Source organism: Desulfosporosinus burensis, assembly GCF_054657535.1.
Map to the genome: position 1 here is coordinate 230,687 of NZ_BAAHYN010000004.1, position 57,671 is coordinate 288,357.

Here is a 57,671-nt window from a genome sequence, read left to right on the forward strand (position 1 = left end):
CACAGCCTGCAAGAGTTCCTGGCGGCTGACACCTGCCTTGCGCAAGTGCCGGGATAAGGTACTTGGGGCAAGCACTCCCTCCGAGGCTAAACCGCTATGTTCTAATAGGTATATAATCTGCTCCACACTTCGCTCGGGTCGTTCACGGCGTAGCTCAATGGCCTTTTGTAAGATGGGGGCCGGTAAAGCTATGGCGTTTTTCTGAGGACGTTTTTTAGGTTTAAGCCCATCCCACCCCTCTTTTCGGTAGTTTGCCATAAAGCGCTCAAGCGTGCGTACACTAACCTGAGTCTTGTGGCTGCCTGGAATGGTGTAATTGAGCGCGGCAATTTGAGCAAGCTGACGCTTCAGCCCTCCAGGAATCATCGGAGTCTGACGAGATACAATCGGTGCTATTAATCCGTAACGAAACGCTGCCATCTGTTCATCTGTAGCAAAATCCATGGTTTCTCACTCCTTCAAACATAAAGTTAGGCTAGGGTTGCCCCTACCGCTATTCTGACTGAAAAAGTTTCGCCATTCTATGGACAGCTTTTGTGGGATCAAGCTAACCAACCGTCACCGCCCTTGAGCGTTTAATCTGGTAGAGCCAAGTAAGAAGTCCGATAGTCATAAATCCTGGTATTGTCGATCTTACTTGCTCCCAAGCCCTAAACAACCAGGACCATTCTCGGGCTGGTTTCGACGGGCCAACAGGGATTTCCACATGGGGCAACTTCTCTATGATAATCCGCCATTGTTCGGAGGATGAGTCTTTCAGTTCATCATGGATCGCTTTGCTCCAGCGCCAAAGAGTCTTCTCACTAAACCTCCCCGCCGAAGTGACTAGATCTTCCGCAATTTTTACCAAAGCTACCCCAGATAACTGTTGGCGGATCACTTCTTCTTTAACTTCCCATGCCACCTGATGGTGTTCCATCACAAAGTTAGGAAGAAATGATGTGGCTCTCCCACACTTGATACATTTAAACCGGTAGATGGATATAATGAACGCTTCTAATAACGTATACACTGTTCGTTTAAAACTTCCATGTTTATGTAGCATCGCTTTCTCAAAGCAGTGGGGACACACCCTTGGACGCAAGTGATTTGGGCAACCATCAATAAAGCCTTCAATATAAGACTGGACAGTCCAGATTTCTTCAGGTAAACTCATATTGGTAGTAACCAATGGGAAAGAGGAAACGAGGCTGGCGGGCCGATGATGTTTCCTCTTTCTTTTATCCTTTTTTAATGATTGTCATGTGGCCTATTTAGCCACATGACAATCATTATCTCCTAGAAACGACAAAGAAGGCAAGAAAAAACGCTCACTTTAATGTCAATTAAAGTGAGCGCCCACACCATACTATAGTTATAGCAAGCTTTATAATTTAGTAATTCATCTATATACAAATTGCCTTTGAACACATGCCAATTATGGATGAGAAGAGTTCCAATTTTTCCATATGTCCGTTCTCAGTAAACTTCCAAATCTAATCCTAAGACAGTTCCTTCTGCCCCAGCCATATCCGCGAGTAAAAGTGATAAGTCACCTCGTCCGCACCCAATGTCAAGAACACGCATCCCTTTTTTTATCCCTGCATCAACAAGTAGTTTTTTGTCATTTCTTCAACGCTTTTCGCCATTAGCTTCTTCCCTTCCAAACAAAATTCAACCTGATGACCTTCGGTTATTATCATTTCATTTAGATTAAAACCGTTGAGGGGTATGCCATCTAGCAAGCTACATGTTTAATAGCTTGCTTATATTAAGCACCACTCCCTTTACTGACGAGCTCCTTAAGTAGAAAAGTTTAGTCTTGTTCATTTCCATTCTGCTCATGACCTTATAATAGAAAGCATGGGAAAAATAAGCTGTGTTTATGAAGACTGCCTCCTGGTTATCTAAAAACCGTAAATCTTTGTGTAAGTTATCCATATCAAGATAGGTTAGGTTCGGCAAAATCTCTTTTAATCCTTTCACTAAATTAGGATGTCCACCAGCAATCACATAGTTATGTTTTCCAAGTAATTCTAATGCCTTAGAATAGTCATCTAAATCGTCATTTGATTCCTCGGATAATGTTTGCTGTTCAAAAATATACTCACGAAGTGCTAAGAGTTCTTTTCTATCTAACTCGGCTTGATTTATCTCCTGTCGCATCCGAGTTGCTTCCCGTTGCCAACGGATTGCATCATTTTTATAATTCAGTGTCGTGTTTTCTAAGCGCGCTATTTCTGACTTAAAATTGGCTTTCTCTTTTTGAAACAGTTCCAGTTTTGCTACCATTTCCGTTTTTAGTTTTAATGTATCTAAGTAGTTATCTTCCTTGGCACTAGATAGATATATTTTTCTAGTATTTTCATATTCCACAACAAGAGCCTTAATAAACAAACATGCAATTATAAAAAAATCACACTCTTCATCTTTCAATGTACCATCACTTTGTTGTTGATAATACGCTACCGAAAATTGGTCGAAATCATTCATCGTCAATGTGAGTCCTTCTGTCAAGACATGAGCATTAATACCAAAGACCTTAAAATAAGAAAAACCGAGGCTGCGGCCTCGGTCCTTTTTATTGTTCTTGGATATCCGAAATTTTGTATTCATAACCGTGGAGTCCCCTATAATACTCTGGGTACATATCCCCTCCACATTTCTCACAGTTAAACTGCGGAGGAACGGTTGGATCACCATCATCCATAGCATCAAAATTCCTTACGACTTCTAACGGTATTTTCTCTTGCTCATTACACTGCAAACAAATGTAATTGACAGAACTGTTCTCGATCGGCATTCTTCTCTGGTTTTGTGAATTCTTCTTTTTGTTGGGTTTTCGTTGTTTTGATACCGGTGATATTGTAAATCATCCTTTCCAGGCAAGCTCTTGCTACCTCATCACTTGCATACTTTATTGCCAATTGTCCATCTTTTAGGCAGACTTCTCCCTTGTACTCATAATAACACTGACAATGCGGACATACCATTGGATCTTTTCCTGTCTGCTCTTTTATCCGTTGCTCCCATTTTCTTCGTTTTACTATCTTTTTAACCTTTACGATCCATCGTCTTACTTCTTTTTGCCAGACTGAGATTAGTTTTTTACAACGTGCTTTGATTCTTCGGGAATACACACCATAATAACGGATTGTTTTAAATTGCTCATCCGGAATGTGTACGATTAATCGTTTTATAAACTCTTCAACTGTTAGTGTCTCCCGTTTCTCTTGTCCATCTTTTTTGTCATGATATCGATAGGTTACATATTGGCCGTCATATGCCTCGATCCGATGTAACGCTATTGCGGGTCGACGAATATAACGACCGATATATCCTAATTGAACTTTCACATTTCCCTTTTGCTTCGGAGCATAAACATAAAAGCCTTCTCCATTGGCTGAATAGGCTTTCTGTAAAAGATGTTGGATCTTCTTCTTTTCTGCAACGTTTAAATTGCTGCGAATTAGCTTCAAAACTACGGTCTGCCATTGTTTACGCAACATTGGAAAAGGTATATAGTCGTATACCTTCCACTCCCCATTTTTCTTCATTCCGCCCATGCTTACTAGCATATGAACATGAGGATTAAAGTTCATCTGAGCCCCAAACGTATGTAGCCCCGCTATGATTCCTGGCGTTATTTTAAATTTCTTCTTAAACCACTCTTGAATTATCCCGACCGCCTCATCCATAAGAGGTTTAAGTAACTGTCGATGCCTCTGAAATATTTCTCTTAATCCTTCATCTATCGTAAACACGACATGTCGATGATTTACCTGAAGAACGTCTTCTGCCATCATTCGGCTCCATTCCTCAGTTTCACCACTTGAACACGTTGTGCAAAATCTTCCTTTACAACGGTACGGAACGATCCGTAGATCATGGCAGCCTTCGCAAACTAATAGCTTAAACCCATTTTTGGGATTGCCACAATTCCGGAATTTCTCGACTTCTTTAATAACAATTGCTCTTATACGATCTCCGTACTTTTCGACAAATCTATCCCAGTGTCTCTCGTCGTCAAAAAAAATCCGCCTCAAAATGTTATTTTCCATGACTTCATCATACCAAATTCGCAAGTAAAGGGGTACCCTCAAAACTTATACTTTCTGATACGTTAAGAAAAACCGAGGCTGCGGCCTCGGTCCTTTTTATTGTTCTTGGATATCCGAAATTTTGTATTCATAACCGTGGAGTCCCCTATAATACTCTGGGTACATATCCCCTCCACATTTCTCACAGTTAAACTGCGGAGGAACGGTTGGATCACCATCATCCATAGCATCAAAATTCCTTACGACTTCTAACGGTATTTTCTCTTGCTCATTACACTGCAAACAAATGTAATTGACAGAACTGTTCTCGATCGGCATTCTTCTCTGGTTTTGTGAATTCTTCTTTTTGTTGGGTTTTCGTTGTTTTGATACCGGTGATATTGTAAATCATCCTTTCCAGGCAAGCTCTTGCTACCTCATCACTTGCATACTTTATTGCCAATTGTCCATCTTTTAGGCAGACTTCTCCCTTGTACTCATAATAACACTGACAATGCGGACATACCATTGGATCTTTTCCTGTCTGCTCTTTTATCCGTTGCTCCCATTTTCTTCGTTTTACTATCTTTTTAACCTTTACGATCCATCGTCTTACTTCTTTTTGCCAGACTGAGATTAGTTTTTTACAACGTGCTTTGATTCTTCGGGAATACACACCATAATAACGGATTGTTTTAAATTGCTCATCCGGAATGTGTACGATTAATCGTTTTATAAACTCTTCAACTGTTAGTGTCTCCCGTTTCTCTTGTCCATCTTTTTTGTCATGATATCGATAGGTTACATATTGGCCGTCATATGCCTCGATCCGATGTAACGCTATTGCGGGTCGACGAATATAACGACCGATATATCCTAATTGAACTTTCACATTTCCCTTTTGCTTCGGAGCATAAACATAAAAGCCTTCTCCATTGGCTGAATAGGCTTTCTGTAAAAGATGTTGGATCTTCTTCTTTTCTGCAACGTTTAAATTGCTGCGAATTAGCTTCAAAACTACGGTCTGCCATTGTTTACGCAACATTGGAAAAGGTATATAGTCGTATACCTTCCACTCCCCATTTTTCTTCATTCCGCCCATGCTTACTAGCATATGAACATGAGGATTAAAGTTCATCTGAGCCCCAAACGTATGTAGCCCCGCTATGATTCCTGGCGTTATTTTAAATTTCTTCTTAAACCACTCTTGAATTATCCCGACCGCCTCATCCATAAGAGGTTTAAGTAACTGTCGATGCCTCTGAAATATTTCTCTTAATCCTTCATCTATCGTAAACACGACATGTCGATGATTTACCTGAAGAACGTCTTCTGCCATCATTCGGCTCCATTCCTCAGTTTCACCACTTGAACACGTTGTGCAAAATCTTCCTTTACAACGGTACGGAACGATCCGTAGATCATGGCAGCCTTCGCAAACTAATAGCTTAAACCCATTTTTGGGATTGCCACAATTCCGGAATTTCTCGACTTCTTTAATAACAATTGCTCTTATACGATCTCCGTACTTTTCGACAAATCTATCCCAGTGTCTCTCGTCGTCAAAAAAAATCCGCCTCAAAATGTTATTTTCCATGACTTCATCATACCAAATTCGCAAGTAAAGGGGTACCCTCAAAACTTATACTTTCTGATACGTCAAAAAAAGAATATTTCAGCGTAATTATTTATGCTTTTTCTACGATTAGATTTGTTGTCGTGAAATTTAGATTCTTTTATTACCTTCATTTCAATGCTATCCAGAAGCTGGTGTAATGTTTTATTTTTGGATTTACTTGAAAGCCAATAAACTTCACGTAATTCCTTAATCTTTTCTGGAGTTGACAGCTCATTCATTAAAGAAAATCCATATTCAAAATTATAATCTACATTGAAACTTAGCTGAATAGAATCACCGAATGACTCAAGTTCACATTTTTTTCCTGAATTATAACAAAGATAAAATATTATTGATACAATACCGACTAATTCTTGTTCAGTGGTCTTATTAAATTTTTGTGTACTGTTGAATATATGACTACAAAAGTCATCTAAATAAATAGCTTTATTATTATGATAGAAATTCCATACCTTCTGATATCCAACTCTAACTAACCTCGTAAGCACATCGGTCTGTTGTTTCTCATAACACCAACAGAATATTCCAGTTACTTTAATCATTCTTTCTGTATACGACGTAGGAAAAGAATAGAAAAGCCTATTATTCTTATAACGTGAATTTCTGTACGCATTATAAAACTCCAATTTATTGGAAGTATAAACTCTGTCAATTTCGTCATGCAGGTTTTTATTACTTCCAAGAGCAATAAGAAAATTAATCTCTATTCTGTGAGCTAAATATTGCTGGTCAGCGTCTATCAACTTTAGTTCCATCTTTTACTTCCCATCTCTTAAAATTTGCTTAAAACATTTACCCTCTAAGAATATGCATTTATACAGGCTTAGTTTGACATAAACACGCTATGTCATATGTTATGTCATCGGGAATCAACTGAAATCTTGATTATATGCGGATTATTAGATAGAGAAATCTATCAGGCCAGGATAATGGAACCTTTCCATTATCCTTCTTACAAGGGGCCAAGACTTTCTATTTTGGTCATACCTCATTTCAATCTTTCACTGGTTTCTTAGCCTTTCTTAAATCATCTATGAAGGTAAATCGACTGACGCTTCACATGCTTTCTTTGAATCTAGAACTGCCTTCATCGCCTCCTCACGCAAATCTCGCCAATCTCGCCAATCTCGCCAATATGTATTATTAATGTAATCCTGCTCGTAATACTCTTCACATAAAATAGAACGAATCTTAGCAACCTTCTTCACTAAGTACGAATCATTAGAGATAATAACATCGATTTCACTTATGGTCTTTTTAATGAGAGCATCATTACCTTCATAAGAATCAGCGAAAATGTACATACCTAGGTTAGAAATCTTATACGCCTCGAAATTTTCTTTCTGCTTAACCTTAACTCTTTTATACATCTTTTTGCGAATATCAAATACTTCATTGTTGGAATTAAATCCAGGCATCCCCTGAACAAGAGTATTAAATCTCTCATATTCGCTTATAGAGGTAAGCAAGATGTATGGCAAGGGATAGATACTATACTTCAATAAATTCATTTTTAAGATTCCTTCTTCCATTTGATTTTCGGTGGTTGACTTCGGTAAGGGGAATTAACCAATTAAAGATGACATTTGTCTCCAGAACAGCATTTGCTAAACTACTCTGGTAATCCATTTCTCATCTCAAAATACTACTTGTACTGCCGCTTCACTATATCTATTCGACACGCACACTCCACGTTCCTAAGCTTTGGTAATTACTTCTTTGTTAAAATTATTTATTCTTCGCAAATAGTTTCTTTAACTCTTAAACTGCCATCAACTTACAAAACGATGTCTTTGCAGGGGTTTGTAAATCATTTAGTTCTTCCCTTTTGCTAATGAAGCCTTTTGCTTCTATATGCGTGATATTACACTTTTTTAAGGAAGGGAAATAGTCTGCTAGGTCGATAATGTTTTATCTATTATCTACTTGCACGGGGCCTTCCGACACTAATTAATGGGCATAGAACACCTGCCGTGCAGTCAGAAATAATAAGTGTTTGTTAGTTTAAATTGCTGGGTACCACATTGAACACTCCGTAGTCTGATATGTCCCAATCTAAGAATGCAAAACCCTTGCACCGTTGAAGCGGCACAAGGGTTATTTGATTTAGATGAAACCTTAAGTACGAAGCACCAAGACCTAGAGAAGATTCGGCAAACCAAATGTTTTTTTGCACAATCCCAGAAGATAAAAACTTAAACTAAAACAACTGAAATGCCTGTGCTGGTTGGAATAACCTCTAAGGTAAGTGACAATATGTTATGGTGATATATGTAAACGTACACCTACCCTCCTACACAATACTTACAACTAAAAAGAAGGGTTTTTTTTCTTCTTAATTTCGTCCAATTCTTATGGAAGTTTATCGCCTAAGGGTCTTGGTTTCCCTCTTCCAAGCAGACTCCTTCCTAATCCTCAAAAGCATCAACAAAACCGTAACCCCTAAATCGTTTTTCAATTATGGCTTTTATATCTTCTTCCTTCCATACTAAACCAAAAGCAATAGCAAAGACTCCAGTTCCATAATCCGAGAACAGTATTATGTCTGAATCAAATTCCCTTATTCGCTTAACCCCTATGCTAATAATCCCAAATTCATCTTCAATCAGACCATTTCTTTCGGCTTTTAAATCCGCGATTTCAAAACTATACGTTTCGTCAGTTTCTAAGTTAATAATTTCATCAATGATATTTTCATATACGTTTTCTTTTCCTTTATTCTTCATCCTTACTATTCGTCTCTTAGTCAAATCGTCCATAATTAATAAATCCTCCATTTCTTTTCAACTCCGTATTATTGATTCTTTACAAGTTCAAATTAACATAAACATTATAGATAGCTATAACCGTAATTTTATTAATCCCAATGCTGGTCGGAACTACCTATAGAGTCAGTATATAGACGCTCTAATCCTTTAATTTTTAATAGTTCCTTTTTTAGTTTCAACCCTTAACATATAAAGTGCATTGAAAATTCTCGGATAAAATTCAATATGCTGACGCTAGGCCAAAGTCATGGTCATTTCTATTCGTCAACTCATGGACAGGCAAAACAGTCAGCTTTTTGGCATTTTAATTCACACCAACAATTACCATCTCAATCACCACTGTTAAGCTATGCCCTCCTATTCTTTAAATAAAAACCACTTACAGGTCTGTAATTCAAACTTAAGCTCAAACGGCCTTAACTCCCCGTTAATCTCGCGCTGGCACAAGTAAACTATCATTCGATTCCCTGCTAGCTTTTCTTCAGACTTCGACGTCACTTTCTCTACCTTAATGACAACTCCGTTTAGTCGATATTTTATTGGATTCGGTGGCCCGTCCTCAGGAAACCAGGCAATCATTTCAATTGGTTTCATTAGCACTTTCATGTTATCCGCACTTCGCCCAATCTCCAGTTATGCACTCGCTACATCCTCCAGTATGGATGAGCTTATTTTGGCAAACTGGGCATTTGTCATGTTGGATTAGCCACTGTTCACACGGCTCCAGACAATAATCCACACGATTACACTCGACACATACATCTTTCATTCCGTTCACTTCGCAGTACATATATTTGTTTATATATCGAACTAGTGTTCTTATTATAACCACACTCACTGAGAATATCAATAAAAAAATGCGCCCTTGCTATATAAAGCTAGGGCACATGACCTGTGAAATAATCTTATATGGGACAACCTCCCTTCGGAGAATAAATTGAAATAAAGCACATGTTAAATTAATCTATGCGTTTCGAAATCCCATTAAATGCTTTTCCGTCTTGATATCCTATTCGCATGGCATTTTGGTTATTAGCAGTATAACGAGAGCTCACCTGACCTTTTCTCAATTTAAGGTCCTCATAAGCGGTAATAACTAAGCTATCGACCACTAATACTAGCCCCCAATTATTTTTCTCAACTTGTTCTTTGTATTGAGCAGATAAGCCTGATAACCACCCCGACATATAGTCGTTTCTATGTCCAGTGTAAGCTTTAGTTAGGTAATTTTTCTTATAGTCGGCAACATAACGACTCGCCCCATAAACAATGGCTTCTTTTGCAAATGAATAAACAGTTTCAGCTAAAGCAACATCCTCTTTTAACCCAAGATAAATTAGACCTCCATCATCTCTGTCGGACCTTGATATATATGACTTGCAGCAAAAATTCTTAGCGATGATACTTGCTAGGCTTCTTTTCCACCAGAGTAGTCGCTCGCCGTTTGTCACATTCTCTTGAACCACTTCTTTTGGGGTTTGAATATTTGATAGTCTCTCAATTTCCGACTGTTCAATACCATTTTCAACCATAAGTTTTTGGGCTACTAACAAGGCACTTTGAGCTTCATGGTCATTTTCATTGCCTTCCGCTAACTTAAATAGCTTCTGAATTCGTTCTAAGAGTTTTTGATTATCCATGGTTGCATCCATCCCCATCCAAAATATCATCAACTCTCAAAAGCTCCATTGTGCTTCATAGAACTGAATCAAACTATCGAACTATAAAACTCCTTCCAACTTGGTCTAACTTCGTCGGACCTCCTTGAACCTGGTTGAACCTCATCGTACTTTATCGCCACTCAACGGACTATCGAACTCAGTTCTTCCAAGAGGGCGTTCCACACCTTGGTAACCTTAATTACTTTACGATTACGAGAACGCCTTATCGATTGCCTGCTCTAAGTCCTTTTCCGTAGGTTTAGAATAACGACGAGTAATATTTATGTCCGCGTGCCCACAAAGGTCTGCTACAGTTGAAAGGTCAATACCCTTGCTAACCAGTTCTTTTGCGAAAGTGTGTCTAAGTTGGTGAGGATGGAAACCGTAATTCCCCAACATATGTTGGACTGTCCGAATGCTGATTCTCTGATGATAATTTGACAAGAACAGAGCAGGGTCAGTATCATCCCTAGTCACAACGTATCGGTTCAAATACATTCGAGCCTCTGCTGAGAGCGGAATCTTTCTAGATACGTTCCCTTTTCCGTTACGCACCTTAACCGACCCAGACCGCTCGGTTATAGTTAAGTCAGAACGATTCAAGGCAACTAGCTCTGATACGCGGAGTCCAGTCCTTAAAAATACGTTAACGATGGCAATATCGCGCAGGTTACCTTTACGCTCAATTTCTCTTAGGAGGTTGTTTCGCTCTTTACGTTCTATCGACTGTGGAGCGATATTTCGAACCTGACGGACTTCAGGAAGACGTATGTCCTCGATAATGTCTGGACGCTTAATGAAGCGAGCGAATTGTGAGATTGCCGCAAATCTATTATTAATAGTAACGGCACAGTTGCCCTTAGACTCTAGGCTTTGAATATAGAGCTGAACGTCCAGACGAGTTAGAGCAATTAACTGGCCGTCATTGTCGATAAGCCACTGGTCAAATGCTCCCAGTGATTGACGATAGTTTTTTGCAGTCAATTCGCTCTTACCTTTGGACAAAATATGGTCAGAGAAGTCCTTAATGATTTTAACGCAACTTTTTTCTGCCACTATTTCACCTCTTCTGTTTGTTTTACAGCTTTATTATAGCGCATAGTTGCGCATAATTCATCTTATGCGCAACTATGAGATGAATTATGCATAACTCTAGAATCGCTAAAGAGCCAACTACTATGTGGTAACCACAACCGCATATTATGTTCATATATCTAAAGTGACAAGTGAATCTTATTGCCATATTCTTCAATGATTTTTCAAAGCATCAATAGAATAAATCCCCTTGCACGTGTTCCGAAATCTTAGGTTTTTATACCATAGATAATACGATATAGTGAATTAATCTCCTCAATAGCTCCCGTATTTGTGCTACCTACTATGGAGAGCCTTTTAAGTAACTCGTAGCTGTATCCAGGGCTAAATACATCACCATTTATTTTGTAGTATTGTGCAAAATAATTAGTTCCAAATCGACCAACAGAAACAAAAATTATTTTTTTCACATTTTGCGTTAATAAAAGATTTCGCGCAGTTTCAAATGATGTACCATTAGTTAAAAAATCGTCTAAAACACAGACTGTTCGCCCTTTAAGTTTCCCTTTGTAAGATTCATTAAGTATGACTGTATCAAAATGTCTATCGCACGGTATTCGCTCAGTTTTTTCCATACCACGACTTTTTCTAGTAGGCGTGTGCCTGATGAAAAGTGGTGCTGCTTTCCTCCCGTTCATAACGATTCTAGCTCTCTCTTTAAATTGAAGCATATCCTTATTTAGCTCCGTTCCAGAAGAAGGAAAAATAGCCCAATCTTGAACTTCTCTAAATTCATCGTTATTAGCAATACCAGCTAGGAAATGATAAAGAAGAACTTCATAATATCTCTTATCACCTTCTTTTAATAAAGACTGAAAACCAGCTACAAGAGCTTTTTCTTCTTTTGTATGACTCCCTATATATGTATTTGCACTATAAAGCGATAAAACATGTGTACTATCACCTAAATCTGCATTATAGTACCACGAAGATTGGTTTTTAATAATCTCTATAAATTTAACCAGTAAGGCTGGATGAGAAATTTTAATACCGTACTTTTCAATTTCAACAGTTTTTACTTCTGACCACATCGGATTTATAAGCAGTTGTCTATTATTAGCAGCCAAGTACAAATCTTGCTCATTACTTCCGAGAACTACAAAATAACCTCCAGGATATTTTTCTACGAATTTTTTCGCATCTTTCCTATAAGGGAATTTATATTTAGTCTCATCTTTAAAAACAGACTTTGCTAATTGTAACTTTTCATAAGTGCGCGACATAAAAACTATAATGTCACCACTATCGGTAAGCTGAGTGAAAGCCTCAACAACACCTTCGTAGGGTACCTTTGTAGACGGACTGATAGCACTGTCTATAGAAACCATTAGAATCTTATTGTTCATTTTCCACAGCCCTCTCTTCTCTAAGTTTTTTATGCTTATTGACAACGGCTAATAAAAAACTATTTAATACTTCTTCAACAGTTAACTTGCTTTCCTGCAAAATATTATAGAAGCTATCATATAGTTCCTCGTTCAAGGCAATATTATAATCTTTTAACGACATCCTTCCCTTAATCATTTCTTTGGAAAACTCCTTTGTTGATTCTTGAATAATGTTACAGATTCTTTCACTCTTGGGAGCTAAAATCTCTCTATCCATTTTGAACGAACGAGAAGAATTATAGCCCAATTCATTAAGAACAACAAAGTAATCATTGATGGTATTAATTGGGATTGCGGTGCCATCCTTTAATATCTTTCGCACCCCCTCGATAACCTCTAAGTCATACACAGGTACAGGACAGAAAATGGGTCTATTTTGGCTTTTGGCGAAATCTACTGTATGCATAGTTCCACTTCTTATAGTCGATTCAAATACAATTAATGCCTCAGATATTCCACTAACAATTCTATTCCGTTGAACGAAATTTCGTTTTTGTGGGTTAATCCCTATAGGATACTCAGACATAATTAATCCATTATTATTCAGTATTCTATCTGCTAATTTCTCTTGGGATTTTGGATAAATTGAGTCTAATCCATGTGCAAGAACAGCCACAGTTGTGCCGTTATTATCCAAACACGCTTTATGTGATTCAGTATCAATACCATCTGCAAGACCACTAATAATTGCAAATCCTTCATCTACCCACAGTGGAACTAGGGCCTCAACCGTTCGAATACCAAACGCAGATGGCTTTCTCGTACCTACACATGCTATTGATTTTTTATAGGCATCTGGTTTAATGTTTCCCTTAGCAAAAAGTATTGGTGGAGGGTTTTTAATTTTAAGTAAATTACTAGGGTAGTTCTTATCGAGCAACGAAATTACTTTGATACCTTTTTCAGAGCTCTTAAATATTATTTCTTCGGCTTGATTTTTCACAATTTTAACCTTTTCAAAATCAATAAATAAATTGGGGATAATTGAATATTTCTCTATATTTTCAAATGAATCTTCTTTAAGTGATAAAATTTCTTCATTTGTTAAAGATTGTATGAAGTTATTGACCTTTTGGTCATTGAAATCAAGTAACAATTTTAAAGCTAATAAATTTGCTGACACTACAGTATCCTCCTAAATTGCTAATACAATCTCTTCCAAATGGATATTTCGACATATTTTCATTGTTATCCTTTATTTTTGAGGCTAACTATAGGTTTTCAACATATAGATATTTTAAACTCTGCGTTCAACATAATTATATTATTAGAATTCGTGCAGGAAATAGTTGGGGAATTATTGAATTTAAGACAAGTAATTTCCCACAACCCCCTTAACCATATGCAAAAAGCTACGCTTCATTTGAAAACTGTCGGGGTATTATAGCAATTTTGTCTGTAAGGAGGATGGTTGGAGATTAGCATAACAATAAAAAGAAGGAAAGTGGTGCATTAATGGTAAACATTGAGAAAAAGAAGTTAAGTAGATTATTTGAGACACTCAAACTTGTTGCGACCCTTGAATATGTTCGTATTTAATGGAGGTAAGGATGGAAGAGGCGGATTCAGTTTTAAATCAAGCTATCGATTTATGGCGTAGCTTTCAGGAAGAAATTCTATACAGAAATAGATTCATTTTAAACCACCCAGTTTTAGATTTTACAAGAACAATAGCGGAGAATCACAAAGAATCAATAGAAGAGAACACCATACTTTATAGGGCAAGAATATTTAATGAAAAGCCTTATTTCACTAAATACCTTGGTTCTGATTTCAATTTGGATGGATTGGATATGTATAGTACATTTGATACAATGCGCAATAAGACGGCTATTGAATCGAAGAGGAACTCAGGATTCTGGGGATATGATGAAGATAATTCATTCGTTCCTAAAGATAATAGTTCGGTAACAGAAGGAAGAGCTAACCCATCATTAATCAAGTATTTATATACTTCTGAATCTCCTTATACCGCCTTAACCGAAGTGAGGCCATACCTTGGAGGAAATATAAGTGTGGCAGAAATTAAAGTAACCGAAGAGATAAAGATAGCCGATTTCTCTTATCATGGTGTTGACAGCATTAACAGTTCTCTTGAAGATAAGTTAATGTTATTAATTATGTGGAAATTCTCTGAGCCTATCAACACAAATAAACATGACTATATCCCTACTCAATATATCGCAGAATACTTAAAAAATTTAGAGTACGATGGTATAAAATTTAATAGTTCATTGCACAAAGGCGGATGCAATATCACAATATTTAATTATCAAAAGTGTAAGGCTATCAGTTCAAAGCTGTATGAAATTAAAGATATTTGTATTGATTCAGACTGCATAGCTCCGCTAAATGAACAAGGACTAAAGCATTCAAAACTTAAACCTAAATTATTGCCGATTCTAAAAGTCTCCAGTACCCCCCCTAGTGTTGGTGGTTTGGAAAATCTCTTCTAAGACAGCACACAGAGGTTGATTATTCATATTTGATTCTCTACACCTTGGGAAACCGCACGATTACAGCGGACCCAGTCCTTTTCCACTATACGACCGAAAACATGCTATAACGCAAATAATAAACGTAATTAATTCTTAATACGACTTTGAGGAATTAAGTAACTCATGAAGAATTCTATTTCAGGAGCAGTCATTTTGAAACACTCTGAAGACTCTGAAACATAACATTGCGATGAAATGAGGAGGTCTGGGCAGATGTCGTTATATTGCGAATATAATACTTTGAAAACTGAAAGTGATGTCGAGCAAAAATTTATTTATCAGTTTTTGACGAATTCTAGTCCTATGGGTTTGGGGTTTAGACCTTCTGATATACAAACAAAGCAAATCTTAAGACAATATCTGATTGGTAAGGGTAAGCAAAAATATTATTATCCTGATTATCTTATTGCTATGAGAGGAATACCTTTATTAGTTATTGAAGCCAAAGCTCCTGGCGGGGATTTGGTTACTGCTTATTCGGAAGCAAGGTTATATGCAGTAGAAGTAAATGCCGCCTTCCCACATAATGTGAATGTTTGTAGCAAAATTGTTGTAAGTAATGGGACGGAGACATGGGCAGGATATTTTGACCAAGCTGAACCCGAACTGAAACTCTCTTTTGAAGAATTTCAAACAGAAAGTAAGTCTTTTGTTGAAATACTTAAGTTTTGTTCAAAAGATGAATTGTTAAAAGTTGCTAATAGACCCTATATTGAATCTAGAGGAAGGGCGATATTTAATACGCCAGTTTCAGAACTTGGCGGCAAAAGAGTTCAGGATGAAGAACTTGTAGAGAACACGTATGGAAGAACCTTGGTGTTTGAGAATCGCAATATATTTGACCCTGAAACAGAAGAAGATAGGGTCGGAATAGTAAAGAACGCCTATATTCTATCTTCCAAGAGGGAACAACATATAGAACCAATGTATAAAGAAATAAAAAAGATTAAACTTCCTAGCGAGGTAAACACTACCTTAATTTCTACTGACGAGCCAGCTGAGATTGTAGATAAATTAAATAAACATATTATTTTACATGAACAAACATATTCATTAATGTTGTTAATAGGAAATGTGGGTAGTGGTAAAACTACATTTATTAGATATTTCAAAGAAATAGTTCTAAAGGAAAAGTACAAAGAGTTATCAAACAAAAGTGAATGGATTTTTGTTAATATGAATCCCGCACCATTAAATAGGGATGAAATATATAGCTGGATAAAAACCAAAATTATTGCACAGATTAAAATTAATTATAAAGAGATTAACTTCACAAATATAGAAACTATTAAAAAACTATTCAAAAGAGAAATATCAGATTTTGAACACGGTATAGGACAAATTTTAAAAAATAATGAGGACGCCTATAGTGCAGAGTTATTCAAAATGTTACAGCAGTATACACAAGATAATGAAACTATTCTTAAAGCAATTTTAGGATATTTAAAAGAAACTAAGAATAAAGTACCAATAATTGTTTTCGATAACTGCGATAAAAGAAATAAAGATGCACAATTGTTGATGTTTGAAGTGGCCCAATGGATAAGGGAAAGCTACAAATGCATTGTTATTTTGCCAATGCGAGATAGTACATATGATACTTACAAGAATGAAAAACCTCTAGATACTGTAGTTAAGGATTTGGTTTTTCGCATTGATACTGCTGATTTGTTGAAAGTCCTGCAAGCAAGGTTAGAATACATATATCGATTAAGAGGAACTGACCAAGTTAGTTATTCATTGGAAAAAGGGATTAATGTAGTAGTTAAAAACAAAGAGCAAATTGAATATTTTAAATGCATTTTATTGAGTATAAGAAAAAATCGCTGGATTGCAGATATATTTTATAAATTAACGAACAGAAACATAAGAGACGGAATTCAGTTATTCGAGGACTTTTGTAAAAGTGGCCATATAAAATCAGAAGATATTCTTATGATAAGAACAGCAAAAGAAGATTCTCATTTGCCTGCACACAAGATTATTAATGCCCTTCTGAGAAAGAACAGAAGGTATTATAGCGATGAAAAATCCAATTTTGCAAACTTATTTTCTGCCAAATTTGAAGATGACTTCCCAGACCCATTTGTAAGAGTTGATATTTTACGCTGGTTAAAGAAATATATACACGAAGAAGGACCTAACCGTGTCCAGGGCTATCATAAAGTCGATAGATTAATAAGAGCCTTGCAAACTATTGGGCATAATGAGGTCGTTATTTATCGTGAGATTAAAAGCCTAATCAAAAGGGGTTTAATATTTTCCGAAATTGATTTCTCGGAAGTGGATTATTGTGACTTAATCAAATTATCCCCATCAGGCACTCTTCATTTAAACTTGCTGGGAAATATCAGCTACCTTGGGGCTTGTGCTGAGGATGTAATTTATAAAAATCCTCAAATCATGACGAGTATTTCGAGAAGAATCGCAATGCGCAATTACTTAGAAAAATTACCTGTAATGGCAACAGCAAAAGATATGATTGATTATTTAAAAAAATATAGAGGGGATTTTTTATCACAACCAGAAGTTTATTTGAAGGATGAAGAATGTTTTTCTATATATGATTTAAAAGAATGCATGGATACAGTCGACAATATGATGTTGTCAGACTCGTCAGCAACAAAAGCGATAGACATTTCCTCGAAATACCAAAGAGGTACACAATTAATTTGCAAGGTTATATCCAAAAGAAATTACAGTTTATTATGCCTTTTCGATAACGAATTGCGCGGTTTTTTAGCAACATTCCCGAACAAATATCAACTGTCCAATGAATCATATATCTCAATAAACGAAGGTGATGAGCTACTTTGTCAGGTAATAGAATACGATTATAAATATGCTAGCTTTCAATTAGAGTTTTTGAAAAAAGTCGATAGGGAATTTTAGTTACTCACTGAATGGGATTTATTCGATACCTAGAACCCTAGTATCATTGAATACCCGTGACACAACGAATAATTTAAACGAATGAATATTAAGACGTTTGAACTGAGAGAGTGCTTGACAATCTTGAACATGTGGACAATGATATGTTTTTGACGCCCATGTGAAGTATATTCAAGCGAAAATAATACGTATTATCTAGAAAAATTCTTTCTTATTAATGGTCTATGGATTGCAATAATGGAAGGTGACATATTATCCGACCGCACGTATAATCACATTGCTTTTAAAACGAAGTAGAATTTAATATTTATTCATTTAAGGGCACTAGTGTTAGGAATTGATTTTTTATCCCTTGTGAACGCACTGATACTTATGCCAAGTTATCTAACAAATAATTAATCAAAACCTCAGTATAAATCAATGCCAAATTTGCATCGTTTCGAGAAATCTTTACATTGACATCATTTCGGATTTCATCATGCCGAGCCAGATTCATATAGCTTTTAGTAGCTCTAACGATTTCATTTATCTTTATATAAGTATTCATTTCGGTACCTTCCGTAGTAAGTTTATCGAACATAGATTTTAAATCTTTATAACCGAGTGGAGTAGTATCATTTTAGTTAAGTCAGAAAACTCGTAATTCTGGTAAGAATAGGAAAAACGAAAGAAGGTAAATCCAGATGCGAGAATACGACAAAGACTTCAAACAAGAGGCCATCAAGTTGTCTTACGAATTAGGGACGACGGCTGCCTCAGAGAAACTGGGGATTCCAGTAACAACGCTATACTCATGGAAAAATCAATCAAAACGGTATGGAGAAGTAAGTTTTGTTGGCAGCGGACATAAACGTATTGACCCAAAAACAGCTGAAACCAAAGCAATGGAAAAGAAGATTAAAGACCTTGAAGCCGCCAATGATATTCTAAAAAGGGCCTTAGGTTTTTTCGCAGAGAGCCAAAAGAAATAGCTGCACGAGAGCTTTTTCATTGGATGTGGTTTCACAAAACTAAAGAGAAAACCAAGCACAGCATAAAAACCATGTGCAGAGTATTACTGGTTAGTGAAGCCGGATATTATAAGTGGTTAAAAAGGCAGTCCAAGCCTTACAAATACGAAGAACTTTTGGCTAAGATCCTTCAAATTCGTGCGGACAACCCGGACTATGGAGCATACAGGATTTATCTCCATTTAAAACTTTATCAAGGCTATACCGGTAGCTATTATGTAATCCTTAAGCTCTGTAAAATCAACCATCTTATGCTCAAGAAGAAACATCACTGTAGAGGAATAACCAAAGCAGATCTAGCCGCTCAAGCCAGTGCCAATCTCATCAAACAAGACTTTTCTGCAGTATCACCCAATCAAAAATGGCTTGGAGATGTCACAGAAATCCCAACGGCTGACGGAAAGCTTTATTTAGCCGCCGTATTGGATTGTTTCGATGGAAGTATCGTGGGATTTAAAATGGCAAATCACATGAGAGCCGAGCTATGTGTCGAAGCCTTTACCTCGGGTGTTAAGAGGTATCAAGCCTATGGGATGGTCTTTCATTCGGACAGGGGTAGTCAATACACAAGCGGGATCTACCGTCAAGCACTCGCCCAGCATGGTGCGAAACAGAGTATGAGCAGTACTGGTAAATGTTATGACAATGCCAGAATGGAGTCCTTTTTTGCCACATTAAAGAAAGAAAGCATCTATAAATTCAGAACCGAAACAATGAGTATGGAAAAGATTAAAAGCATAGTGTTTAGATTTATAGAAACCTATTACAATCGGAAACGAATTTACACTCCAAACGGAGGTTATCCGCCCCTAGTAATGCGTTCACAGTATTATCGAGAGCGTTTACCCCAAGCGGTGTAACAGTTAAGAGGCTTCGCCTCTTGAGTTTATCGCTTTTTGGTTCTCCTAAGGATAGAAATAAAGATACCAGGGTGATTAAATATATCCCCTGGCTATCCTTAGCAGAACTCTACCGGCCGCTCGTGTTGCTCTCCAGCATTTCACTATCCTGCCTGTAGATAAGAGCCAGTTATATTATAACCATAAATTGGTACTAAAATTACGAGTTTAGGGACTAAACCAAATTTGACAACTCCAGAGTTCTTTTGGGATAGCCTCAAGTGCAATATACGACCTTGTAATTGTTCCATGATAATCATTTGCTGCAAAACTTTTTCTCGCAGCTGCAATAAGCTCCTTAACCCTAATTTTAGAGTCTAAGCTATCTAAGAATATTATTTTTTCCCTGCTATAAAAGTAGTTCCACGCAGGTAAAAACGTTTCTAACCATTTTGATTTAGGTATGGATGTATTGAGAACTAAATTCATTTTGAATAATTCTTCAAATCCATGTCTATTAACCTTATCCAACGCAATCAGCACTTCCAGATTAAGCAACAGCTGCACATCACCATCTTTTCTAGCTGACTCAATAAGTTCTATATCTTCTCGTGTAAAGTGTATATTAAGTGGTCCTACGCTAGATTGGATTAAATCAATAAAGTTTGGCTTAATCAAATATCCAATTTCTAAATCACAAATACTAATTTTCCTGCTATTAATATTTAATACAAAACAATTCATGTAATTCTCGATATCATAACGCTGAGATACTTGAAAAGTGCAACAGATTATCGGTATGGTGCCATGTAGTTCTGGCCAACAGTTCTCACTACTAAACCTACACAAATATTGACCACCCAATTTTTCAAGGTATCCGTTCATATATTTCGCTCCAGTCTCTGTATTTTGCTTAACGTTTTAGGGATTCCGCGTCATTCCACTTTCTTTTCAGTTAAAGTGTTAGAAACTTATGTTACTACGCCCTCGCTAAACCAATCGTTCCTTGAAGATACCTAGACTAGTTCAAATTACAGGGTACAATTCATTTAACGTTAAAGTGAGACGCTTATTCTACTTCGGAACTACGAACGAATATACATAAATTTTCATCCCAAGCCCATGATTTTTGGTCCTCTGGGTGGTCGAGAAACTTAACCAATACATCAAATTCTGATGCTTTCAAGGCCGTCTCAAACCATTCTTCAAGGGATATATTAAGTGATAAGCATACTGCGTCTATCCGAGCTTTGATTTTTTCATTAACTGGGAAAGCTAAATACATTTAATTCACCTCACTGTAATATTTTCAGTTTGGCAATGATTAAGGGGCATTAATCTCATTAAACATGATTCTTTACTTTGAAAATATCGCCCCAATTTGAACAAGTGCATCGGCGTACTTATGAGAAGTGTAATTATTGGGAGCATCTTGACTGGACAGGACGATATATTCGTCTTTTAATACTATCTTTAAGCTAACAGCAGATTCTCCCTTTATTGATAGCACTATTTCAGAAATGTTTTCGGATTTGAAAACTCTGATTGGGAACTCTTTATTGCCTGATTGAAAATACATATGGTAAATATAATTTCTAGTGAAAAAGAATACACTTACACTCCCATGCCAGTCATCATCATATAAATTTATCGGATAAGTTAATATAATATCAGGAACGTTTATGAGCTTTTCTAAAACAGCGATGGCACTCTCCCATGCGTATGAATTACTGCACAACGTCTTCTTTACTCTGTCATATTTAAACATTTCATGCATATAAGTCACGTTCCTTATATAAAAATAATATCTATTGTTATGGAACACCTCACCGTTCCAGGCTGCTCTTGATATGATAAAGCCATATTTCTTCAATAATTGTGTCAATATCATTGGTGTCTTTGCTACCGAAAGCATACATTGAACGCTTTAACTGAAGCTCATTATTACTATTGACTTCACAATTTATCATTTCATTGTAGGAATTGTCATTGTTATCACTAATGCGACTCCCAAATTGGAAATAGATACCTTCAGAAAAACCCATTGAACTTCCATACCATATTTTTATACCCGTTACTTTATTACCATCTACATAAGCATAGAAAATGGTTTTTCTACTTGTAATTTCTTCACATGAGTAATCAAATTCTTGATTAGCCTGTTTTGTCTGTTCAAACATCTCTTCTAACTTTTTACAAAGCTGATGATAAACATTCTTTAGAAACTGATTCTTATCCATATCAGTTATCTTTTTCAGTTTTGGGATTAATCGATTGGCAACGTCGACAGGCATTGATGAACCCAGCCCTTTCTTAGGTTTGAGTTCAGGGATAGGTCCCAATTCAGCCATTTCATACATTGGAACATTGAATATTTTATATACCAATTCATCTAATTTATCTGGCTGCGTTCTATCACCCGACATATCTATTGCGTATACATCTTTATAATGGAAAGGGAACACTTTGGTATAATCCCCTTGATGTCTCATTATTAATATAAGTTTACCTAGATTATCTCGCAAGTAAGGCATGGTTAAGAGCGTCTCAAAACCAACCCCACCCTTAAGTCCATCGGCTTTTTGAGCGTAATTTTCCGTAAGTATGATGACTATATAATCGCTGTTTTTAATCTTAGAAATCATCATTGCATTTAAATTTACTGTCTCTAATTGTGTCTCAAAAACATCCATCGTAGCGTCTATACCTTTTCTTCTTAATTCATTTGTAAGATTCAACACCCACTGCTGATGAGTTAAATTGTCCCAGCTGTAGCTTACAAAAACGGTTGGATTCTTTTTTTGCATAACTCTGCCCTTCTGCATATCCTTTTAAGGTATTAATGAACTACCCACCAAGGTTTGCGGTTATTTCTGAAATCGATATTAATAATGTAGTTTACTTTTGCTTAAATTCGGAGGAAATTATCCTTCAAGTCGTCCTCTGCCCAACTTGTGGACACTCTAGGACACTAAATATTGGGAACGCATTACTCAGAACGCAGAATATGGGAAATACATCAACTTAGAACGACAAATATGGGAAACGCATCGACTTAGAACGACAAATATGGGAAACGCAGTGCCAAGTAAGCATAAGCATCGCCATCAAGAGGCTTGGTTCGCCCAAATATTTGCCAAGTTTTCAGCCTGTTGCAAAACGTGCAGAATTGCAATCTCTAGTTTATCTGGTGGATAACCATATTTTCTTAAAGTTCTTCTCACTATAACCATCAATCTTGCGCGTACACTTTCTTTGATTTCCCAGTCTATAGTTGCGTTAGACTTAACTTTATTTGCAATTTCCTTAGCAATATCTTTCAATGTTGCGTCTCCTAAAACAGCCACTGCGCTGTCGTTCGTTTCGAGTGCATCATAAAAGGCAAGCTCATCCTCACTTAATCCAAGGTTCTCACCACGTCTATCTGCTGCTGCGACTTCTTTGGCTATTCTAATTAATTCTTCAATAATTTGAGCCGTGGTTAATTGGTTGCTCTGATATTGATTCAGCGCTCCCTTGAGCATATCCATGAGTGATTTTGATTTCGTTATGTTACGTTTAGAACGAATAGTGATTTCGTCAGCAAGTAATTTTTTCAGAAGTTCCAGCGCAACATTTTTGAATTTCATACCCTGAATTTCTTTAAGGAAATCATCGGAGAGTATTGATATGTCTGGTTTAGCTAATCCTGCCGCATCAAATACATCGATAACCTGGTCTGAATATAATGCACCCTCGACAATATTTTTGATAACTGTCTCATATCTGTCTGTGCCACCATTTCCACCCGTTTCAAACTTGGTGAGTCGTGCTTTCACAGCTTGAAGGAAGGCAATCTCTTCAGCATGTTCAATCGTTGCCCTGTGTGGCTTCGATAGGGCATATGCTTGACTTAATAAGGAAACTTCTCTTACGTATCGAGTTTTAGCGTCATCTTTAATCCCTAAAATGTAGTCCTCAGCTCTCAGGATAATTGATAACTTCTCCTTGATTTCCGAAGAGAAGAATGCAGTATAATCAAATCCATGAAGCATTTGGCGAACTACCTCTAGCTTTTCTAAGAGAATGTCTACTGCTTTCTCTTGGGTCTCGGCGGGCATACCCTTGCCACCACTTTCCGCGTAGAAAGCTAACGCCTCCTTTAAGCTAGTCCCAATACCGATATAGTCCACAATCAATCCACCTGGTTTGTCCTTAAATACACGATTAACACGGGCTATTGCCTGCATTAGGTTATGGTCCTTCATCGATTTATCAACATACATAGTATGCAAACATGGTGCATCAAAACCTGTCAACCACATATCTCGAACAATAACCAATTTCAACGGGTCATTTTCATCCTTCATCCGTTGGGACAAGGCTTTACGTTGTTGTTTACTCGTATGATGTTTTTGCATTACAAGGTCATCAGAGCTTGCCGCAGTCATAACCACCTTGATAACACCTTTGTCCAAATCATCACTATGCCACTCAGGTTTCAGCTTAATAATCTCTGAATACAAGTCCGCAGCAATACGACGGCTCATAGCAACTATCATGGCCTTACCCTCAAAAACTTGTTGCCTACCTTCGAAATGGTCAACTATATCTCGTGCAAGGTTAGAAAGACGTTCTTGACTTCCTACAATAGCCTCAAGTTTCGCCCACTTTAACTTAGCAGTCTTGGCTTCGTCCATTTCGTCTGTCTCAGAAAGTTCATTGTCAAACTCTTCTATGAGTTGTCTACCTTCTTCAGTAAGGTTCACCTTTGCTAATCGACTCTCATAATAAATCTTGACAGTAATCTTATCCTCTACAGCCTGTGCGATGTCATAAATATCTATGTAGTCTCCAAATACAGCTGGGGTATTAGCGTCACGCCCCTCCACAGGAGTACCTGTAAAGCCGATGAAGGTTGCATTTGGCAATGCGTCATGCATATACTTCGCGAACCCATACACGGTACGCTGACCAATTACATTTCTGTTCTCGTCCTTAATATCTCTAAACTTTGCATCGAAGCCATACTGGGTTCTGTGGGCCTCGTCTGCCATTACCACAATGTTATGTCTACTTGACAACATTTCATAGTCGGACAAATCACCATCAGGCATAAATTTTTGAATCGTAGTGAAGACGATACCTCCAGAGGAGACCTTAAGCAACTCTTTTAGATGTTCACAATTATCAGCTTGTTGAGGGGGTTGACGCAACAGGTCAGCGTTACCTGCAAAAGTGTCAAACAGTTGGTCATCAAGGTCGTTTCTATCGGTAATCACAACCACTGTAGGGTTATCTAAGCTCTGTACAAGCTTACCAGAATAAAACGCCATCGAAAGTGATTTCCCTGCTCCTTGGGTATGCCAAATAACCCCTGCCTTTTTGCTACCGCCTAGTCCAGCAGCTTCAATCGTTTTCTTCACAGCCTTATTGACTGCATAATACTGGTGATAGGCAGCAATCTTCTTGACGGTTTCTAGCTTAACTATTTTGGTAGTCTTATCCTCAGTCTTAGTTGTTTCAAATGTCACAAAACCTTTTATGTAATCTAGAATTGTTTCTTTGTTAAGCATCCCGTGAATTAGTGTTGTTAGCTGGTCGTCAAACTTCGAAGCTTCATTGATTCCATCTTTCGTTTTCCATACGGAAAAGCGAGAGAACGGAGCGGTTAGAGACCCCACCTTTGCTTCGAGTCCATCAGATATAACGCATATTTCGTTGAAAGTAAACAGAGAGGGTATTGTAGCTTTGTAAGTTTGTAGCTGGTTGTAAGCTTTTCGAATGGTCGCCTTTTCGTCTGCGGGATTTTTTAGTTCAATAATGGCAAGAGGAATACCATTGATAAACAATAATATATCGGGGCGTTTATTGACGTTATTTTCAATGACTGTGTATTGGTTAATAACCAAGAACTCATTATTTCCGTTGGAGGGGTTGTCAAAGTCATAAACCTTTACATAGTCTCCTATAATATCGCCATTCTTGCGGTACTCAACAGGGACGCCTTCAACAAGCATTTTATGAAACAATTGATTATCTACGAGTAAGTTCGATGAGCTAATACGCAGGAGTTTTTTAATTGCGTCGTCTATTGCGGCTGAAGGGATAGAGGTATTAAGTCGTGCCAAAGCTGCTGTAACCCGTTCGACTAGTAAAATGTCAGAATAATTCCTGCGTTCGGCGTGTCCAGTGTCAGGAGCTATTTCTGGTCCCGCTATATAGGTATAACCTAAATCAACTAGCTCGGTAATTGCCAAATTCTCAATTTCGGATTCATACAACTTCGGCACGATTCGTCACCTCACATTTTCACTCTAAGCTCACCGCTAATGAGCTTAGGTAGAAGAGTATCTCGTAAAGCGGTAAGGGTACGGATTTGATTATTGTTGTTCACAATTTTTTTCATAAGTGCATTGACCGTAATTTCGAACTTATTAATAAGTTCTTTTGGTGGTAACTGAATCATAGTTTCTTTTAAGATGGTAGTGTTCAAGTTGTCCTGAACGGTACCGTCGGCTACTGCAATTAATTGCTTGGAGAGACTTTTTAGAAGAAAAAACAGAAACCATTTAGTCATAATCCTGTAGTTTCGAAATATTAGCCAACCGTCATGTATACATCCGTCAATTCCCATTACGTAAAGCAAACCGCAGGTAGCGCTATTAGATAAAATAATTTCTCCTTGTTTGGCAACTACACTTTTTGCAATACCTGATTCCCTGATTTTCTCTTTTGTTTTGTTAATAAAAAAAGAACTACTTGCGGTTGCGTCGCTTATTTTCACCCAAGGAAAAACTCCATCCACGACATATTCATGTATCGGTCTTGGGGATGCTCCTCTTGTGATATCAACGAAATCACCTAGCACTCCGCTCTCCCAATCATCCCCAACCTCCTCAATGAACCACTGTCTAAAAAAGGTCTCTGACAGGGATTCGAGGGTTTTGTTTTGTCGGTTGAGTAGGTGGATTTTATCATCGAGGCTGGACAGAATTGAGGTGATAGCTTTTTGTTCGGAGAGAGCAGGAAGAGTAATATCTAATTCCATCAAAATATCAGGTTTAATGGATGGATAAGCGGTGGTTGAATCCTCTGCAACATTAGACAAATATTCAGTATTCTCCCTTTGAGTTATAAAATAGTACAAGAAATCACTGTCGCACAATTTCTCTTTTATTCTCAATACAGCAAAACCAGTTGAAACAACCATATTCTTAACGCAGTTCTTAATTATTCCATAATGCTCATGATTAGGTCTTACTGTTGAATAAATAATATCATTATCATTTACAAGCCTTTTAGCTCTACTCGGTATTTTATCAGTTTTCATATTCAACAACTGAAAAGTGTCAATTTCGCCCTTTGTGATATTACCTGTATCAAGATAATTAATGTATTGCCAATCGCACTTCGTACTTAGTGTTTCAGGGTTAAGATTAACTATTTCCTTTACTTTAGTTTCTCTCCACTTGGTCATAGTTGTATACCAATTTTAAGCAAGTTATCTTTTATCTGCTCATCAAGCACAGTAGCCTCAGCAATCTGTCCTTTCAACGCAGAAGAAAGGTTAATAACTCGTTCTTCGAAGTTAAAATCATCTTCATCATCTGGTAATCCTATATAACGACCAGGGGTAAGCACATAATCTAATGAACGTACTCCTCCTTCGCCATCTAGACTTGCGGATTTGCAAAAACCAGGTATATCGACGTACTTTTCGCTTTCGGCTCTCCAGTTGTGATATACGGAGGCTATCAACTCTACATCATCCAATGTTAATTCACGGTTGCGGCGGTTGATAAGCGTGCCCATATTTCGAGCGTCAATAAAAAGAATTTCGTTACGGCGTTTTCGACCCCCATTTGCCTTATCTTTCGATAGAAACCATAAACTAGCGGGAATCCCAGTATTCAGAAATAGTTTTGTTGGCATGCTCACAATGCAGTCTACAAGCCCAGCTTCTATCAGCTTTTTACGCATATCACCTTCACCGTTATTCTTGCTAGAAAGCGAACCTTTTGCAAGAACAAATCCAGCGGTTCCCTTTGGCGAGAGGTGATAAAGGAAGTGTTGAATCCAAGCATAATTTGCACTTCCTTCTGGCGGTATTCCATATTCCCAGCGTCCATCAGTACGCAGCAATTCGCCACTCCAATCCTTATCATTAAAAGGTGGGTTGGCAATGACAAAATCCGCTTTAAGGTCTGGGTGTGCATCATTTAAAAATGAGCCCTCATTGTTCCATTTCACGTTGGTACTATCAATACCGCGAATGGCGAGGTTCATTTTGCATAGTCGCCATGTTGTCTGGTTGCTTTCTTGACCATAGATTGAGATTCTATCTTGTAGGTTTAGTTGCAGACCGTTGCCATTACCCTTGTTGTAACGGTCGCTATGGGCTAAGATAAACTTTTCGCTCTGTACAAACATTCCACCACTGCCACAGCAAGGGTCGAAAACCCTACCTTCATATGGCTCAAGCATTTCAACAAGTAGACGGACAACACTGGATGGCGTGTAGAATTGGCCACCTTTCTTGCCCTCTGCCAAAGCAAATTGCCCAAGAAAATATTCATAAACCTTGCCAAGGACGTCTTTTGATTTCGATTCGCTATCACCCAGGGCAATTGTGCCAATCAGGTCAATTAAACCACCAAGTGACTGCTTGTCCAGTTTCTCTTTAGCGTATTCTTTTGGCAAAACGCCCTTAAGCGACGGGTTGTCCTTTTCTAAGGCATCCATAGCATCGTCCACATCTTTACCGATTGTAGCCAGCTTAGCGCGCCCCTGAAGATAATCCCATCTCGCAGTTGGTGGTACAAAAAATACATTCTCTGCTTTGTATTCGTTTATGTCCTCGGGGTCAGCCCCCTCGTATTCACCCTTACCATCTTTAAGCTTGGTATAAAGCTCTAAAAAGCTATCCGAAATGTATTTTAGGAATACAAGACCTAGCACGACATGTTTATACTCTCCAGCATCCATATTCTTCCTTTGCTTGTTTGCGGTACTCCAAAGAACCTGTTCCATTGACTCGTTTGTGCTTTCGTTTTTTGCTTTTGCCAAAATTAAAAACCCCAATTCCGATTGTTTTAATTAGCTCTAAATTTTTTGAAACATTATAACCTTACTTTCCTAACCGAACCTTTCTTTTACTCATTGTTGCGCTATAAATATTTTAGCATAGTCGTTTGACATATACTTTTATTTTTTTAATAAACAAGTCTCTATGGAGTATTATTAAATGAGGATTATTGCCATTGAGTCAGTAAGTACACGCTCAGCTGGGGTTATTTTTATGAAGTTTAGTAAGCACGTTTATCGATGCTAAAAAGGTATAAAACATCCATTCATACCAAAATTCTCTATCATAATTACTTTGTTGAACTTTATTATGGTGTCTAATATCAAATCCATTAATAATATTAAAGAGGTCACTATCATCTTTATTTTCAAATTTTATTCCTTGCTTTTTAAAATACTCCAAAATATCCGCAAGAGTTCTAACCGCGTCTTTTTTCTCATTTATATCAGAGTTATACTTTAAAAACTTCGATATAGCATATTGAACTCTCATATCTACATTTCGAACATCCTCCGTAACAATTGTTTCTTTAACTAACACTTTCAAACCGTTAGATGGGACTTTATGTATTTCACCCGAGTCAGTTAAATAGTAGTCCTTCTCATATCTGACTAAAAGTTTATTAATTTCTTCAATGTATATTTCTTGTCCCTCTTTCTTGTCAAATTTCGTTGCATGCCATCCGCAGTTATTCCAGTCGTGATAATACTTATCTTTTGGCGAAGACACATGTTCATACAGAAATTCAATCATAGTAAATGTTTCAACTTCTTCATATTCTTCTAAATGACTTCTTATCGGCCAAACATCTTCTAACCCTGTTTTTAAGAAGATTTCGGAATCAATTTCCCTTCCTAAAATACCGCGTACACTTCCATCTGTGCAATAATAACCAATAGCCTCTTGAAAATAACACTCATTGTCTAGTCTTTCAAATAGATTTAGAAATAATTTTTTCAGCATTTCTAAATCAAATCTTCCTAATTTAATACCCCCAGTTCTCTCTCCGAAATACTTTTTATTTTCCATAATTGCCCCCTTATATCTAGTATAAATACTTCAACGAAAGTTAGTTGTATTCGTAATCTAAAATTTGACACTTACATTGAGCAACATTTTGTAAGCCGAGTCAATCACCGCTTATTTACCTGACAATCTACGCTTTCTAAGGCCCGTACAGACACTCACGAGGGGTTAGTGGGGAGCTGTAGCGCAATATCCCCAAATAATAAATATTAGGCACCGTATGGGGAGTCGTAAGCTAGGGTTGCATCGCCTTTGGTTCGAACAGCTCAGCTTATTACGCCTATTCCTAACCCTTTTACTTTACGAGCCCTTGTTTAAGACTCTTCATCGACTTTCCCTACATTCATCTCTATTCTTAATTTCGTTAGCAGAGGTTCAGCCCGCATTACTTCGGTACAAATAGATGATAAATCACCGAGATACACCTCGAAGCACTCATCCTTTCCAATTTGAGAATCTACTACGAGTCTATATTCAAACTGGTGGCAAAAATCCGTGGATTTTGTAAATACAGTATTGAAAAGGTATTGGTCATTCTCTTTAGTAATATAATTTAAATCCTTATATTTTACGAAATCTCTTCTGGCTAATAAGCCCAATTCGCTCAGTTTCTCATCAAATCTTTTTAAAAATTCAGCTACGTCATGAATGACTAGAACACAAAGCTCTCCATCATCAGAAAAATCATTTTTAAACTTCTCGTCAAAGTCCATGCTGGCTACTAGTTTTGGATGATTATAGGAAATCACATTTTGCACTATGTTTCTACAAGTAAGGCAGTACACTGGTTTCCTCATTTCCTCAGAAAACCTTAATGCTCCAGACGTTGCTGTTCCAACTAGTATATTAGTGTCCTGCGTATAAATCCTTATATTGTTCGCAAGCAAAGCTACACCTTCATTTTTATCGCCTCTCCCGTGGTTATTATTAGCTTCTTCATAATCAACATAGTATTCTAAGTTTTTCATATACAATTTTCCTAGGTCGCGCATTTCCTCCAAATTCTTTCTTTTACCAAATTTAAAAAATTGATGTACAGGTTTAAAACTACTACTTTCTTCCACAAAGTCACCCCCGTGTTTTTTGATTCAACTCGCTACTTGGCTGTCACCGCCGTCCGCAGAACTCAAGATATGTTCTGAATTTAGCAAACAAACCGCCCCCCTTCAGTTTTAGTTGTATACTAAATTCCTCCCCTTAATCAATAAGTTTAAAGACTACTGTAAAAAGGTCTAAGCACAACCTCACCCGCATTCCACAATGCCCCTTCCTGGAGCCGAGAACAACAGTTTGCCATTTGACAACGAAAGACATGAAGTTTTAAATAACTATCTTAATTCATCAATATAACGCTCCTGATTATCGTCATTAATAAATCTCCAAAATTTCCATCCATTAGTAGAGGTACTTTCTTTACCGCTTAAATCTTGTTTAGCTTTGTTAACTGAACCCGAAACGGAGTATTTAGCGCCTTTATATAAAATCTCTTGAGAATCAGAATTAAATGTTGCTTCCACCTTTTTGTTCCTATAAAATGCAAAAACTGAATAAGATACACTTTTCTTTTTAACTGGCTCATAGTAAGAATTTATAATTAAATCACGCTTATCAACTACAGTCTCTTTTACAATTCTAACAATCTCTTTAGCCCTGTCTTCGACGAAAACCTCAAAGAAATCATCAAATGCACCGTCAATTAAATCCACTGGTAACAAATGAGACTTCAAACTTTCATGTAGTAAGGTATTCCTATAAGAAATTTCTTTTAGGTAAGTTGATGGACCTTTTTTGCCAATCTTTATATTGAGAATCTTAGGTATTAATACTTTATTTGCAACACAATCCATCAACTCATTGCTATCATCACCCAGTTGTTCCTTTAAAAACTCACGTGGGAATACATGATGGTCCTCTAATTTAGAGTTGAATGTTATACGAGTTGAATTATTCCAATCCCTAAGACCTCCAGAGGTAAAATTGATTAGATTAAGAATCCCCTTATAAACAGAACTATTTTTCGAGAGGGAATATATATCTTCAACTTCAATTTGGGCTCTAAGTTTGGTGAAATATGACTTGTCAGTAACCTTCTTTTGCATAGCAATTAATTCAAGCACAGTGCAGTCATGGACGATTACTTCGTTTGTTCCCCCTCCATACCGCTGTGCAAAAACAGATGACCAATACCAGAAGTTCAAGAAAGTCCTTTGTTTTTCGGTCATTTGGGAGAAATCCTTACTAGGCAAATTTTGCAGAAAAATAATAATCGGTATAATCATGTTGAAATAAGGCATCCAGGATTGCGAGATGATATAAAAATTGTCATAAAGAAAGTTTAAAGCCTTTTTATAAAGTTCGCATATCTCATCCCAATAATTATTAAAATCCTCATAATTTAAAGAAGCAAGGATATAACTCTTATCCACATTTTTGCCATGACTCACTATATAAGAAATTGTTCTAACAATCGTTTCACGGTCAAGTCTATATTTATCTCCATTTAATTGTTCAAATTCTTCGACCTTTTTCCTAAGATTAAAGCCCGCATACAGTTTTGCACAAAGTATGTCTATAAAATTTAGCTGAATTCCTTTGCTATTACTTCTTTCGAAAAACAACGCAAATTTTTCCGAGCTCATATTTAATAGATAATACGAGATTAACTTTTCAGCTTTAAAAAGGTCTTGCAACTTCTTGGCAAATATTAGATAGCGTCTGAAATATATTTTCTTCTCTTCTTCTTCTTTACCTTTAACGAACAATAACTCATTGAAGAATTTCTGGCGAATCTCCTCTTCAAATAAATCACTCTCCATAATAAAATATATATCCGAGATTTTGAGTGACAACCTGTTTGATTCTTGTTGCCCAGAAAATTCTCGAAGAACTTCCTCCAATGTCATTTCCTTAAACTCTTTATTTTCTATCAAGTCTGCAAGTTCATCCTCGTTTTTTAGAATACACCATACCTCATCAGTGCCCTTGATAGCTCTGTATAAGGACGTTATCCTTTGTTGTCCGTCCAAAATTAGACGGAAGTGTTCAACATCAACCTTTGTACCTATTTCTTCCTTGCTATAAGAGAATACCTCAAGACTTTTTCTTTTCTTTCCGCTCATTTTTCGCGGTCGGTTGTCAATTTCTCTAACTGTAACTTCAAAAGATGGTATACCGTAAATAATTGAACCTACGAATATATCTCTTACTAAAGAGTCAAATAAATCGTAGGTCTTACCCATCTCCCAAACGAAATCTCTTTGGAACTCGGGAAGCATTACCCTCTTTTTATCTATTGTATCCATCATATTTTTCATTGACTCTGAACTTTGAGCATCTTCCATTCCATTACCCCCACTACTTTACTTCTACAATTTTCACATGAGCTAGTTGTCACACTTTGGCGTAGGGCCATACGACTCATTTTGAGCATTAATAACTCAGTCCTGAATCGCATCAACGATACCATCTTTGAGATAAACATATCCGACTGAACTATAAACCCACTGTTCACTTACGCCATATGAAGTAGTCGTTCTATTCACCTTATCTGGTTTCCCCCATCGTGAATTCAATACTTCGTTGGCAGTCATTCCTATTTTCGGTTGTGGTTTTATTGTTGGTAAAGATTCGAGACCAAGTTTAGCCAGCATTAAATCAGCACTAAAAGCATATCCCTTATCCCTCTGTTCCTGTATTTGTTTCAATAATTCTGTTTTGGACTTAGTGTTTATATTTTCCACTTCTCCCATTACGCTACCTGAGTCATAAGTCTTAAGGATTTCCCTTGTCATTCTAAACGCTACATCGAAATCGCCAGCAGAATAATATTTAAGAGAATCCAGATACATGGAAATATTTGACTCATCTTTGTATTCGCTAATTTCCTTCAGTACGTTCCTTGCATTTTGCCAATCTGTCTCCTTTGCCTTACTCCAATCGGTTTCTTTAATTGTTTTTACCACCTGAGTGTATTTTTCCTCTTTAGTTTCCATCAATAGTTTGTCTTGAGCTCTTTTGATTTCTTGTTGTTGGTTATTGTACGCTAATGTTTTATTCGTTTTATCTGCTTGAAAAGCTAACCCCAATAAAGCAACCGCTACTAATACAACTCCAATGAGAATCAAGATTTTATGATTCTTTTTCGTAATTCCCACATCCCCTCTCCAACAGTAGGTAGCTGTTTTTGAACTGTTGCTCAGCTCATCGCCTTGGAGCTGAACAGCCCCATTGCTGGATTAATGAGTCTTAAACATAACTAGTGAGTTTCAAATAAGCGAATTATGACTCAAAGTTATTCTGGCTCGAACATTAAGCTAAATCGGCAATCTTCTCTTTTAACATGTTTCTGTCCCAAAGGATTATATTATTTGTTTTAGCCAATTCTGCGGCAGATTCAGTAAAAAAGTTATTGGTGATAACAATACCCTTATTCAAGTTGTAATGGTTAATACCCGCCACCACCTCTTGTATAGCCTTGTTAGTAACGGACGATGAATAGCATTTTGCTTGGATGCCAAATTTACTGCCGTCCTTTTCAGCTATAACGTCAATGCCTTGGTCGCCAGAAGCTTTTGTGACCTCTGTTCTAAATCCCATTGATTCAAACAAACGGGCTACAAAATTTTCAAACTCTAATCCTGACATTAAGTCAATATCACTTATAGTTAGTTTCTTCGTAATGTTTGAGTTCAAAAGTTCTTCTTCAAATCTCCTCAGTTTATCAACCTTTTCATTTTCCCCTAGGTACATCAAGACCTGACCTAGACAATCCAAGATGGTTAAATCCCTATTTTCAAACTTACCTTCTCGCAATAAATAGTAAGCCAAAGCTGCTACATCAACAGCAGAGGATGTGTAATTATTTCTGGAGTAGAACAATATGCAATCTTCAAGAGAAGATGCTTTAATCACTTGCTTCATACTTGGATTTGTGTCTAATAACAAATTACAAAAATAATCTTCCGCAATAGTCCTTAATAATTTCCAGATGATATATAGTGCCTTATCTAGGTTGACCGTTCCATTTTCATCCTTCGGGAAACCAATAAAGCGAGGTGCCAATATTTGAAAAAGAGCTAAAAAATCATTCCCAAGGAAATTCTTAATTTCTTCAAATGCTTTGAAATTCTGAATTTCTACTCTTCTCGGACAAATTAACGTTCCTTCGCCTATCCTAGAAGTAGTTGCTCTTATCGACTGTTCCATGCTGCATATATAATCAGGGTCGTAATAAAGTGCTAAGTTATTCTTTCCAATGAAGTTGTAGCAAAGCGTATAAATCTCCGTAATAGCTTTCATTTCAGAAACACAACTGCTAACTTTCAATTCAAAATCAGATTGTTTTCTTCGTATAATCTCATTAACCTTATTGTAGTATTCTCTTAATTCTTCAATCCGCCTATTTGCAATCTTGAAATATGTAATAATCTGTTCATTTTCATGTAAGAAAATAAGAGTTTCGTTTCCGTCAGACTCTCCTTGCTCAACTAGAATTATACCGTTGGTCTGATGCTGTATTGTTTTACCCCCAAATTCAAACTGATGGAGATTAATGTCGTCATAACTGATTTTTAAATCTGTCCTAATAAGCTCTGTTTGTTCATCATTCATAATATTTACTGGACCCAACATTAACTCTATATAGTTGATACTTCTTAATCTAGATAATTCTTGTTTCACTAATTCCTGATGTTTCGCTTTTTCTTCTAGTAACCTCTGTTCCCTAACACTCCTTTTTTCGGCCAGCTCTTGCCTCAATACTTCTTGGTGTTTAATTTTGTCTTCTTGTAACCTTTGTTCAGTTTCTCGTTTTTCTTCCGCTAATTTTTGCTCCGTTTCTCTTCTTTCCTCCTCTTCTTGTCTAGTTTTATCGTGCCCTTCGGAACCTTGTTGTTCATTATTCTTCTGCTTTTTCCTAAATAGTGAAAACATTATTGTCAACTCCTTTAATTGTATTTGTGTTAAAGAGCACGAATTCACAATGCTCAGCGTTCGCTCAATTTCAACTCAGTTTCCAAAAACTCAAGAGCTTAAACCACTCAGTCCTGAATTGCAACTACAATACCATCTTCGATGATACATACCTGCCAGAACTATAAACCCCTTGTTCACTGACACTGTATGAAGTAGTTGTGCTATTAGCACTAGAAGGTTTTCCCCAGCTTGTGCTCAAAACTTCATTAGCCGTCATTCCTATTCTAGGTTTCTCGGGCGTTCTTAGAGATTTCTTTCCATTTGCGCTAAAGTCTCTTTCCATTCATTTTTACGTTTAATTGCGTGATGTTTTGCGTACTCTCCCAGGATGGTAGATGCCTCCAAGGTGTTTTCGCTACTATCCTTAATTTTAATAATACTTTTCTACATAATCTCTATCAAACAGCAGATTAAAATTGCCCCGATAACGATTAAATTCTTATGATTCTTTTCCATAATCTCCTCCATTACTTCTACTCAAATACAACTATACCACCACCTATAGACATTAATTTGGCGTAATGTGTAACCAAATTATAATAGTTTGAGCCTCTTAGTTGTGTTATTTGCTTCAGCTTTGGAAAGAAAACGACCTATTTTCAACTCAATCATAAACAAAATTTCCCTGATGATTCTTTTAAGGACTTGATTTGCAAACAATTCACCCGTTTACATCCCACAAATGCTTATTAACGCTACAAGGGATATTAGTGAAAATGCCAAAGATATATTCGCTAGTAAGTAATTGGTAGTTGGATTAACTCCCCACTTCAAACATGCGTCATGCGCTTGTGCTGTCGTGAGATTGATATAATCTTCATCAACTTGTCGATGTAATATACACTTATTTGTCCACTTCTAATGACTCCTTCTCACTTGACATTAGAACCTCCTTTCGAAGACTAAGGGCAACTCTGAACAATAAATATAGCCCCTAAGGGGGCTTATTTTTTCGACCAAGCTATGTGTAAATCCTAGGTTCAGATTTCGCAAAGTATGCGTATAACGTAGATTATACGCATACTTTGCATGACAAAACTTGACTATTAAGGCATCCCGAAATATGTTAATAAATTCATTTGTATGAACGCCTACGGTCACCTTGGCAGCTAACATCACATCCAATACCAGTAAAACACGAACCTGTTAATTTTAGTGTTATATAATAGAGTGAGCCATTCGTCTTTAGACCTTTGAATTTTGAGTATATACAATGAGTTCAAGGTAGTTATTAATTAATCACTCGGAAAGTGAAAGGAGCATTTAAGTGTATCAAAACCAAATAGAAAACAACGAAACAGCAGCTGCTAGATTTGAACGATTGATTCAAAAAGAAAAAGAGTATACGGCTGGTGTCCGAAATGCTGAAGGATTTTATGACTTTTTTGAACAGTTGTTCAAAAACAAATACGACCGAATTGACTCTGAATCCGAAAGTGAAGCTTAACTAAGGAAATAACTAAGGTCACAAACGGCTCAGATGACCGTCTATAATCCACCCCTTTGGGTAACAATCCATAAATAGACTTCTACATTGGTTTGTCTATATAAGCCAATTATAGCTTGTTAAAATCGGCCAAGTTACTCTCTTGTGCTGATTTTTGCAAGGAGATGAACCGATACTCTTTATCTTTAAGATTTTCCGAATTCTTTCAATACCTTTGTAATCCAAGAAATTATCTATGGGGCAATTTTCGGTTCTCAGATAGAAGTAGAATTCTAGGAAGTTATAAGGTCAATTTGTTCTATGATAGCTATCTACGTTCCTAACATGGCAGATGCCCTTTTAACACTCCTGAATAGTCTTGATTCTGAATGGTCTAAGTTCTCCCAATGTTAAAATTATAAGTCTATTAATAAAGTGAAAAGTAGTAGTTCCTCCCCCCGAGGAACTACTACTTTTATTTAGCTTTGAAAGAGAGGCTACTAATATGTTGCTACCACAAGTCGCAAAGGCAAGGTAGTTCACTTGGCCCTTCGAGGATTTATCAAATCAGATTTAGTTTTAGAAGCTATCGCCAAGGCAGAAGGAACCAAATAAGTCGACGGAGAAGTAAACATTACGCCAGTAAGTCAAACTAATATAAATTAATTTCCTTAAATACAATAAATATGTAATAGGATATTAGAATTATAGTAGTTAATGACAACAAAATCTTAAGCAACTGGTAAATAATTATTGCCCAATTAATTTAAGGAGAAAAGGAGTGGTTAAGCCTAGAATTTAATTCACATTAATCGATACACGGTTGCATTTGATGCAAAGAATGTCCTAGTATTTATTCAGCCTAAATTGAAGGGGGACAAATCGAATGATTTCAAATTCCGAATTTCAATCTGTATATCTATTTTCCAAAGACTATGTTGGATTAGCAGCAATGGTAGAAAATGTGCTCCCGATGTGGAACTCATGCCGTTCCCACAATGGCCAGCCGTGAGCCATAATACTCGGCAAACGAAAGGGGATTTTAATATGAGAAAAATTATCAATGGCAGAACCTACAATACTGCAACATCCGAGTGTATCGGCAGTTGGGATAACGGAAGATACTGTAACGACTTCTACAGTTGTTCAGAAGACCTATATAAAAATGTTAAGGGCACCTATTTCTTAGTTGGTGAAGGTGGCGCAATGTCCAAGTATGCAGTACACAGCGGGAACAATGCCTGGGGGGGAAGGGAATTAATACCTCTTACAGGCACAGATGCCCAGGAATGGGCAGAGAGTCACCTTAGTGCTGAGGATTATGAAGCTGAATTTGGAACCCAAGAAGAAGCCTCCCCCTCCGACCTCACAACACGAGAACGTGTGAATCTCACACTCGACTCTGAGCTAATGGCTAGGCTCCGTAAACACTCCGTTGATACTGGCATACCAATGTCTGGGGTGGTTGACAAGGCTATCGCTTATATCCTAGATTAGATGGACGCCACACCAAACTCACCCAACGGGGCATAACACCTCACCACCGCCCCTCTTTACCCTCTTCGTTAAGACCAACTTCTTGGACTATTAAATCACTTAAGTAAGATTTATAGGAGTGTGCCAAATGAAAATCAAAAGTATTGGGGGAACACCCCAGACAGTTGCATTTGATGCAAGGGATGTCCTAGTTTGGATTAAGTGTGGTGATAAGAGTATGGGGCACCCATCGTTTTTGATTACACCATATGAACTAACACAAGGTGATGGTTTAAAGTGTCCACTATGTAAAGGTAAGGAACCTATCAAAGCATACTTAGTTAGACATTACGATGATGACCATCGGTTAAAGAAAAATGGAATTTATCAGTACACTCACAAAGAAGGAGCAGTCACTACCATCAAAGAGGCAAAATCAAGAGTTGATGAAGTGTTTAAGATTCTTAAAAAAATACACCGAGATGCTCGTAACAATGGGTTAGTTATGATGGATGATATTAAACCTACTTGTGGTGAGTGTGGTGAAGGTATGGTTACTGTATTTTCAGACGGCACAAAGTTAATTGGGCGTATGGAAGGAAACTATAAAGGGGGGATTTTTTCTATAGACATTATTGAAATCGTGTAAAGATTTTTATGGTCCTTGGAAATTTATTTGTACAGAATCTTAAAGCCGTGCTAGACGCATTAGCATTTGCTCCATTATCAATGGATGAGAGCTAACGGACCGAGAGCGAAATGTTGTTTTTCCTAGGTACGATTATTCATCCTAATTCGCAATTAAAGGGGGATAAATACAGATTTCAAGTTTTGAATTTCAATCTATATATCTATTTTCCAAGGACTTTGCTGGTTTAGCAAAAAGCGTAGAAAATGTGCTCCCGATGTGGAACTCATACGGTTCCCAATAGTTATTTAGCAGGGTTGTTGAAGGGGTACATTTCCTTCCTAGCGTTATTTCAACAGTGGGTTCATATATGAGTTGGAAATAGTTTTAGAGATAGATTCCGATGCACTTGAACCAGCGGAAGTTCAATTTAACGATAATGGTCAAGCAAATCGACTCTTCTTGAAGGTGGTTAAGTGAATTACCAAGAGCTGAAGACTGGTAAGATTATCAGTTCGAGATGTCCATTAAGGGTGAAGATGATAACGTAGCGAGCTTATTACCTATTGGATAATGGCCGACCGAGAGCCATAATACTCGGCAAACGAAAGGGGATTTTAATATGAGAAAAATAATCAATGGCAGAACCTACGATACAGCAACATCTGAGTGTATCGGCAGTTGGGATAACGTAAGATACGGTGACAACTTCCATAGTTATTCAGAAGACCTTTATAAAAATACTAAGGGGGCATATTTCTTAGTTGGTGAAGGTGGCGCAATGTCCAAGTATGCAGTACACAGCGGGAACCATGCCTGGGGGGGGAAGGGAATTAATACCTCTTACAGCCACAGATGCCCAGGAATGGGCAGAGAGTCACCTTAGTGCAGAGGATTATGAAGCTGAATTTGGAACCCAAGAAGAAGCCTCCCCCTCTGACCTCACAACACGAGAACATGTGAATCTCACACTCGATTCTGAGCTAATGGCTAGGCTCAGTAAACACTCTGTTGATAATTGCGTACCAATGGCTAGGATGATTGACAAGGCTATTACTAACATACTAGAAGAAGGAAGCTTATCTAAGTGTGCCTCTTGCAACGACTTAGAAGAAAAGCTTCAGCAAAATACTAGAGCACAAACTATTTCAGAAGATGTTCGAACTTCCTGAGTTCTAGATTACCGATTTCAAGCACAACGAGCGACGATATGAGGTTTAGTCTAAATCAGGCATGACCTGAACTGTGCCCTTCCTGTAACTTTATAGACCTATGGAATGCCAAATCCATCTTTATGGATGCAACCGACACCGATGGATTTTGCTAAGGTTGCAATTATACAGCTATTCATTCATCCAAGTGTAAATTTGAGGAGGACAAATCGAATGATTTCAAATTTAGGATTTCAATCTGTATATCTATTTTCCAAGGACTATATTGATTTAGCAAAAAGGGTAGAAAAAACGCTCCCGATATGAAACTCATTCAATTCCCTGGAGTTATTAAGCAAGATTGAAGTTGAGAGGAACTTTGAAGTCAAATTTAGGAACGAATTATTCAGATTTAAAGAAGGTGATAGCTTCCAAAAAGTTCATGTCTATCGACGACCGTCTTGAACCTTGGCCAGAAGAATTGGCACTTTCTAAGTTGATTTTTCAAGAAGAGGTTCCATGAGTACATTTTATTCCTGGCGAAATGCTTGTTGATTATTTTATAAGTGGGTTCATAAGTGAGTTGGAAATAGCCAGCATACAAATAAGACGAGCAACTCTTGCACGATAAATAAGCCCCAAAGTGAGACTTATTTATTTTGTCAAAACCTCCTTCGAAATTGATAATATTGACACTCTCAGATAATAACATTATTTACATTTAGATATAGATATAGATATAGATATAAAATTGAACTTGGAATTAAATTTGTAAATTTAAATTTACCGTTAATTTATAAATATTTTTTTAGAAAAAAAAAGTGTTTTCGTATGTCTGTATAGAATTTATAAGGTGTGTTCGAAAATACTATCAGTTTACCGTTAAGATATGCGATTGATTTTAGGAAATTGATAATAAATAATTATAGTTATCTAACATTATAACTATAATTACTTAGAACAAAAAACAGCCGCATTATCAAAGTGCAGTTTAACAGTAAACTTTAGAAAGGCCGTGCAAAATGAATATTCCTTAAAAACCAGACTACTGATAGCTTGCTACTAACACGTTGAATAGGTTTCGCAGGAACTATCAGAAATACTAGGCTTGGCTCAATGCACACTTAGAAAGGGAGGGACCTCGCAAGATGAATACTATTAAAACCCTTACAGTGACAGTTACTGAGGCGGCAAAAATTATCGGAATCAGCCGAGGATTAGCTTACACATTAGTAAATAATGGAACCATTCCTTCCTTAAAACTTGGTTCCAGGGTGCTAATCCCGATAATGAGGTTAGAAGAGTTCATTAATAAAAGTGCGTAATCATTACGCCGAATTGAGAGGAGCTTCAAATCATATGAAGACTTACGAAGATATCCAAAAAGAAGCAAATGGTAAAAACAAAAATCTAAACGGATTAGGTAGCTTACGATATAAAACTGATACATTAATAGAAGGGAGAGCAATGGTCAAAGGTAAGGCCGTATCCGTTTATGTATTAGCAAAGAGTAAAGGCGACGGCAAAGGTGACCTTAAAGCAGAAAAAGAAGCAAGAAAGCAGCTGAATTTAGCTATATACACAGCCGAGCATACAGGAGTAGTAGAAAGTCGCATGACCCTTCAAGATTGGATGAAAAATTGGGTTGAGTTGCAAACTGATATGAATATACTAAAGGAAAAATCGTATGGAGACTATGTAAGTCTCATTGAATCTCATATTTCAGAGACGAATATTGGACGCACAGAAATCTCAAAGCTCACGGCAACAGAGCTTCAGGCTTTCTATATTAAAAAATTTAAATTCGGGCGCAAGCCCAAAAAAGCTCCTAAACCCAAAAGAACTTCCAAACGCTCCAAAGCACGGGTAAGTCCGACAGTCCCAGCATCCCCAGTTACAGTAGACACCTCACTTTCGTTGGGAACTATTAGAAAGATACATGCGCTCATTCGAGCTTCTTTAAATGATGCTCTATCAAAAGATGTGATATCTCGAAACGTAGCAGAACTGGTTAAACTTCCTAAAGCGAAAGAAAAAAAGGATAAGTTCGGTCAGGTAATAGAGAAAGTATATTTTCGTGCATTTTCACCTGCGGAGCGAATTATTTTTTTAAATGAAGCAAAGCTCACTAGTTTATTCCTAATATTTCTTACCATGTTCTATACGGGCTTAAGACTCGGTGAGGTATTAGCGTTAAAATGGAGAAATGTTGATTTAGAGGAAGGTGTAATACATGTTCGGGAGACAGTGCAGCGGGTCAAGACCCCTAACGGGCCTCAAAAAACAAAGATTATCGTAGGCTCGCCAAAAACTTTTGCGGGGAGAAGAACGATACCTCTTCTAACAATCGTAAGTGAAGAGTTTAAGAAATATCGCGAAAAGCAACTTGAAACAAAGGAAAAATGGGGCGAAGCATACGAAGATAAAGATATAGTATTTAGCACTGAGAACGGCAACTACCGCGAACCTCGAAATTTCACGAGAAGTTTTTACAATATCAGAAATAAGTCTGGGGTTAGTCAAATCAATCTCCACTGCATTCGACATTCTTTCGCATCTATGCTACTTGAAAAAAAAGTCCATGTTAAAATCGTCAGTTGCCTTTTGGGTCATACCGACATTGCAGTAACCATTAACACATATAGTCACGTTTTTCCAGAACTAAAGACGGAGGCTATAGGAGCACTTGACGATTACACTTTTAAGAACACAATGGATAATCTTGACCTTTTACAGCTAGAAACATTACTTCAAAACGATTAAGACTAATTATCAATGCAACCAGGCAGAGACGAGTTCTCTACAAGTGGTTGCATTTTTTTGTCTTGAAGCTATCTTTTGCCCCTGAGATAATTAATTAAAGATTATTACCCATCTCTAGTAATAATCTTTATTGTAATTTAACTTCGCCTCCCTTGTAGAACCTGGCAACTCTGAGAAGTCACCCGATAACCGTACACTCAGGAGAAATCACTTTCTACTCTCAATGTATTTCTAGTGTCCCCCCTTTAGGCTAGCGGAAATATTTAGCGTTAGTATATCCCTCATCTGTTTTTCAACCCAATGTGCAGAGGCGTAGTTTCTTGAACTTTGATGCTTTTTTCACGTATTTGGTCCTTATTTGGGAATAGCATGATTTTGAAGTTTAAGAAAAAAACAAAAACCCCGCAATCGCTTGCGGGGTCTAAGTTTTCTATGGAGCCGATGGTCGGAATCGAACCGACGACCTGCTCATTACGAGTGAGCTGCTCTACCTCTGAGCCACATCGGCATTTCATGGACGATAGTAATCTTACTCCATTTTTGTAATTTCGTCAAATATTATTTTTTGCAAAACAAATTGATTTGAGGGTTTATCTGAGCTTTTCTGGAAATAATACCCTCTCAAGGGGGAGTTACATGCTGAGCCGACGGGACTTTCTGAAATTAGCCATCCAAGGGGCCATTATGGGTAACTTTTTTGAGCTCCTCGCCCCACCCCTAGCCCAAGCAGTCGACGCGGGTGAGGTTAATAAACTTCCTGTGGTGATGATTGAGACAGGCACTTGTACTGGAGATAGTATCTCCCTTGATAATATTTGGACGCCAACGTTTTCGGATATCCTCACTAACATTGTCGATTGGCGTTATGATTGGAGTATGCTGCAGGCTCAGGGAGATGATGCCTACCAAGTCCTTCAAGAAACTTATGAAAAAATGCCCCACGACTATATTTTGCTCGTCCAAGGTTCCATGATCCAGCGGGATAACGGTCACTATAACCATGTAGCCTACGATAATGGCAGGCTAATTACTGGGCTGGAACTGGTTCGTCGCATCGGTCTCAAAGCCAAATACGTAGTGGCCATTGGCAGCTGTGCCACTTACGGAGGTCCAGTTGCCGGTTATCCTAATCCAAGTCAAGCGACTGGAGTACAGAACATTCTTCCCGAACGAAGGGTTATTAACGTTTCAGGATGCCCTGCCCATCCGGATTGGATTATGGGGACTCTACTCCACTTAGCCTTATACGGTGAACCTGAACTTGAAAAATTCGGGAGACCCAAACTTTTTTATGGAGAAACCGTGCATAACCGTTGCCCTCGAAGGCGCGACTATGATCAGGGAATTTTCGCTACAGAAATCGGACAAAAAGAATGTCTATTTCGAGTCGGCTGTAAAGGACCTGTCACCTATGCCGACTGCCCAATTCGCCGTTGGAACGACCACATCAATTGGCCCATTGGTTGTAACACGCCGTGCATCGGATGTACTGAACCCGGTTACCCCGATTTGATGTCACCGTTTACTGCTCACCTACCCGACATCCCCTTCCCTGGTGGGACAAAGGTTACCACTGATGCTATCGCACTTGGAGTTTTAGGATTAACCTCGGTTGCTCTAGTAGGGCATGTTGCCTCCTCTCTCTATAATGGTCGACTCCAAAAGAACTTACTAAAATCTACCGTCAAGGCTCCGAATCGACCTTCTGTGAAAAAAGTAAAGCTATTTCATCATTACAAGCTTAAAAAGTAAACTTGTTAAGCTAAAGCTGAAACCAAGACCCAGAGGACTCACTCCACCTAGAGTTTACGAACTCCCACTTCATAGCAAGGTCTTTAAATATTCGATATAAAGAGGTGTAATATTCTGGAGAAGAAAACAATCTTTCCTGTTTCACGAATTCACAATCCCATGTTATTGGAGGCTTGGCTCGAAGACGGGGAAATCAAAGACGCCTTTATTTCTGATACTCTCTATCGAGGATTCGAGCAAATTTTAATAGGTCGCTCGGCCATGGATATGCCTTATTATACTCAACGTATTTGCGGTATTTGTTCCTCCGTACATGCTATTACAGCAGCACTGGCTGTTGAGCAGGCTTTAGGGATGCAAGTTCCTCCCAATGGACTGTTAGTTCGCAATCTGATCTTGGCCAGTGATTTTATCCAGAATCATATTCGTCATCTTTACCTCTATACCTTACCCGATTACTTCCGCGGCCCGGATATTGCTCCGTTTATTCCTCATTCCGAATCCGATCTCCGTTTAACTAACAAGGAAGATATCAGAATGACCGAACACTATTTTAAAGCCATAGAAGTATCTCGTGTTGCCCATGCTGCCTTTGCAGTCTTCGGAGGCAAGGCCCCTCATGGTCATGGACTTGTTCCCGGTGGCGCTAGTATGGAAGTTGATGCCGATAAGGTGAATCGTTACCGCGGGTATTTAATGGAGGTCATGAGCTTTATTGACGATGTCTTGCTTCCGGATGTTGAACTAATCATGCAGCGTTACCCTGAGTACATCAACCTTGGTAAAGGGATCGGGAATTACTTGTCAATGGGGGGGTTCCCGAGTCCTGAAGGTAGCACTCTTTTTTCTGAAGGAGTATCTCTACAAGGAGAACAGGAAAGTTTTGATGAAAAAAAGGTGACCGAAGACGTAACAAATGCTTGGTACAAACCCCACGGTCCTCTACACCCTATGGAAGAAGATACTGTCCCCGACCGCAGCCAGGTCAAAGGCTACTCCTGGGTTAAATCTCCTCGTTACCGCGGTCAACCTGTTGAAGTAGGCCCTTTGGCACGGGCTATTATCAACAAACAACCCGTCATCGGTTATGGCGCCCTTGCCCGAACGTGGGTACGCGCACTTGAACTCAAGAAAATTACTAAAACCGCTCTGGAATGGCTTAATCGTCTCGAACCTGGGGCAGCAACACTTGATACAAAAATAGGACAGGATTCCGGGATAGGTATCGGACTCCATGAAGCAATGCGCGGTGCCTTAGGACATTGGATATCTGTGAAAAATGGGCGTGTCAAACATTATCAGATCGTTACCCCGTCTGCCCTGAACTTTGGTTCAAGGGATGAAGCTGGAACCCGTAGTGTTGGGGAGTCATCCTTACTTGGTTTAAAAATCCGATCGGAGGACCTTAAGGAAGCGGGCCGAATCATTCGCTCCTTTGATCCCTGCTTTTCTTGTAGTGTCCATATCATTGACGGTGAGAATTTATATGCTCTTAAAATCCAAGTCTGACTGAAATAAATAAGGGGATCACCCCCTTAAAGTGTCATGATTAATCGTATATTTAATGAAGGTAAGGTAACATTTTCTATGAAGCAACCTTCTAAGATGAGAAAGCCCGTCCTGAAACAGCTCAAACGAGCCTCCATCAAGGGTGAGATGGTACTTTCTCAGCCGATATGGGTAAGAATCTTTCACTGGGGGTTCACGGTCAGTCTGACTGTAATTCTCCTATCTGGCCTTGAATTGCATAAACCGGCGAATTTTTTAAATATCAACTATGGTAAAGTGTTGATTGCACATCTCATCTTTTCCTGGTTTGCCCTGGGATTTCTAGCGCTAAGAATTGCAGATGCCCTGATCCGCCGAGATAATTCATTGATTCCAAAGACTCACGACATCAAGCGTTTCCCTAAACTAATGGCCTATTATTTCTTCCTTCGTTCTGCTCCCCCGCCCAGTAGAAAGTATAATAGCGGACAATTGTTAATCTATTTCTCGTGGTTCCTGCTTTTTTTAGTTGCTAGTCTCCTAGGTTTAGCCTCCTATTGGCAAGGAAAGCATCTGATTTGGGTTTGGCATATGGTAGGAGGTTTCCAAATCCTTCGCTGGATAAAGTTTGCCATTACGATTTATTTTCTAGCTACGATCCCTGTTCATATATATCTTAGTTTAACTGAAGATCTCAGCCGTCTTCAGGCGATGGTCACCGGCTATGAACGAAAACCGCCCAATAACAGTTAGTCAAAATTTTCCTAGAATAAAATGATACTTTTCAGCTCAAGTTTGGGTATAATGAAGGGTAGAGTTTATACATGAAAGGGACGATATGCTTTGGCATTACATATTCATTTTGTAGGTATCAAAGGGACCGGGATGAGCGCTCTCGCTCAAATCAGTGTCCAGCTTGAAGATGCCACAATAACGGGGTCTGACGTAGAAGAAAGTTTTTATACCGACCTTGTCCTAGAACGCGCTCATATTCCCGTTTTGGGTTTTTCTCCTGAAAACGTTGAAAAGGCAGACTTAGTGGTCATCTCTGCAGCCTATACAAATCAGCACCCAGAAATTGCTCGGGCCCTAGAGTTAAATATCCCGATCTTGACCTATCCGCAATATCTCGGGCGCTTACTCGCCAAAAAGCGTGGTATTTCTGTCACTGGAACCCACGGTAAAACCACAACCACTGCTATGATAGGGCTCGTTATGCTCCAAACCGGATTGGATCCAACCATCGTTGTCGGAAGTGATGTGCCGAGTATTGGCGGGAATGCGCATTGCGGAAAAGGCGACTTTTTTTTAGCGGAGTCTTGTGAATATCGGCGCCATTTTCTTAATTACTCTCCCGAACACCTCATTATTACGAACCTAGAATTTGATCATCCGGATTATTTTAAGGATCTTGAAGATGTTATCTCAGCGTTTACTGAACTAGCCAGCAAGGTTCCCGAGTACGGTCATATCTATGTCTGGGCTGAGGACCCTAATAGGGAGGCCATTAAAGGATCCGCGCCCATTACAACGTTCGGAATCTCGGAATCTGCGGATATCCGGGCCACAGAGATCAAGTTCAAAGACGAAAAAAGCTCCATGAAAATCATGGTTAAAGGGCACTATATGGGAGATCTGAATCTCAATGTCTCTGGGAAACACAACATTATCAATGCCTTAGCAACTATTGCCGTGTGCCGGGAAATTGGAATCCCCATGGATCAAATTTTAGCTTGCTTAAGCCTTTTTAGTGGAACAAAACGACGGTTTGAACATATTGGTAGTAACACCAATGGGGCAATGATTGTCGATGACTATGCTCATCATCCTACGGAAATCCGCACGACCTTGGAAGGAGCACGGCTTTCCTTTCCCGATCGACGCATTCGCGCTATTTTTCAACCTCATACCTTTAGTCGCACAGAAAAACTTTTACTTGAGTTCTCTCAAGCCTTTCAAGGGGCTGACGAAGTTGTGATCGCGGATATTTTTGCTTCGGCACGCGAGCAAGAACATTTCACCGTGTCCTCCTTAAATCTTGCCGAATTGATTCAACTGCAAGGGGTTCAAGCCCGTTACATTGGACCCTTAGATGACATCAGGGACTATCTTAATGAAACAATCGCACCTGAGGATCTCGTCCTTACCTTAGGAGCGGGAGATATTTATAAAGTAGGATTAGGGATTGTCAGCTGACACACCGAAGAGCCCTCCCATTAGCAGATAAGCTAATGGGAGGGCCTTTTTCTCTATGAAGACAGTTTCTTTATGTGTCTCCCTATTCATACTGCTATGGATTTAGTCGCCGTATTCCATCGAGAATTTCACCCCAGTTGTGACAGCGCGTAATGCCCGTTGGGAGTTCCTCTTGATTGTAACTAGCATTCAGTAAGAAGACTGGAACTCCACATTCAGCAATTAATTTGGCATTTACTTGATAATCCTCGATAAAGGCTTCAATGCCCCATTGTTTTACAAAATTTACTTTACTATCAAATCCAGTGAAGAGCACATGTTCATGATGGATTTCTTGCATCTTAAACCACTGAACGGTAAGATCCCTTTCTTCAAGTGCCCTAGCCGTTATATAAATCACTTCATGCCCTTCCTGAAGAAGGGTTTCAATCCCTTGCTTGGCTCCAGGAATCGGATGGGGCATCATAAGTAACCGCTCTACATTACTGACAAAGAAATTGTTCATATCCTCTCTCGGAACATCAAACACTAAATGCATCTCGTAATCGTCAATCACAGCAATATTCTTACCATAGTGCTGATTCAGTTCTTCCAACCAAACTGGGTAACTATCGGAGACAACACCATCAATATCTACTCCAATACGCACGTTAGTCGATCCCCTTCAGCTTCGGAAGTTCAAGACTGGGAGGCAGATGGCGTTTATGTTCACTTTGGCGATGCAGAGTTTCAAGACGTTCTTGGACTTCAGGTGCGACCTGTTCCCCCAGTATATAGCGATCGATTTGATCATAGGTTATCCCCAAATCTGCTTCATCCGTCTGGCCGGGCCAAAGTCCAGCAGTTGGTACACGTGTCGCAATTCTGAGGGGAAGACCTAACATCCTTGCCCAAGCGCGTACTTCTGCTTTAGTAAGAGAGCTAATTGGCAAAAGATCCACGCCGCCGTCGCCATATTTCGTGAAGTATCCTGTATAGCTTTCTGGAGCATTATCCGTTCCCACAACCAAATAATTCAGGGCATTGGCCACGGTATACAGCGTCGACATCCGTAAACGAGCCTTTAAATTTCCCTGACTCATTTTAGCCCCTACTACATCCCGTCCATTGCGTTTCAGACTCTTCATCACTTGATCGAAGACCTGTGTATGAGCATTACTCAGATCAACTTCCAGCAGTCTGATATCAAAACCCTCGGCAATCCACAGCGCATCTTCTTGGTCATCAGGAGCTGAATGACAGGGCATAATCACTGCAACACAATTCTCTGGAAATGCATGTTTGCAGAGTCCTGCGACAACAGCTGAATCAACCCCCCCGGACACTCCTACGACTAACCCTTTCGCGTTAGCTTCAGCGACCTTTTGGCGTAACCAGTCTACAGTTTGATCGATACGTTCTTGTAATTCTTCATCAGTCCACATTTTAGTCCACCCCTTGATTATTTGTTTTTATATCGTTATGAATAGTTAAGAGTAATTGTTGTTTCATGTCAAAGAGACCTTTCGACAAATCCACAATATAGCGGTGAGGATTCGTCAATCGCTTCACTTCATCCCAGAAAGTGTCTAATTCTATTCGGGCATAAGCCTGAATATCGTTGAGGTTTGGCAATTCACAAACTCGTTTCCCATTTTTGAAGACTGGGGTTAAGAGTTCTCTGGTCTCAAAATTTGTTAAGGTTTTTCTTTTCCAGGTCTGAATGGGATCAAAAATCGTCAGCGGTTTTCTCTTATCAAAAACTTCATCTTCTAGTGCGATAACATCCGCCATTGCTTTTCCCCCTCGATCGTAGAAACGCACTACTTTTTTGATCCCAGGGTTAGTTATCTTGGAGACGTTTTCAGAGACCTTAAGTCGAGGATGAAAAACACCCTGCTCTCCCTCAGCAGCCAGCTTATAAACTCCTCCCAATGAAGGCCAATCTTTCGATGTAATCAGATTGGTGCCCACCCCCCAAGCATTGATTGCAGCACCTTGAGCTCGAATGGCAAAGATAGTTTCTTCGTCTAAATCATTGGACGCCACGATGATCGCACGTTTAAGTCCTGCATCATCTAGCATACGTCGGGCTTCTCTGGACAAATACGTTAAATCTCCGCTATCTAAGCGAATTCCTTGGAAAGGATAGCCCTCTGCTTCTAACTCAAGCCCGACCTTTATCGCATTGGGCACCCCTGATTTAAGAACATTATACGTATCGACAAGCAACAAGCAGCGATTCGGAAAAGTACGCGCATAGGCTCGAAATGCCTCCAGCTCGGAAGGAAAGCACTGGATCCAACTGTGCGCTTGAGTTCCTGAAACAGGGATATGGTAGCGTTTACCTGCTAAGATATTCGAAGTCGATTGACAGCCCCCTATAAAGGCGGCCCTTGCTCCTAAAACCCCGGCATCAGGTCCCTGGGCTCTGCGCAGACCGAACTCCATGACCGGGCCCCCCTCTGCGGCAGTGACCACCCGTGAAGCTTTTGTGGCAATCAAGGTCTCGAAATTGACTAAATTTAGAATTGTGGTCTCAAGGAGCTGGGTTTCAAAAATGCGTCCTTTTACACGAATCAGTGGTTCATAGGGGAAAACCATAGTCCCTTCCGGTATCGCATCTATTTCCCCTGTAAAGCAGAAGTTACGCAGTTCCTCAATAAATTGCTCATTAAACAGGTTCAGGCTTCTCAAATACGTTAAATCCTCTTCACTGAAGGAGAGATTTTCGATATATTCGACGACTTGTTCGAGCCCTGCGGCTAGTGCATATCCCCCTTTAAACGGTAACTCCCGAAAGAAGACATCAAAGACCGCTTCTTTATTTTGATATCCATTTGTCAAATAACCCTGCATCATCGTTAGTTGATAGAGATCTGTTAACATTGTTCGATTCTCCATTGATAATAGCCTCGCTTCACACTGCTTAATCATGTTGTCATCTATACAGATAGCATGCAATTTCTTAATCAAATCATGCGTGAGAATTTCGACCTCTCGGTAAGATTTTCCTGCTTTATCTCTAAAATAAAAACCTAAAGGGAATGCCTCTAGGTTTCTATGATCGATTATGTCACATTTTCTTGAATCTACTCAAGAGTTATCCACAAGCTCACTTTAGTTTTCCACCGTTTATCCCTAGCTTATCCACCCAAAATTCGCTTCTCCGCGACGTTATCCACAGAGTTATCCACACTATACACAGGGTTTTTTTCGCTTTTCTTTAAAGACCCAAGGAGAAAGCCACTAATATAGTATGGTACAAACTTTGGTCAAACCCTATACGGGTATCTAAGATTATATTAAGCCATTGCTTAGCTTACCCACAGGTGTCAGGTCTGTATGCTTAATTACTTTTAAGATTAATTTAGTTAATTCCGTAATTCGAAATTCCCCCACTACTTTGCTCGAGATTTGCCTGCACTGTTACCAGCTTAAGTTCTCCAATATTTGGCGACTTACTCGAATTCCTTCTGCAACAGTTTCGGGTGAAGGGCCGCCCTTAAGCTTTCGGGCACGTACGCAAAACTCGATTCCTATGGCTTCAAACAAATCCGCTTCAAAAATTGGGGAGAGCGCCTGATAGTCGCTTAAACTTAAGTCTTCCAACCCAATTTCTTGCTTACTGCAGTGTAAAACAATCCGTCCGACTAGTTCATGGGCTTCTCGGAAGGGCAGCCCTTTTTTGGCTAGGTAATCTGCGAGATCCGTGGCATTGGTAAAGCCACCTTTCGCTCCACGGGACAATGTAGCCCGATGGATCTGCATCGTTCTGAGCATTGGTTCTACTATCAGTAAACATTTCTGAATCGTATCTACCGTATCAAAAACTGGTTCTTTATCCTCTTGCATATCTTTGTTATAAGCAAGCGGAAGTCCTTTCATAACGGTTAATAGGGCCACTAAATCCCCATAGACTCGCCCTGTCTTCCCTCTTACTAATTCCGCTACGTCTGGGTTTTTCTTTTGAGGCATGATGCTTGACCCTGTAGAGTAGGCATCATCCATAGAAATAAACTGAAATTCTCCGCTGGACCAGAGAACGAGCTCCTCACACATTCGACTTAAATGCATCATCATGATTGAAGCGGCGGCTAAAAACTCAAGGGCAAAATCTCTGTCACTCACTCCATCTAAACTGTTCAAGGTCACACCCGCAAACCCTAGTTCGAGGGCCGCCTTCTCTCTATCTAGTGGAAACGTCGTTCCAGCCATTGCTCCTGAACCGAGCGGTGAAAAATTTAGGCGTTTACGGGTATCTTTGAGCCGATCGAGATCACGCAAAAACATTTGAACGTAGGCCATCATGTGATGGGCCATGGTAATCGGTTGTGCCTTCTGCAGATGGGTATAGCCCGGCATCCATGTTTCGAGATGCTCCTCTGCCAAATTAAGCAGCGTATGCAGTAGTTTCTCCACTAAAACCTTCGTCTGGTCAATCTCCACTCTCAAATAAAGCCTTAGGTCTAAAGCGACTTGATCATTTCGGCTTCGCCCTGTGTGAAGTTTTTTTCCTACTTGCCCAATTCGCTCAGTTAAAAGCTTCTCAACATTCATATGTATATCTTCAGCGCCGATCTCAAATTCTACCCTTCCCGCCTGGATATCATCTAAGATCCCAGCTAAACCCTCAATTAAATCGTTTGCTTCCTCTTCCGAGATAACCCCGACACTGCCAAGCATTCTAGCATGGGCTATACTCCCTTGAATATCTTGTTTGTATAAGCGTTGATCAAAACGTATTGAGGAATGAAAATCTTCCACCAATGCGTCCGTAGTTTTTTCAAAACGTCCGCCCCAAAGCTTCACGTTACATCTTCCTTTCAAGTTGTAATTTTATGCAATACAGCCTTCCGACCGCTAACTATTAAGCCTTCTCATGGTAGTGTTTTAACCACGAACATCTTTTTCTAGTCATAGCGGCACTCCGCACCCTAACCTTTTCATTCTCTGGTGTTCAGCCGGGCATTAAGGTCCAGATAGTGTGAAGATAAGCGCCGGGTATCGGCGCTTATCTTTGTTTATTTTCATTTAACTTCACTTGTCGGCGAAGGAGGAGACTCCACTATACGATGCGTAAGTATTCGACAGGGATTTAGCCCTTTGGCGTAAGTCTTGATGTTCAGCTTTTGTTGAACAAGTTTACTTTCGTAAACCTGATTCCTTCTCCATTAAAGCTCTTACTTTTAACGGCAAACCGAAAAGGTTTATAAATCCGCTGGCATCCTTTTGGTCATATACCCCATCTTCGCCAAAGGTCGCATATGCTTCATTATAAAGGGAATAGGGCGATTTTGTACCTGCTAAGGAGCAATTGCCTTTATATAATTTCACGCGTACCGTGCCAGTGACGTTTTTCTGGGTTACATTAACAAAAGCATCTAAAGCTTCACGAAGCGGTGAATACCAAACTCCGTCATAGACTATCTCTGCATATTTTAAGGCGATTTGTTCTTTATAATGGAGTGTGAGACGATCAAGTGTAAGATGTTCTAGGGCCTGATGTGCCATATAAAGGATTGTTCCCCCTGGAGTCTCATAGACGCCACGAGATTTCATCCCGACAAGGCGGTTTTCTACCATATCGACGATTCCAACCCCATTTTTTCCACCTAATTCGTTGAGAGCTTCCAAGAGGGCCACGGGGGCAAGTTTCTGACCGTTCAATGAGGTAGGAACCCCTTGTTCAAAGCCAAGTTCGAGGTAAGTGGCCTCATCCGGCGCATCTTCCGGAGAAACACCCATTAAGAATAGATCACGCTTAGGTTCATTCCAAGGGTTTTCTAGGTCTCCACCTTCATGGCTTAAGTGCCAAAGGTTGCGGTCCATGCTATACGGACGATCTTTAGTTACCGGAACAGGAATTCCACGTGCTGCAGCATAATCAATGCAATCTTCACGAGACTTGAGATCCCAAATCCGCCAAGGAGCAATAATTTCTAAGTCTGGGTTCAGCGCTTTAACACTTAGCTCGAAACGCACTTGGTCGTTTCCTTTGCCGGTCGCACCATGGGCAACAGCAACCGCCCCTTCCTTCTCCGCAATCTCCACTAAACGTCGAGCGATTAGAGGGCGGGCAAAGGAAGTCCCCAAAAGATACTTCCCTTCATAAACCGCTCCAGCCTTTAAAGTCTGAAAGATAAATTCCGAAACAAACTCCTCTCTTAGATCTTCAATATAGAGTTTGCTCGCACCACTTTTAATCGCCTTTTCTTGAAGAGGAGCTAACTCTTCCCCTTGACCGAGATCTGCAGCCATTGCAATGACTTCATAACCATAGGTTTCTTTGAGCCAGGGTATAATAATGGATGTATCCAAACCACCAGAATACGCTAAAACAACTTTTTTCATATTAAATCTCCCTTTTCTAAAATAATCTAAGGAACGTTCGGTATGCAAGTTGGGGACGGTTCTCGACTTGCATACAACTTGCACTCTTCGTTCCATATTTCAACGAATCTTATTCCTTTGTACTTGATTCGTACTTTCCCGCCTCGTCGCAAACCAAACAAGAGTTACATTACTAAGGCCATAATCGCCTTTTGAGCATGCAGACGATTTTCTGCCTCATCAAAGACCACTGACTGAGCCCCTTCTATCACATCATCGGTAATTTCCTCCCCACGGTGTGCTGGAAGACAATGCAGTACAATTGCGGATGGATTTGCTAATTTCAGGGCATTCGAGTTAATCTGATACCCTTTAAACGCTGCCATTCTGACTTGAGCTTCTGCTTCTTGACCCATACTTGCCCATACATCTGTGTAAAGAACGTCGGCACCTTTTATCGCCTCTAAAGGCTCATCCACGACTTCTACACATCCACCGTTATTCTTGGCATCTGCCTGGGCTAGGGCAACTATCTTGGGATCTGGCTTATATCCAGGCGGTGAAGCAATTACCACGTGCAATCCCATCTTGGCACAGCCAAACATCAGCGAATGAGCCATGTTGTTTCCATCACCAACGTAGGCAAGCTTCAAACCGGCCAGGCGCCCTTTATGCTCTTGAATGGTCATAAGGTCAGCCAATACCTGACAGGGATGTAACAGATCTGTGAGTCCATTAATGATTGGAATAGTGGAAAATTCAGCTAAATCTAAGACTTCTTGATGGCTGAACGTTCGAATCATTATCCCATCGACCATCCGCGAAAGAACACGTGCCGTATCAGCAATCGTTTCCCCTCTGCCCAGTTGAATATCTCGACCACTTAAAAAGAGCGCATGCCCCCCTAATTGGTACATTCCCACTTCAAACGAAACTCGGGTCCGTGTCGAAGACTTCGTAAAAATCATCCCCAAGGTCTTGCCTTGAAGCACATGACGGGGATGTCCCGCTTTTTGCTCTGCCTTAAGTTCCCTAGCTACATCGATGATGCAGCTTAATTCATCTTGAGAAAAATCATGAAGCGAAATGAAGTCTCGTCCTTTAAAAATAGCTTGATCAATTTTTGTCATTCTTACCCACTCCTTCAATATGAATTATTATACATTCATATGTATAATAATTCAATACTAAAACTATTGTTTTCTCAGTTTACCTCTTTCAATTTTTTGATCTACCTTGCAAGCTTAGTATAGTTTGCTGCAGGATTAATAAGCTAATACAGCGAAGATAGATTAATCAATAGTCGCATCTATTTCTCGAGCTTAGTAATTTATAATATAGGAGGAAGTAATATGACCTGGTCCGAACGCATGAAATCCGCATGGATTACTTTTAAACGTGCCGCTCTCCCTTTGTACGCCTGGACTCTAATTTTTATTGTAGTTCTTGTTGTCTTAGCAATTGCCATGGTTTTGGGAGTATTCGACCAATTACGCTGGACAATTCCTCATATTTATCAAGGATCCTTTTCATCAGGAATGCCCGTTCCGGGAGTACCACCTGCTCCATATTTCTCTTCCTCTATGCCCCCGTTCGGTTCCCTAGATGATGATCCCTTTGCCTACTTCGGAGGCTATAACAACTTCTCCAGGATTCTATCTGCGGTCGGCAGCGTAGTCGGAACTCTAGCCTTGATTTTAATGGTTGGTTGGTTAATTGGATCGGCTTTTTACACTGGCTTATTTAACTTAACCAATAAGGCTTATCGGGAAAAAGTATCCTTCAAAGATTTCCGTTTCAAGGGTTTCTTCCGTTTTCTCGGCTGGCAAGGGTTTATCGTTTTAATTCAGTTATTGCTCTTGATTGTAGGGCTGATCGGTGTCTTTTCCCTGAGACAATCCGAAGGTGCTATCGTCGCTTTCCTGATTGTTTATGGTCTCTTTCTAGTGTTAGGGTTGCTATTTCTTGTGCCTTGGTTTTCCTCCTCTTCAATTTATCTTCTAGCCCACGGTCAGGAAAAGTTTTGGGTTGCACTTTCCGGCAGCTGGCGATTTTCCAGAAGACACATGGGCTCCCTATGGGGATTTATAGGTACCGTAATTCTGATTCAAATCGCCATTGAAATTCTGATGGGAATTTCATCGTCAGGGCTTGCAGGGTTAGCAAACTTGATCATTAGCCCTTTTATCGCAGTTCTATCCATCGTTTGGGTCCTAAGTCTTGAAGACGAGGAACGCAAAAAGGCTGACGACTTATATGATTATTCTACCACAAATTCTACAAATCCCTATCCTGAAATACAGACCCCCATCATAACTCCACCAGTCTCTGCCTCACCTGACATTCAGGTCCCGCCCTCTGAGCACGCGTCTGAAATGAGTAGCCCTGAAGTTAAGAGCACACAACAATTTAACCAACCCAAGCTATCCTTGCACAAACCTCAGCCTGCAGAGTCTTTACCCAACATCCCTGCTGAGCCCGTCCCCAACTATTCGAACGAAACCCCGCAATTTTGCCCCTCTTGTGGAAAGGCTAATGCGGGGACGGCATATTGTCCGAAATGTGGAACAAAGCTAATTTAACCATCAAATGTTGAAATTACTG

Annotated in this window: 49 protein-coding genes, 1 tRNA gene and 1 pseudogene (1 of these 51 cut by a window edge); 15 read left to right on the plus strand and 36 right to left on the minus strand. The window is 38.9% G+C overall.

All coding sequences use genetic code 11. The annotated features are described in order from the left end of the window. The 16 genes and pseudogenes from ACYQ3Q_RS08495 to dprA all read right to left on the minus strand — a co-directional run. Positions 1-444: the start of a DDE-type integrase/transposase/recombinase gene (locus ACYQ3Q_RS08495; protein ID WP_459928060.1), read on the minus strand. The gene continues 948 nt to the left of window position 1, outside the view; the window shows 444 of its 1,392 coding nt (coding positions 1-444); the start codon lies at positions 442-444; its stop codon lies off the left edge, out of view. Between the two features lie 103 nt (positions 445-547). After that, on the minus strand, positions 548-1,156 hold the full coding sequence (locus ACYQ3Q_RS08500; RefSeq protein WP_459928061.1) for a DUF6431 domain-containing protein: 609 nt from the start codon (positions 1,154-1,156) through the stop codon (positions 548-550). A 302-nt stretch (positions 1,157-1,458) separates the two neighbouring features. After that, positions 1,459-1,593, minus strand: a pseudogene (locus ACYQ3Q_RS08505) (SAM-dependent methyltransferase); the annotation flags it as partial. A gap of 132 nt (positions 1,594-1,725) precedes the next feature. Further along, the gene (locus tag ACYQ3Q_RS08510) at positions 1,726-2,595 is read right to left on the minus strand and encodes a hypothetical protein (RefSeq protein ID WP_459928166.1); all 870 of its coding nucleotides are present in this window, start codon (positions 2,593-2,595) and stop codon (positions 1,726-1,728) included. Then, complete coding sequence (locus ACYQ3Q_RS08515; RefSeq protein WP_459927895.1) at positions 2,561-2,746, minus strand: hypothetical protein; 186 nt, start codon at positions 2,744-2,746, stop codon at positions 2,561-2,563. Before ACYQ3Q_RS08515 ends, ACYQ3Q_RS08510 begins: the two co-directional genes overlap by 35 nt. Continuing rightward, positions 2,736-4,040: an IS91 family transposase gene (locus ACYQ3Q_RS08520; RefSeq protein ID WP_459927896.1), complete on the minus strand. Its 1,305-nt coding sequence runs from the start codon at positions 4,038-4,040 to the stop codon at positions 2,736-2,738. Before ACYQ3Q_RS08520 ends, ACYQ3Q_RS08515 begins: the two co-directional genes overlap by 11 nt. Positions 4,041-4,136: 96 nt before the next feature. Continuing rightward, positions 4,137-4,322, minus strand: coding sequence for a hypothetical protein (locus ACYQ3Q_RS08525; protein ID WP_459927895.1), 186 nt, complete (start codon positions 4,320-4,322; stop codon positions 4,137-4,139). After that, positions 4,312-5,616: an IS91 family transposase gene (locus ACYQ3Q_RS08530; RefSeq protein ID WP_459927896.1), complete on the minus strand. Its 1,305-nt coding sequence runs from the start codon at positions 5,614-5,616 to the stop codon at positions 4,312-4,314. The genes ACYQ3Q_RS08525 and ACYQ3Q_RS08530 overlap by 11 nt, the downstream gene beginning before the upstream one ends. A gap of 62 nt (positions 5,617-5,678) precedes the next feature. Then, a complete protein-coding gene (locus ACYQ3Q_RS08535; RefSeq protein ID WP_459928167.1) occupies positions 5,679-6,413 on the minus strand; it encodes a hypothetical protein in 735 nt (244 codons plus the stop codon). Positions 6,414-6,689: 276 nt separating this feature from the next. Then, positions 6,690-7,169: a hypothetical protein gene (locus ACYQ3Q_RS08540; protein ID WP_459928168.1), complete on the minus strand. Its 480-nt coding sequence runs from the start codon at positions 7,167-7,169 to the stop codon at positions 6,690-6,692. An 897-nt stretch (positions 7,170-8,066) separates the two neighbouring features. Further along, positions 8,067-8,417 carry a hypothetical protein gene (locus ACYQ3Q_RS08545; protein WP_459928169.1) on the minus strand — a complete coding sequence of 117 codons (351 nt, stop codon included), beginning with the start codon at positions 8,415-8,417 and terminating at the stop codon, positions 8,067-8,069. Between the two features lie 366 nt (positions 8,418-8,783). Next, positions 8,784-9,020: a hypothetical protein gene (locus tag ACYQ3Q_RS08550; RefSeq protein WP_459928170.1), complete on the minus strand. Its 237-nt coding sequence runs from the start codon at positions 9,018-9,020 to the stop codon at positions 8,784-8,786. 365 nt (positions 9,021-9,385) lie between these two features. Then, complete coding sequence (locus tag ACYQ3Q_RS08555) at positions 9,386-10,066, minus strand: DUF2786 domain-containing protein (RefSeq protein ID WP_459928171.1); 681 nt, start codon at positions 10,064-10,066, stop codon at positions 9,386-9,388. Positions 10,067-10,297: 231 nt separating this feature from the next. Continuing rightward, positions 10,298-11,143, minus strand: coding sequence for a tyrosine-type recombinase/integrase (locus tag ACYQ3Q_RS08560; RefSeq protein ID WP_459928172.1), 846 nt, complete (start codon positions 11,141-11,143; stop codon positions 10,298-10,300). Positions 11,144-11,391: 248 nt separating this feature from the next. Next, a complete protein-coding gene (locus ACYQ3Q_RS08565; protein ID WP_459928173.1) occupies positions 11,392-12,528 on the minus strand; it encodes a phosphoribosyltransferase in 1,137 nt (378 codons plus the stop codon). Continuing rightward, positions 12,518-13,693: a DNA-processing protein DprA gene (gene dprA / locus ACYQ3Q_RS08570; RefSeq protein ID WP_459928174.1), complete on the minus strand. Its 1,176-nt coding sequence runs from the start codon at positions 13,691-13,693 to the stop codon at positions 12,518-12,520. Before dprA ends, ACYQ3Q_RS08565 begins: the two co-directional genes overlap by 11 nt. A 427-nt stretch (positions 13,694-14,120) precedes the next feature. Here dprA and ACYQ3Q_RS08575 point away from each other — a divergent pair, with 427 nt between their 5' ends. After that, a complete protein-coding gene (locus ACYQ3Q_RS08575) occupies positions 14,121-15,026 on the plus strand; it encodes an RES family NAD+ phosphorylase (protein WP_459928175.1) in 906 nt (301 codons plus the stop codon). Positions 15,027-15,308: 282 nt separating this feature from the next. Beyond that, positions 15,309-17,960 (plus strand): type I restriction enzyme HsdR N-terminal domain-containing protein, encoded by a 2,652-nt coding sequence (locus tag ACYQ3Q_RS08580; RefSeq protein WP_459928176.1) that lies wholly within the window; start codon positions 15,309-15,311, stop codon positions 17,958-17,960. A gap of 370 nt (positions 17,961-18,330) precedes the next feature. Here the strand turns inward: ACYQ3Q_RS08580 and ACYQ3Q_RS08585 are convergent, their stop codons facing one another. Continuing rightward, positions 18,331-18,456: a hypothetical protein gene (locus ACYQ3Q_RS08585; protein WP_459928177.1), complete on the minus strand. Its 126-nt coding sequence runs from the start codon at positions 18,454-18,456 to the stop codon at positions 18,331-18,333. A 187-nt stretch (positions 18,457-18,643) separates the two neighbouring features. On the opposite strand from ACYQ3Q_RS08585, the gene ACYQ3Q_RS08590 reads away from it, so the two are divergent. Further along, positions 18,644-18,931 (plus strand): transposase, encoded by a 288-nt coding sequence (locus tag ACYQ3Q_RS08590; protein ID WP_459927235.1) that lies wholly within the window; start codon positions 18,644-18,646, stop codon positions 18,929-18,931. Between the two features lie 23 nt (positions 18,932-18,954). Beyond that, complete coding sequence (locus ACYQ3Q_RS08595) at positions 18,955-19,830, plus strand: IS3 family transposase (RefSeq protein WP_459927236.1); 876 nt, start codon at positions 18,955-18,957, stop codon at positions 19,828-19,830. Positions 19,831-20,037: 207 nt separating this feature from the next. Here ACYQ3Q_RS08595 and ACYQ3Q_RS08600 read toward each other — a convergent pair whose 3' ends face one another. The 12 genes from ACYQ3Q_RS08600 to ACYQ3Q_RS08655 all read right to left on the minus strand — a co-directional run bounded on the left by ACYQ3Q_RS08600 (position 20,038) and on the right by ACYQ3Q_RS08655 (position 35,833). Beyond that, complete coding sequence (locus ACYQ3Q_RS08600) at positions 20,038-20,694, minus strand: hypothetical protein (protein WP_459928178.1); 657 nt, start codon at positions 20,692-20,694, stop codon at positions 20,038-20,040. Between the two features lie 184 nt (positions 20,695-20,878). Beyond that, complete coding sequence (locus ACYQ3Q_RS08605) at positions 20,879-21,094, minus strand: hypothetical protein (protein WP_459928179.1); 216 nt, start codon at positions 21,092-21,094, stop codon at positions 20,879-20,881. A 72-nt stretch (positions 21,095-21,166) separates the two neighbouring features. Next, positions 21,167-21,682, minus strand: a complete 516-nt coding sequence (locus ACYQ3Q_RS08610; protein WP_459928327.1) for a hypothetical protein — start codon at positions 21,680-21,682, stop codon at positions 21,167-21,169. Then, positions 21,636-22,616: a toll/interleukin-1 receptor domain-containing protein gene (locus ACYQ3Q_RS08615; protein ID WP_459928180.1), complete on the minus strand. Its 981-nt coding sequence runs from the start codon at positions 22,614-22,616 to the stop codon at positions 21,636-21,638. The genes ACYQ3Q_RS08610 and ACYQ3Q_RS08615 overlap by 47 nt, the downstream gene beginning before the upstream one ends. Positions 22,617-22,916: 300 nt before the next feature. Then, on the minus strand, positions 22,917-26,081 hold the full coding sequence (locus ACYQ3Q_RS08620; protein ID WP_459928181.1) for a type I restriction endonuclease subunit R: 3,165 nt from the start codon (positions 26,079-26,081) through the stop codon (positions 22,917-22,919). A gap of 11 nt (positions 26,082-26,092) precedes the next feature. Beyond that, the gene (locus ACYQ3Q_RS08625) at positions 26,093-27,268 is read right to left on the minus strand and encodes a restriction endonuclease subunit S (RefSeq protein ID WP_459928182.1); all 1,176 of its coding nucleotides are present in this window, start codon (positions 27,266-27,268) and stop codon (positions 26,093-26,095) included. Then, the gene (locus ACYQ3Q_RS08630; RefSeq protein WP_459928183.1) at positions 27,265-28,857 is read right to left on the minus strand and encodes a type I restriction-modification system subunit M; all 1,593 of its coding nucleotides are present in this window, start codon (positions 28,855-28,857) and stop codon (positions 27,265-27,267) included. The genes ACYQ3Q_RS08625 and ACYQ3Q_RS08630 overlap by 4 nt, the downstream gene beginning before the upstream one ends. A gap of 214 nt (positions 28,858-29,071) precedes the next feature. Further along, positions 29,072-29,905 carry a hypothetical protein gene (locus ACYQ3Q_RS08635; protein ID WP_459928184.1) on the minus strand — a complete coding sequence of 278 codons (834 nt, stop codon included), beginning with the start codon at positions 29,903-29,905 and terminating at the stop codon, positions 29,072-29,074. A 311-nt stretch (positions 29,906-30,216) separates the two neighbouring features. Then, positions 30,217-30,966 carry a hypothetical protein gene (locus ACYQ3Q_RS08640; RefSeq protein ID WP_459928185.1) on the minus strand — a complete coding sequence of 250 codons (750 nt, stop codon included), beginning with the start codon at positions 30,964-30,966 and terminating at the stop codon, positions 30,217-30,219. Positions 30,967-31,230: 264 nt separating this feature from the next. Further along, positions 31,231-33,243, minus strand: a complete 2,013-nt coding sequence (locus tag ACYQ3Q_RS08645) for a GmrSD restriction endonuclease domain-containing protein (protein ID WP_459928186.1) — start codon at positions 33,241-33,243, stop codon at positions 31,231-31,233. Positions 33,244-33,339: 96 nt separating this feature from the next. Beyond that, a complete protein-coding gene (locus ACYQ3Q_RS08650) occupies positions 33,340-34,056 on the minus strand; it encodes a hypothetical protein (RefSeq protein ID WP_459928187.1) in 717 nt (238 codons plus the stop codon). A gap of 154 nt (positions 34,057-34,210) precedes the next feature. Further along, positions 34,211-35,833 (minus strand): restriction endonuclease, encoded by a 1,623-nt coding sequence (locus tag ACYQ3Q_RS08655; RefSeq protein ID WP_459928188.1) that lies wholly within the window; start codon positions 35,831-35,833, stop codon positions 34,211-34,213. 1,309 nt (positions 35,834-37,142) lie between these two features. Here ACYQ3Q_RS08655 and ACYQ3Q_RS08660 point away from each other — a divergent pair. From ACYQ3Q_RS08660 to ACYQ3Q_RS08685, 6 genes are all read left to right on the plus strand, one after another. Further along, a complete protein-coding gene (locus tag ACYQ3Q_RS08660; protein WP_459928189.1) occupies positions 37,143-37,322 on the plus strand; it encodes a hypothetical protein in 180 nt (59 codons plus the stop codon). 1,026 nt (positions 37,323-38,348) lie between these two features. Next, positions 38,349-38,798 carry a hypothetical protein gene (locus ACYQ3Q_RS08665; protein ID WP_459928190.1) on the plus strand — a complete coding sequence of 150 codons (450 nt, stop codon included), beginning with the start codon at positions 38,349-38,351 and terminating at the stop codon, positions 38,796-38,798. A gap of 127 nt (positions 38,799-38,925) precedes the next feature. Further along, positions 38,926-39,426 carry a hypothetical protein gene (locus tag ACYQ3Q_RS08670; protein WP_459928191.1) on the plus strand — a complete coding sequence of 167 codons (501 nt, stop codon included), beginning with the start codon at positions 38,926-38,928 and terminating at the stop codon, positions 39,424-39,426. 743 nt (positions 39,427-40,169) lie between these two features. Next, positions 40,170-40,577, plus strand: coding sequence for a hypothetical protein (locus tag ACYQ3Q_RS08675; protein WP_459928192.1), 408 nt, complete (start codon positions 40,170-40,172; stop codon positions 40,575-40,577). Between the two features lie 1,127 nt (positions 40,578-41,704). Further along, positions 41,705-41,881 carry a helix-turn-helix domain-containing protein gene (locus tag ACYQ3Q_RS08680; RefSeq protein ID WP_459928193.1) on the plus strand — a complete coding sequence of 59 codons (177 nt, stop codon included), beginning with the start codon at positions 41,705-41,707 and terminating at the stop codon, positions 41,879-41,881. Positions 41,882-41,915: 34 nt separating this feature from the next. Then, entirely contained in the window at positions 41,916-43,319 is a 1,404-nt protein-coding gene (locus tag ACYQ3Q_RS08685; RefSeq protein ID WP_459928194.1) for a tyrosine-type recombinase/integrase, read from the plus strand. Between the two features lie 433 nt (positions 43,320-43,752). On the opposite strand, the gene ACYQ3Q_RS08690 is transcribed toward ACYQ3Q_RS08685, so the two are convergent. Next, a tRNA-Thr gene (locus ACYQ3Q_RS08690) sits at positions 43,753-43,827 on the minus strand. Between the two features lie 128 nt (positions 43,828-43,955). Here ACYQ3Q_RS08690 and ACYQ3Q_RS08695 point away from each other — a divergent pair. The 4 genes from ACYQ3Q_RS08695 (at position 43,956) to murC (ending at position 48,755) form a co-directional block, all read left to right on the plus strand. Then, positions 43,956-45,071: a hydrogenase small subunit gene (locus ACYQ3Q_RS08695; RefSeq protein WP_459928195.1), complete on the plus strand. Its 1,116-nt coding sequence runs from the start codon at positions 43,956-43,958 to the stop codon at positions 45,069-45,071. A 159-nt stretch (positions 45,072-45,230) separates the two neighbouring features. After that, complete coding sequence (locus ACYQ3Q_RS08700) at positions 45,231-46,580, plus strand: nickel-dependent hydrogenase large subunit (protein WP_459928196.1); 1,350 nt, start codon at positions 45,231-45,233, stop codon at positions 46,578-46,580. 96 nt (positions 46,581-46,676) lie between these two features. Then, the gene (locus tag ACYQ3Q_RS08705) at positions 46,677-47,312 is read left to right on the plus strand and encodes a cytochrome b/b6 domain-containing protein (protein ID WP_459928197.1); all 636 of its coding nucleotides are present in this window, start codon (positions 46,677-46,679) and stop codon (positions 47,310-47,312) included. Positions 47,313-47,402: 90 nt separating this feature from the next. Beyond that, on the plus strand, positions 47,403-48,755 hold the full coding sequence (gene murC / locus ACYQ3Q_RS08710) for a UDP-N-acetylmuramate--L-alanine ligase (RefSeq protein WP_459928198.1): 1,353 nt from the start codon (positions 47,403-47,405) through the stop codon (positions 48,753-48,755). Between the two features lie 94 nt (positions 48,756-48,849). Here murC and ACYQ3Q_RS08715 read toward each other — a convergent pair whose 3' ends face one another. The 6 genes from ACYQ3Q_RS08715 to argF form a co-directional block, all read right to left on the minus strand. Further along, positions 48,850-49,404: a 5' nucleotidase, NT5C type gene (locus ACYQ3Q_RS08715; RefSeq protein WP_459928199.1), complete on the minus strand. Its 555-nt coding sequence runs from the start codon at positions 49,402-49,404 to the stop codon at positions 48,850-48,852. 1 nt (position 49,405) lies between these two features. After that, the gene (nadE, locus tag ACYQ3Q_RS08720; protein ID WP_459928200.1) at positions 49,406-50,179 is read right to left on the minus strand and encodes an NAD(+) synthase; all 774 of its coding nucleotides are present in this window, start codon (positions 50,177-50,179) and stop codon (positions 49,406-49,408) included. A 1-nt stretch (position 50,180) separates the two neighbouring features. Beyond that, a complete protein-coding gene (locus tag ACYQ3Q_RS08725) occupies positions 50,181-51,638 on the minus strand; it encodes a nicotinate phosphoribosyltransferase (protein WP_459928201.1) in 1,458 nt (485 codons plus the stop codon). 525 nt (positions 51,639-52,163) lie between these two features. After that, positions 52,164-53,546 carry an argininosuccinate lyase gene (argH, locus tag ACYQ3Q_RS08730; RefSeq protein ID WP_459928202.1) on the minus strand — a complete coding sequence of 461 codons (1,383 nt, stop codon included), beginning with the start codon at positions 53,544-53,546 and terminating at the stop codon, positions 52,164-52,166. A gap of 333 nt (positions 53,547-53,879) precedes the next feature. Beyond that, positions 53,880-55,088 (minus strand): argininosuccinate synthase, encoded by a 1,209-nt coding sequence (locus tag ACYQ3Q_RS08735; protein ID WP_459928203.1) that lies wholly within the window; start codon positions 55,086-55,088, stop codon positions 53,880-53,882. Positions 55,089-55,252: 164 nt separating this feature from the next. Then, complete coding sequence (argF, locus tag ACYQ3Q_RS08740) at positions 55,253-56,197, minus strand: ornithine carbamoyltransferase (RefSeq protein WP_459928204.1); 945 nt, start codon at positions 56,195-56,197, stop codon at positions 55,253-55,255. Between the two features lie 222 nt (positions 56,198-56,419). On the opposite strand from argF, the gene ACYQ3Q_RS08745 reads away from it, so the two are divergent. After that, on the plus strand, positions 56,420-57,649 hold the full coding sequence (locus tag ACYQ3Q_RS08745) for a zinc ribbon domain-containing protein (protein WP_459928205.1): 1,230 nt from the start codon (positions 56,420-56,422) through the stop codon (positions 57,647-57,649). The last annotated feature ends 22 nt before the right edge of the window (positions 57,650-57,671 follow it).

What these genes read in the sequence shown, in the direction of transcription:
- ACYQ3Q_RS08500 (WP_459928061.1), bottom strand. Translation starts at nt 1,156, where the DNA reads ATGAGTTTACCTGAAGAAATCTGGACTGTCCAGTCTTATATTGAAGGC.
- ACYQ3Q_RS08510 (WP_459928166.1), bottom strand. Translation starts at nt 2,595, where the DNA reads ATGAATACAAAATTTCGGATATCCAAGAACAATAAAAAGGACCGAGGC.
- ACYQ3Q_RS08520 (WP_459927896.1), bottom strand. Translation starts at nt 4,040, where the DNA reads ATGGAAAATAACATTTTGAGGCGGATTTTTTTTGACGACGAGAGACAC.
- ACYQ3Q_RS08530 (WP_459927896.1), bottom strand. Translation starts at nt 5,616, where the DNA reads ATGGAAAATAACATTTTGAGGCGGATTTTTTTTGACGACGAGAGACAC.
- ACYQ3Q_RS08535 (WP_459928167.1), bottom strand. Translation starts at nt 6,413, where the DNA reads ATGGAACTAAAGTTGATAGACGCTGACCAGCAATATTTAGCTCACAGA.
- ACYQ3Q_RS08540 (WP_459928168.1), bottom strand. Translation starts at nt 7,169, where the DNA reads ATGAATTTATTGAAGTATAGTATCTATCCCTTGCCATACATCTTGCTT.
- ACYQ3Q_RS08545 (WP_459928169.1), bottom strand. Translation starts at nt 8,417, where the DNA reads ATGGACGATTTGACTAAGAGACGAATAGTAAGGATGAAGAATAAAGGA.
- ACYQ3Q_RS08550 (WP_459928170.1), bottom strand. Translation starts at nt 9,020, where the DNA reads ATGAAACCAATTGAAATGATTGCCTGGTTTCCTGAGGACGGGCCACCG.
- ACYQ3Q_RS08555 (WP_459928171.1), bottom strand. Translation starts at nt 10,066, where the DNA reads ATGGATAATCAAAAACTCTTAGAACGAATTCAGAAGCTATTTAAGTTA.
- ACYQ3Q_RS08565 (WP_459928173.1), bottom strand. Translation starts at nt 12,528, where the DNA reads ATGAACAATAAGATTCTAATGGTTTCTATAGACAGTGCTATCAGTCCG.
- ACYQ3Q_RS08575 (WP_459928175.1), top strand. Translation starts at nt 14,121, where the DNA reads ATGGAAGAGGCGGATTCAGTTTTAAATCAAGCTATCGATTTATGGCGT.
- ACYQ3Q_RS08585 (WP_459928177.1), bottom strand. Translation starts at nt 18,456, where the DNA reads ATGAATCTGGCTCGGCATGATGAAATCCGAAATGATGTCAATGTAAAG.
- ACYQ3Q_RS08590 (WP_459927235.1), top strand. Translation starts at nt 18,644, where the DNA reads ATGCGAGAATACGACAAAGACTTCAAACAAGAGGCCATCAAGTTGTCT.
- ACYQ3Q_RS08595 (WP_459927236.1), top strand. Translation starts at nt 18,955, where the DNA reads ATGTGGTTTCACAAAACTAAAGAGAAAACCAAGCACAGCATAAAAACC.
- ACYQ3Q_RS08600 (WP_459928178.1), bottom strand. Translation starts at nt 20,694, where the DNA reads ATGAACGGATACCTTGAAAAATTGGGTGGTCAATATTTGTGTAGGTTT.
- ACYQ3Q_RS08605 (WP_459928179.1), bottom strand. Translation starts at nt 21,094, where the DNA reads ATGTATTTAGCTTTCCCAGTTAATGAAAAAATCAAAGCTCGGATAGAC.
- ACYQ3Q_RS08615 (WP_459928180.1), bottom strand. Translation starts at nt 22,616, where the DNA reads ATGCAAAAAAAGAATCCAACCGTTTTTGTAAGCTACAGCTGGGACAAT.
- ACYQ3Q_RS08625 (WP_459928182.1), bottom strand. Translation starts at nt 27,268, where the DNA reads ATGACCAAGTGGAGAGAAACTAAAGTAAAGGAAATAGTTAATCTTAAC.
- ACYQ3Q_RS08635 (WP_459928184.1), bottom strand. Translation starts at nt 29,905, where the DNA reads ATGGAAAATAAAAAGTATTTCGGAGAGAGAACTGGGGGTATTAAATTA.
- ACYQ3Q_RS08645 (WP_459928186.1), bottom strand. Translation starts at nt 33,243, where the DNA reads ATGGAAGATGCTCAAAGTTCAGAGTCAATGAAAAATATGATGGATACA.
- ACYQ3Q_RS08655 (WP_459928188.1), bottom strand. Translation starts at nt 35,833, where the DNA reads ATGTTTTCACTATTTAGGAAAAAGCAGAAGAATAATGAACAACAAGGT.
- ACYQ3Q_RS08665 (WP_459928190.1), top strand. Translation starts at nt 38,349, where the DNA reads ATGAGAAAAATTATCAATGGCAGAACCTACAATACTGCAACATCCGAG.
- ACYQ3Q_RS08670 (WP_459928191.1), top strand. Translation starts at nt 38,926, where the DNA reads ATGAAAATCAAAAGTATTGGGGGAACACCCCAGACAGTTGCATTTGAT.
- ACYQ3Q_RS08680 (WP_459928193.1), top strand. Translation starts at nt 41,705, where the DNA reads ATGAATACTATTAAAACCCTTACAGTGACAGTTACTGAGGCGGCAAAA.
- ACYQ3Q_RS08685 (WP_459928194.1), top strand. Translation starts at nt 41,916, where the DNA reads ATGAAGACTTACGAAGATATCCAAAAAGAAGCAAATGGTAAAAACAAA.
- ACYQ3Q_RS08695 (WP_459928195.1), top strand. Translation starts at nt 43,956, where the DNA reads ATGCTGAGCCGACGGGACTTTCTGAAATTAGCCATCCAAGGGGCCATT.
- ACYQ3Q_RS08700 (WP_459928196.1), top strand. Translation starts at nt 45,231, where the DNA reads ATGTTATTGGAGGCTTGGCTCGAAGACGGGGAAATCAAAGACGCCTTT.
- ACYQ3Q_RS08705 (WP_459928197.1), top strand. Translation starts at nt 46,677, where the DNA reads ATGAGAAAGCCCGTCCTGAAACAGCTCAAACGAGCCTCCATCAAGGGT.
- nadE (WP_459928200.1), bottom strand. Translation starts at nt 50,179, where the DNA reads ATGTGGACTGATGAAGAATTACAAGAACGTATCGATCAAACTGTAGAC.
- ACYQ3Q_RS08725 (WP_459928201.1), bottom strand. Translation starts at nt 51,638, where the DNA reads ATGGAGAATCGAACAATGTTAACAGATCTCTATCAACTAACGATGATG.
- ACYQ3Q_RS08735 (WP_459928203.1), bottom strand. Translation starts at nt 55,088, where the DNA reads ATGAAAAAAGTTGTTTTAGCGTATTCTGGTGGTTTGGATACATCCATT.
- argF (WP_459928204.1), bottom strand. Translation starts at nt 56,197, where the DNA reads ATGACAAAAATTGATCAAGCTATTTTTAAAGGACGAGACTTCATTTCG.
- ACYQ3Q_RS08745 (WP_459928205.1), top strand. Translation starts at nt 56,420, where the DNA reads ATGACCTGGTCCGAACGCATGAAATCCGCATGGATTACTTTTAAACGT.